31 protein-coding genes (1 of these 31 only partly in view) are annotated in these 57,671 nt (G+C 61.9%); 15 read left to right on the top strand and 16 right to left on the bottom strand.

What is annotated here, in order from left to right; genetic code table 11:
- Nucleotides 1-432 precede the first annotated feature (432 nt).
- On the bottom strand, nucleotides 433-2,193 hold the full coding sequence (locus ACYU7Q_RS13045) for an ABC transporter substrate-binding protein (protein WP_460609866.1): 1,761 nt from the start codon (nucleotides 2,191-2,193) through the stop codon (nucleotides 433-435).
- Between the two features lie 231 nt (nucleotides 2,194-2,424).
- Here ACYU7Q_RS13045 and ACYU7Q_RS13040 point away from each other — a divergent pair, with 231 nt between their 5' ends.
- Nucleotides 2,425-3,966: a hypothetical protein gene (locus tag ACYU7Q_RS13040; protein WP_460609865.1), complete on the top strand. Its 1,542-nt coding sequence runs from the start codon at nucleotides 2,425-2,427 to the stop codon at nucleotides 3,964-3,966.
- A 434-nt stretch (nucleotides 3,967-4,400) separates the two neighbouring features.
- Here ACYU7Q_RS13040 and ACYU7Q_RS13035 read toward each other — a convergent pair whose 3' ends face one another.
- The 11 genes from ACYU7Q_RS13035 to ACYU7Q_RS12985 form a co-directional block, all read right to left on the bottom strand.
- The gene (locus ACYU7Q_RS13035) at nucleotides 4,401-5,396 is read right to left on the bottom strand and encodes an alpha/beta hydrolase fold domain-containing protein (RefSeq protein WP_460609864.1); all 996 of its coding nucleotides are present in this window, start codon (nucleotides 5,394-5,396) and stop codon (nucleotides 4,401-4,403) included.
- Between the two features lie 28 nt (nucleotides 5,397-5,424).
- On the bottom strand, nucleotides 5,425-7,101 hold the full coding sequence (locus ACYU7Q_RS13030) for a glycoside hydrolase family 28 protein (RefSeq protein WP_460609863.1): 1,677 nt from the start codon (nucleotides 7,099-7,101) through the stop codon (nucleotides 5,425-5,427).
- Between the two features lie 50 nt (nucleotides 7,102-7,151).
- A complete protein-coding gene (locus tag ACYU7Q_RS13025) occupies nucleotides 7,152-8,156 on the bottom strand; it encodes a pectinesterase (RefSeq protein ID WP_460609862.1) in 1,005 nt (334 codons plus the stop codon).
- Between the two features lie 56 nt (nucleotides 8,157-8,212).
- The gene (locus tag ACYU7Q_RS13020) at nucleotides 8,213-8,995 is read right to left on the bottom strand and encodes a rhamnogalacturonan acetylesterase (protein ID WP_460609861.1); all 783 of its coding nucleotides are present in this window, start codon (nucleotides 8,993-8,995) and stop codon (nucleotides 8,213-8,215) included.
- A gap of 46 nt (nucleotides 8,996-9,041) precedes the next feature.
- Nucleotides 9,042-11,747, bottom strand: a complete 2,706-nt coding sequence (locus ACYU7Q_RS13015) for a glycoside hydrolase family 3 protein (protein ID WP_460609860.1) — start codon at nucleotides 11,745-11,747, stop codon at nucleotides 9,042-9,044.
- A 93-nt stretch (nucleotides 11,748-11,840) separates the two neighbouring features.
- Nucleotides 11,841-12,707 carry an alpha/beta hydrolase gene (locus tag ACYU7Q_RS13010; RefSeq protein WP_460609859.1) on the bottom strand — a complete coding sequence of 289 codons (867 nt, stop codon included), beginning with the start codon at nucleotides 12,705-12,707 and terminating at the stop codon, nucleotides 11,841-11,843.
- A 215-nt stretch (nucleotides 12,708-12,922) separates the two neighbouring features.
- Nucleotides 12,923-15,463 (bottom strand): glycoside hydrolase family 95 protein, encoded by a 2,541-nt coding sequence (locus ACYU7Q_RS13005; RefSeq protein ID WP_460609858.1) that lies wholly within the window; start codon nucleotides 15,461-15,463, stop codon nucleotides 12,923-12,925.
- 125 nt (nucleotides 15,464-15,588) lie between these two features.
- Nucleotides 15,589-17,436, bottom strand: coding sequence for a RagB/SusD family nutrient uptake outer membrane protein (locus tag ACYU7Q_RS13000; RefSeq protein WP_460609857.1), 1,848 nt, complete (start codon nucleotides 17,434-17,436; stop codon nucleotides 15,589-15,591).
- Nucleotides 17,437-17,455: 19 nt separating this feature from the next.
- Nucleotides 17,456-20,749, bottom strand: a complete 3,294-nt coding sequence (locus ACYU7Q_RS12995; RefSeq protein WP_460609856.1) for a SusC/RagA family TonB-linked outer membrane protein — start codon at nucleotides 20,747-20,749, stop codon at nucleotides 17,456-17,458.
- Nucleotides 20,750-20,806: 57 nt separating this feature from the next.
- Nucleotides 20,807-23,359: a pectinesterase family protein gene (locus ACYU7Q_RS12990; RefSeq protein ID WP_460609855.1), complete on the bottom strand. Its 2,553-nt coding sequence runs from the start codon at nucleotides 23,357-23,359 to the stop codon at nucleotides 20,807-20,809.
- Between the two features lie 117 nt (nucleotides 23,360-23,476).
- Nucleotides 23,477-25,195: a T9SS type A sorting domain-containing protein gene (locus ACYU7Q_RS12985; RefSeq protein ID WP_460609854.1), complete on the bottom strand. Its 1,719-nt coding sequence runs from the start codon at nucleotides 25,193-25,195 to the stop codon at nucleotides 23,477-23,479.
- A 528-nt stretch (nucleotides 25,196-25,723) separates the two neighbouring features.
- Here ACYU7Q_RS12985 and ACYU7Q_RS12980 point away from each other — a divergent pair.
- From ACYU7Q_RS12980 to ACYU7Q_RS12965, 4 genes are all read left to right on the top strand, one after another.
- Nucleotides 25,724-27,421: a glycoside hydrolase family 43 protein gene (locus tag ACYU7Q_RS12980; protein ID WP_460609853.1), complete on the top strand. Its 1,698-nt coding sequence runs from the start codon at nucleotides 25,724-25,726 to the stop codon at nucleotides 27,419-27,421.
- 53 nt (nucleotides 27,422-27,474) lie between these two features.
- Nucleotides 27,475-29,013 (top strand): xylulokinase, encoded by a 1,539-nt coding sequence (locus ACYU7Q_RS12975; RefSeq protein WP_460609852.1) that lies wholly within the window; start codon nucleotides 27,475-27,477, stop codon nucleotides 29,011-29,013.
- A gap of 40 nt (nucleotides 29,014-29,053) precedes the next feature.
- Nucleotides 29,054-30,382, top strand: coding sequence for a xylose isomerase (xylA, locus tag ACYU7Q_RS12970; RefSeq protein WP_460609851.1), 1,329 nt, complete (start codon nucleotides 29,054-29,056; stop codon nucleotides 30,380-30,382).
- 179 nt (nucleotides 30,383-30,561) lie between these two features.
- Nucleotides 30,562-33,642 (top strand): glycoside hydrolase family 2 protein, encoded by a 3,081-nt coding sequence (locus ACYU7Q_RS12965; RefSeq protein WP_460609850.1) that lies wholly within the window; start codon nucleotides 30,562-30,564, stop codon nucleotides 33,640-33,642.
- 4 nt (nucleotides 33,643-33,646) lie between these two features.
- Here ACYU7Q_RS12965 and ACYU7Q_RS12960 read toward each other — a convergent pair whose 3' ends face one another.
- On the bottom strand, nucleotides 33,647-34,699 hold the full coding sequence (locus tag ACYU7Q_RS12960; protein WP_460609849.1) for a LacI family DNA-binding transcriptional regulator: 1,053 nt from the start codon (nucleotides 34,697-34,699) through the stop codon (nucleotides 33,647-33,649).
- A gap of 454 nt (nucleotides 34,700-35,153) precedes the next feature.
- Here ACYU7Q_RS12960 and ACYU7Q_RS12955 point away from each other — a divergent pair, with 454 nt between their 5' ends.
- The 10 genes from ACYU7Q_RS12955 to ACYU7Q_RS12910 all read left to right on the top strand — a co-directional run bounded on the left by ACYU7Q_RS12955 (nucleotide 35,154) and on the right by ACYU7Q_RS12910 (nucleotide 54,784).
- Nucleotides 35,154-37,934 carry a hybrid sensor histidine kinase/response regulator transcription factor gene (locus ACYU7Q_RS12955; protein WP_460609848.1) on the top strand — a complete coding sequence of 927 codons (2,781 nt, stop codon included), beginning with the start codon at nucleotides 35,154-35,156 and terminating at the stop codon, nucleotides 37,932-37,934.
- 203 nt (nucleotides 37,935-38,137) lie between these two features.
- A complete protein-coding gene (locus ACYU7Q_RS12950; protein WP_460609847.1) occupies nucleotides 38,138-39,460 on the top strand; it encodes an MFS transporter in 1,323 nt (440 codons plus the stop codon).
- Nucleotides 39,461-39,527: 67 nt separating this feature from the next.
- A complete protein-coding gene (locus ACYU7Q_RS12945; protein WP_460609846.1) occupies nucleotides 39,528-40,409 on the top strand; it encodes a carbohydrate kinase family protein in 882 nt (293 codons plus the stop codon).
- A 45-nt stretch (nucleotides 40,410-40,454) separates the two neighbouring features.
- Nucleotides 40,455-41,999, top strand: a complete 1,545-nt coding sequence (locus tag ACYU7Q_RS12940) for a glycoside hydrolase family 32 protein (protein ID WP_460609845.1) — start codon at nucleotides 40,455-40,457, stop codon at nucleotides 41,997-41,999.
- Nucleotides 42,000-42,044: 45 nt separating this feature from the next.
- Complete coding sequence (locus ACYU7Q_RS12935) at nucleotides 42,045-43,880, top strand: glycoside hydrolase family 13 protein (RefSeq protein WP_460609844.1); 1,836 nt, start codon at nucleotides 42,045-42,047, stop codon at nucleotides 43,878-43,880.
- Between the two features lie 238 nt (nucleotides 43,881-44,118).
- A complete protein-coding gene (locus tag ACYU7Q_RS12930; protein ID WP_460609843.1) occupies nucleotides 44,119-47,115 on the top strand; it encodes a SusC/RagA family TonB-linked outer membrane protein in 2,997 nt (998 codons plus the stop codon).
- A 23-nt stretch (nucleotides 47,116-47,138) separates the two neighbouring features.
- A complete protein-coding gene (locus tag ACYU7Q_RS12925; protein ID WP_460609842.1) occupies nucleotides 47,139-48,701 on the top strand; it encodes a RagB/SusD family nutrient uptake outer membrane protein in 1,563 nt (520 codons plus the stop codon).
- A gap of 214 nt (nucleotides 48,702-48,915) precedes the next feature.
- Nucleotides 48,916-50,892, top strand: coding sequence for a glycoside hydrolase family 65 protein (locus tag ACYU7Q_RS12920; protein WP_460609841.1), 1,977 nt, complete (start codon nucleotides 48,916-48,918; stop codon nucleotides 50,890-50,892).
- Nucleotides 50,893-50,925: 33 nt separating this feature from the next.
- Complete coding sequence (locus ACYU7Q_RS12915; protein ID WP_460609840.1) at nucleotides 50,926-53,325, top strand: glycoside hydrolase family 3 C-terminal domain-containing protein; 2,400 nt, start codon at nucleotides 50,926-50,928, stop codon at nucleotides 53,323-53,325.
- 202 nt (nucleotides 53,326-53,527) lie between these two features.
- Nucleotides 53,528-54,784 carry a metal-dependent hydrolase family protein gene (locus tag ACYU7Q_RS12910; RefSeq protein WP_460609839.1) on the top strand — a complete coding sequence of 419 codons (1,257 nt, stop codon included), beginning with the start codon at nucleotides 53,528-53,530 and terminating at the stop codon, nucleotides 54,782-54,784.
- A gap of 4 nt (nucleotides 54,785-54,788) precedes the next feature.
- Here the strand turns inward: ACYU7Q_RS12910 and ACYU7Q_RS12905 are convergent, their stop codons facing one another.
- The 3 genes from ACYU7Q_RS12905 to ACYU7Q_RS12895 all read right to left on the bottom strand — a co-directional run.
- Complete coding sequence (locus tag ACYU7Q_RS12905) at nucleotides 54,789-55,127, bottom strand: DUF4177 domain-containing protein (RefSeq protein ID WP_460609838.1); 339 nt, start codon at nucleotides 55,125-55,127, stop codon at nucleotides 54,789-54,791.
- Between the two features lie 41 nt (nucleotides 55,128-55,168).
- A complete protein-coding gene (gene uvrB / locus ACYU7Q_RS12900; RefSeq protein ID WP_460609837.1) occupies nucleotides 55,169-57,211 on the bottom strand; it encodes an excinuclease ABC subunit UvrB in 2,043 nt (680 codons plus the stop codon).
- A gap of 190 nt (nucleotides 57,212-57,401) precedes the next feature.
- Nucleotides 57,402-57,671: the final stretch of a hypothetical protein gene (locus ACYU7Q_RS12895; protein ID WP_460609836.1), read on the bottom strand. It continues 1,473 nt past the right edge of the window; 270 of the gene's 1,743 nt are visible here — the last part of the coding sequence; its start codon lies beyond the right edge, outside the window; the stop codon is at nucleotides 57,402-57,404.

The raw sequence follows: 57,671 nt of genomic DNA, 5'->3' as shown, positions 1-57,671 counted from the left end.
AGGAGCTACTTTTCGTTGCAAAGTTACCCCGCCAGTGAAGTATGCAAAAGGAATATATTCGGCGTAGCGTTATTATTAATATTTTGATAAAAATCTTAATAAATAACTATAATTTAAATGATTACGTTGATTATTAGGAAGTTATTATTTACGAGGTGCTGTCTGTTTTACACTGTACATAGTATTCTGTGACATATCAAATACCTTTTGCCTACTCTAACTGAAAGAGAAACCTAGCAGGGATTCGAAAAGGAGCTAAATAAAATGCCCCGATATTCTTGCTCATAAAATATTGATTGCCAGTATTCCTTAGACAAATGCCGAGTTCCTCAAGCAAGGCTGCCTGCGAAGTGGCTGGCAGTTAGCAAACAGTGCGAAGGCCCGGTTACTGCGCAGTAACCGGGCCTTCGCACTGTTTGACTAAGTAAACCGCTACTTGGCCGGGGCCACGTGGTACATAGTCGAGGCCAGGTAGCCTGGCTTTAGGCTCATGACGTTTACTCCTGCTACGTCCTTGCTGGCAATAACGCGGTTGGCGACGAAGTACAGCGGCACCAGCGGCATCTGCTGCTGCATCAGGACCTGAAACCGGCGCAGCAGCACATCGCGTTCGGCCGACGATTCGGCGGCGGCCACCTGCTGCATCAGCTGGTCGGCGGCCGGCGAGGCAAAACGGGTCAGGTTGCTTTCGCCAATACCCGGGGTGCCGAGGATGGGCAAAAAGTTGAATAGAAAGGGGTTGCCTTTGATGCTTTGAACGTACATGTCGAAGTCGCCGGTTTGCAGTAGGCCGCGCAACACGCCCGACTCGGTGGGGGCCAGGGTAACCGGTATGCCCATGCTTTTCGCCGCGCTGGCAAATTGCAGGGCCACGAGCTCATAATTGGTATCACTGCCCCGGTAGCGCAGCTGTAGGCTGAGCTGCTGCGCGGGGCCTTTTTCCAACTGCCGACGCCACCCGGCCGGCCCGCGGTGCCACCCGGCTTTCATCAGCAGCTCGGCAGCCGCGCTGGGGCTGTAGGGTATCAGGTTCAGGCTGTCGTTGTACTTGCCTTTTTCCTGTGGGCTGATGAGGCCTACCGTGCGTAAGCCTTTGCCCAACTGGCTGGCTTGGCGCAGCTGCTCGGCGTCGAAGAGCCGGCTCAGGGCCTGCCGCGTGGCTGCGTCGTGTAAGGCTGGCCGGCTAGTGTTGAAGCCCGCCGTCATCACTTCGTAGGTTGGGGAGGTATAAAAGGCTAGTTTCTGCTGCGCATCGGATGAGTTTTTCAGCCGCTCGAATATCCGGGCCGGCACGTTGGGAAATACGTCGAGCTGCCCACCACGCAAGGCCAGCGAGGCCGAAGATTCGTCTGGGATGATGATGTACTCAAGCCGGGAGGCCTTGGCTTGAAACAAAATGGAGTTGCCGGCTTTGTCGCCCCACCAATTCTTCTTGCGCGTGAAGACTACTTGCCGGTCCCGGTTCCATTCCTTGAGCGCATAGGGTCCGCACCCGCCCAGCGCCTGCGGGTGCTGCGCCGGGCTGGCGGCCGTGTACCGCGCGGCCATTAGCTGCTGTACCTGGGCCAGCTCGGCCCGTCGGCTGGCACTGCCCCGGCCCTGAAATTCGGCTAGTGCATACTTTCTCAGGCGGCCTTGCGGGTCGAGGCTGGCTTCCTGGACCACGGGAAAGTCGCCCGAGGCCTGCACGTAATCCGGGGCCTTGCCTTGGCAGACGAGCGTGAATCGGCGCGCGTCGCCCGGGTCCGATTTTATATCCCGAATGAAGGCTTCCTGTAGCTGAAACCCTTCGTTGGGCACGCCCTTGCAAAAAAGAAGCTTGAGGGTGAACGCGACGTCGGCAGCCGTGATGGGCTTGCCCGAGTCCCACATGGCCGCGGGTTTCAGGCGATAGGAAAGCAGGGTCAGCGAGTCGCCGCTGTAGCTCACCGTGGGCAAGGCCTCGGCCAAAAAGGGCTCATACTTTTTGGTTTCGGGGTTGACGGCCAACAGGCCGCCGGTCAGCAAGCCCTGCGCCTCAACGGCGTTCTGATTGGGCTGCGTAAACGGGTCTAATGATTCTGGGTCCCGGGCCCAGCGAATGCGAACCGGGGCGTCGACGGCTTGGGGCTTCGAGGGCGAAGAACAGCTACTCGTGATTCCGGCCGGTACGGCCAATGAAGCGAGTAACAGGAGACGAGGCGTGTAAGCCATGCGGACAGATTGAGAGTACCAGAACGATGGAAATCCCGTTGCCTACCGCAAGCCAGGTAATTCCAGGCAACGGGGTGATTTCCGCTTGCCCGGTAAAGGTAGGATAAAGCAGAACTTACAACTGTTGTGCTTTAATTTCATTGTTTAGGCTCGTATATAATAATCGTTCATTCAATGATTGGGCGGGAGAACACAATTCCCGGCTCCTTTTTCTATCGGCTACGTTACCCAATGAAGGATTCCCGCAATCTGGTTCGCATCATCATCAATCGCCGGCAGGGGCAAGCGCCGTTACTCGATTTCGAGGCTGGGGATAAAGTCAAAGAAAACCGGTTGGTATCGGCCCTGGCCGAAGGGAAAGAGCCCACCCGCAACCAGTTGGTGCGCTCACTCTACGAGCAGCCGTCGGCGAAAAATGATGCGGCTTTTCGCCAGCTGCACGCCCGCGTTTTTGGCAAGCTGCTCAACCACCTCTACTTCCTCGACCATTCAGACCCCCGGTTTTCGGTTTCCCGGCGGTATCAGCTCGAATGCCTCGACCTGCTGCACAAGGGCCTGATTCTCTATCAGGAAGGGGCTTCTGCCTTATCGGCCCGGGTGTGTGCCAGCTGCCTGGCCAAGGCCACGCAGGATGGCTTTACGGCCTATGCGATTGAGGCCGCGCAGCAGCTGCGCACCGTTTATGCCGAAATGCAGCAGGTGAAGAAGTTCCGGGCCGTGGTGAAGGACCTGGAGCGCTTGCAGCAACTCCGGCGCCTGGAGGAGCAAGCCGAGGCGATATACGCCGACGTGCGGCTGGCACGCACCGGCCCGGTAACGAAGCTCGCCACCATGCTCGCCGTGCTAAAGCCCCAGCTCGAACAGGTGCGGCAGCTGCACCTGCAGGCCCAGACCCCCGGCACGGCCGACCTCTACTACCGGATGCAAATAGTGTACTTGGAGCAATCCGGTGACTACCAGGGCATCATCGAACTTACCCTGGAAGCGGAGCGCCAGCTGGCAAGCGGGCAGTTCAACGCGCACCGGTTTGATGTCCGCTTTAACCTGTTCATGCGAATGTATGCCTACCTGCTGACCCAGCAACCGGAAATGGGGCTGGAGGTGGCCCAGGAAGCCGAAAAGCATTTTCATCCGACGGCGGTGAACTGGATGTACTTTGAGGAGCACCGCCTCTTGCTGGCCATGCACGCCGGGCAGTTTGACCTGGCCCGGCGGGTAGTGCAACGGGCCCATCTGAACCCGGTGTTTGAACGTCAGAACAAGCGGGCGCAGCAGCGCTGGGAATTGTTCGGCGCGTACCTGGACTTTGTGTGGCCTCCCGCCAAGCCCAGCCCGGCCCGCCGCCGGGAACTGGGCAAGCTCGCCTTGATGATGCCCGAATACAGCCGCGACAAATGCGGGCTCAACGTCGCCATCCTGATTGGTCAGGTGCTTTATTTTTTGCAGGAACAGGATGCCGAAGCCGTGGTGCTCCGGGTGGAGTCGCTACGCAAATACCGGCTGCGCCACCTGCGGGAAGCGACCAATCAACGAACCCGCCTGTTTCTGCGCTTGCTTCAGCTCCTCGCCGATGAGCAGTTTGACCCCACCCGGTGTGCGGAGCGCGCCGTGCCGCTCCTGCACCAGCTGGCGAATACCCCACCGCCCGGGGAGGCTTTTGCGGAAGTTGAGATAATTCCCTATCATCTGCTCTGGGGCATCATTTTGCAGCACCTGCGCACCTCGCCACCGGTGTTTAAACCCTCCCAGGGGGCCGCGGTAGTGAATGAATAGCGGGCGCTGCGGTCGCCGAAGCAGTCATCGGGCCGGCCAGCAAGCCTGTCCAGGGGTTGTTTGAATTTTATATTCATTCGTTTGATTAGCATTTCCCTGCCAAGGGGAGTCGCCGGACCTTTGTGGGCGAATCCAAAGCGGCTGGACTCGGTCTGAAGGTCGGGCCTAGCATCGCCGCATCAAAAGACTCGGCGGCCGCATACGCGCTTTTGCTCATCTTCTTATACAGAAAAAAGCACGGCTGAAATCGCCTACAGCCTGGGCTTCGAGCACCCCACGTACTTCAATATTTTCAGCACACTGGGTCTGGCCCTGGCGTGAGCTCCTCAAAGAAGCCGGCGTAAAAAGTGGCGGCGAAATATGGCGGGAGAACTTAGAACCAATGCCCGGTCGCCGGAGGAGGAGTATGACAGGAACGAATAAGTGTCAAGTAATTATTTGGCTTTAAATACCTTATCCAGAAAGTCGGCCGTGTACTGGAGCGTGGGCTCGAACCAAGGGTTGAACAACGGAAACGTGTGGGGCGAGTCAGGGAAGGCGTGGGTTTCGTGATAGATGTGGTGGGCATCCAGCTGCTTAATCATATCCTCACGGCCCGCATGCATCCGGTCGACGGCGCTGTTGATGAATATGATGGGTGGGGTTCGGGGCGTGACGTGGCTCAGGGCCCCGGCCTGCTCCCACAGCGCCGGCTTTTCCGTTTTCAGCCCTCCAAACCAAGCTGAGGCCGGCGAAGGCTGATTATTAGCACTCTCGCCCGACTCGGGGTGCGTGAACGACAGGGTGCCATCCACGTCCACGATGGCCTGCACGCTGCTGGAGTGACTGGTGTTGCAGGCACTGCCTTCCAACTGCTTATCCTCATTGGTGGTGCCCACCAGGGCCGCCAGTTGCCCGCCGGCCGAGAAGCCCCACACGGCAATCCGGGTCGTATCGATGGGGTACTGCCGGGCGTTGGCGCGCAGCCAGCGGATGGCGGCTTTCAGGTCGTGCACAGCCGCTGGGTACTGCGCCTCGGTGGAGAGGCGGTATTCGGCCGTGACGGTCACGTAGCCCCGGGCCGCGAGCTGCTGGGCCATGGCCACATGGTTCGACCGGTGGCCGGAGCGCCAGCCACCGCCGTGAATGAACAGCACCGCCGGGTATCCTTTCTTGCGCTTGGCCTTGGGATAGAAAATATCCAACTGCAAAGCGCGCTGGCCCAAGGTGCAATAGGTCAGGTTGTAAGCGGCCTGCACCGTTGGGGGCAGGGCCGGCTGGGCAATGCTGATGTCGGGGTGACGCTTCTTCTCTTTGACAAAGGCGCTGCGCACCGTGAAGGAGGTATCGCGGGCCGCCGGCAACTGCTGGGCCTGGGCCGGACCCTCCAGCAGCACACCGCCTAATAGGGCCGACCCAACCAGCCGGAAAAAGGGTTTTTGAAAGAACATATCCAACTAGAAAAACAGAAAATGCGGCTCAGCTTTTTACTTTGACGGCTTTGGCGCTGGCGCCGGCTTTGGCTTCAACAGCTGTGCGCCCTTTGCCCGCCTCGGCGCGGGCGGCCGTAATTTTTTCGGTGCGGCTGCCGCTCAGGCTGAACAGGGGCTGAGTGGTGGGGGCCGTCACCTGCAAGCCGTCGAAGCTGACGTTGCGGCTGTTTTCCACGTACACTACCGGCGCGGCGGCCTGGGTTTCCAGTCGCAGGTTGCTGATGCGAATATCCTGCGCTTCAATCAGCTCCACTCCCTTGCTGGCTTTCAGCACGAGGTTGTCAAGGCTGATTTGCTGCACGCTCATTTCGGGCAGGCCGCGCAGGAAGAGGCCGCGCTCGGCCCCATTGCAAACGATGTTGCTGATGGTGAAATTGCGGAACCGCGGCGTGGCTTCCGTCACGGCCGGAATGGTTTCGGGGGCCGCCTGGCCGTCGGCGAGCTTGGCCGGCGCCTTCGTGAAGTAGTACATGTCGAACAGAATGGCGTCGTGCACGATGTCCTTCATGGCGATGTTGCGCACGAAAATATTCTCTACCACGCCGCCACGGCCCCGGGCCGTCTTGAAGCGCAGGCCGATGTCGGTGCCCATAAACGTGCAGTCTTCCACAAACAGGTTGCGCGCCCCGCCCGACATCTCCGAGCCGATGACGAAGCCGCCGTGCGCCCGGTACACCACGTTGCGGCGGATGACGGCGTTTTCGGTGGGCATGCCGCGCTTGCGGCCTTCCTCGTCCCGGCCCGATTTGATGCAGATGCCGTCGTCGCCCACATCGAAGGTGCAGCCTTCCACCAGCACGTTGCGGCACGATTCCAGGTCGAGGCCGTCGCCGTTCTGGGCGTAGTCGGGGTTGCGCGCCTGCACGTTGCGCACGGTCAGGTCCTCGCACAGCAAGGGGTGCAGGCACCAGGCCGGCGAGTTCTGAAACGTCACGCCATCCAGCAGCACCTTTTTGCAGCTGGTCAGCACCAGCAGGTTGGGCCGCAGAAAGTCCTTGATGGACTCGTAGTCCCGCGCGGTTTTGCCTGGCACCGCGTCGCCGGCATTGGGCGTGGTGGAGCCCCGCCGCGTTTTTTCCGAAGGGTACCACTTGTTGCCGTCCTCGCTTACTAGGCCGCCCGAAGCCACCTTGTTTTTCCATTCGCGCTCGGTCAGCCGGTCGCGGCCCACCATGCGCCAGGCGTCGCCGTTGCCGTCCACAATGCCGCTTCCGGTGATGGCCACGTTGGTCAGGCCCGTGCCGGAAAGCGGCGATTGGTTGCGGTAAGACGCCCGGCCTTCGTAGCTGCCCAGCACCAGCGGGTACTGGTCGAAATCGGTGGTGAACTGCAGCACGGCCGCCCGCACCAGGTGCAGGTTCACGTTGCTTTTCAGCTCCACCGGCCCCGTCAGCCACAGGCCCTGGGGCACCAGCACCACGCCGCCGCCCTTGCGGCTGCAATCGGCAATGGCTTCGTTGATGCTGCGCGTATTGAGCGTGATGCCGTCGGGTTTGGCCCCGTAGGTGGCAATGTTGAAGGTGTCGGCCTTGAACGCGGGCACTTGGGCCGTGGGCAGTTGCGCCCAGGAATAGGCCTCGGTGGCCTGTGCCCGGGCCGGGCCGGACGAGCCCAGCAGCGCGGCCGCGAGGAGCGCCACTGGCAAATAGAAGCGTGTTTTCATAAGCAGGAGAATAAGCTGTTGATTCGTGGACGTCGATGGCGGCATTGGTTTTACTTCGGCATCCAGGGCTCGGTGCCCGCGAAGATGTTCTGGAGGGTGTAGCGCTTGGCCTCTTTGGGGGTGAGCTGTCGGCTCCACGCCACGCGGCCCTTGGCGGCCGCGCCGGGGCCGGTGCTGGCAAATTCGGCGTAGTAAGCCGTGGCTTCGTTGCTTGCTTTGCCCCAGTTTTCCCAGCCTTCGGGGCGGATGTGCGCGCCCATCTCGGTGTTGAGAAATACCGTGCGGGCATTGGGCCGCCAGGGCCGGCCGAGGTAAACCTGGGTGGCCTCGGGCGCGCCGGTGAGCTTGCAGTTCAGAAATACCAACCCAAATGCCTGCCGGGGCCAGGTAGAAGCAGCCGTGATGTAGGAATTGGTTTTGCTGAAAATGGTGCAGCCGTCAAACACGGCCGTGCTGGACCCGAAGATGAAGTCGGTGGTGCCCTCGATGTAGCAGTCCTGGTAGTATTGCCGGCTGTTTTCGATGGCCAGAAACAGGGTGTCCTGGTTGCCCAGCAGGCGGCAGTGACGGAAGGTGGCGCGGTCACCCTCCACGTGCAGGGCCACCGCCTGCCCCACGCGCCCGGCCGAATTCTCGAAGGTGATGTTTTCGGCCGTGAAGTCGTTGCCCTGCACGCGCACCGTGGCCGAGGTGTAGGTGCTGTGCTTCTCGGCATCGCCGGAGTAGTCGCCGTAGGTGATGACCACGCCCTCCTTGCTTTCGCCCAGCAGGGTGATGTTGGTTTTCTGCGAGGGCACCAGCAGCTTCTCGTGGTAGGTGCCGTTTTTGATGAAAATGGTGGCCGGTACCTGCATGAAGTCGCGCACGGCCATCACCGCTTCCTGGATGGTGCGGTAGTCACCGCTGCCATCGGGCGCCACCGTCAGGCGCACGGGCACCAGGAAGGTTTCGACTTTGGCCGGAGCCTTGGCCGGGGTCGGCGGTGCTACCTGAGCATGCAGGCGCGGGGTGGTCAGCAACAGGCTAACGGCTACTACAAGGTTTCGAAAACGCATCAGTAGAATGAATTAGGAACGGGATAGGGGACGTATGGGCATTTATAGCCGGCCGGCTACCGCGCCTGCGGGTCCACGGTTTTGGCGGCGGTGCGCTGCACAATGCGGGTGGCCAGCTCCAGCTTGAGGGCACGGATGTCAGCCAGCACGATTTCGGCCATTTTGCGGGCGCCCAGCTCGTTGAAGTGCGTGTTGTCTTCCTTGCCGTCGGGGTAGTTGGGGTGCTCGCCGGGCGCCACCTGGTTGAAGAGCAGCTTGGAATTCTCCACGCCGTATTGCTGGAGCAGGGCCTGGCTTTCGCGGTCGAGGTCGATGAGCGGGACTTGCTGCTCGCGGGCAGTGGCGCGCACGATTTCGGAGTATACGTTGTGGGTTCCCTCCACCTTGCCGGCAGCGTCAAACTTGCGCCGGGCCACGGGCGTGATGAGCACGGGCGAGGCCTTTTTGGCGCGGGTTTCGGTGATGAAGCGGATGAGGTAATTCTTGTAGTCGGCTTCCGGCGTGTAGCTTTTTTTGGTGGGCACCTCGTCATTATGCCCGAATTGGATGAAGACGTAGTCGCCTTCCCGCAGGGCGCTGGCCACGGGCTGCCAGCGGTTTTCGGCCACGAAGCTCTTGGTACTGCGGCCGTTCTGGGCGCGGTTGTCCACGGTCACCGTTTCATCAAAAAAGTAAACGAAGGGCATGCCCCAGCCGGTTTCCGGGTAGGCTTTGGTTTCCTTTATCGACATGGTGGAATCACCGATGAGGTAGACGGTGATTTTCCGGGGCGGCTGCGCAAACGCCGTAAGCAGCAACAGGCCCAGCGCCACGGCACTCTTTAGCACGTAATTAGTCATGGGCTGAAAGTTAAACAAGGTGATTTCCAAAGGTCTGAAATTGCGCTTAGTCAATAGCCACGCTGCTGCCCGTCAGCGTCACCTCCGCCTTGAGTACCCGGCCATCGGCCAGCGACTGGCTGAGCGGCTGGCCTCCACCGGCGAAAAGCTGGACCCTCCCGGGCAGCTCCGCCCGCTGGGCCTGCACATTGAGCCGCGAGAGCTGGCGGGGCGTGAGGGTGAACTGCACGGTTTTCTTCTCGCCGGCCTGCAGGGCGACGCGCCGGAAGCCTTCCAGCGCGTGCAGCGCCACCCGGCCCCCGGCATCGGGGTGGCGCACGTAGAGCTGCACCACCTCATCGCCGGCGCGGCGGCCGCGGTTCTGCACCTCCACGCTCACTGTTACGGGCTGGCCGGTTGCGGCCGTGGCGGCCACTTTCAGGTTGCTGTAGTTGAAGGCGGTATAGCTCAGGCCGTAGCCGAAGGGGTAGAGCGGGGTGTCCTTGAAATAGCGGTAGGTGCGCCCGGCCATGTCGTAGTTATCGAACGCGGGCAGCTGCTTTTCCGACTTGTAAAACGTCACCGGCAGGCGGCCCGAGGGGTTGTAATCGCCAAACAGCACATCGGCCAGGGCTGTGCCCGTGGCCTGCCCGCCGTACCAGGTGTTCACAATGGCCGGCAGGTGGGCCGCCTCCCAGGTGCAGCCGATGGCGCTGCCCGTCATCATCACAAACACCACCGGCTTGCCCGTGGCGTGCAGCAGCTTCAGCAGCTCGGTTTGCGCCTTCGGCAGGGCAATGGTGGTGCGGTCGCCGCCGCCAAAGCCTTCGATGTCCACTTTCATTTCCTCGCCTTCGAGGCGCGGCGAAATGCCGCCCACGAACACCACCACGTCGGCCGCTTTGGCCTGAGCCAGCACGCGCTGCTTATCGAGGGGAAGCACGTGGGCTGCGCCGAATTTCAGCGTGGCCCGGCCGCTGTTCTGGAAATATTCCAGCTTGATAGTCAGCTTTTTGCCGGCCTGTACTTTGGCGACGTACTGGCTGGTGGAGGCGTTTTGCGTTGCCCACTTATCCACCACCAGCTGGTCGTCGATGAATAAGCGGTAGCCGTCGTCGCCGGCGAGCTGGAAAGCCAGCTCCTCGGTTTTGTCGGGCGTGAACGTGGTGAGGTAGCGGGCCGAGACATTCTCCGCCCGCAGGCCCGGCGCAATTTCCTGGTCGGGGTCGCTCAGGTTGCGGTTCAGGCGCGCCTCCTGCAAGCTGGCCACGGGCGGCCCTTCCAGCCGGGTGCCCTTGAAATACTCGGCTTTAAAGCCCGGCTTACCGTCGTAGGCCAGGTGCTTGTTGACATCGAAGGTTTCGTAAATGATGTCGCTGGCGTAGTCAACGCCTTGCGTATAAGTCACCTCGGTGTTCGGGCCCACCTTGGCCCGGATGCCTGCCAGCGGCGTCACGTTGGTGGTGGGGAAGCCGTTGTAGTTGCCCAGCTGCACGGTTTCGTTGTCGGCATTGGGGCCGAATACGGCAATTTTCTTCAGGTTCCGGCGCAGCGGCAGGGTGTTGTTCTCGTTCTTGAGCAGCACGATGGATTCCTGCGCCATCTTGAGGGCGTGGGCCTGGTGCGGGGCGCTTTCCACCACGCTCATGGGGGTTTGGGCGTACTTCACGCGCTCCGCCGGGTCGAACATGCCCAGCTGAAAGCGGATTTTGAAAAGCCGCTTCACCGATACGTCCACCTGATGCTCGGTCAGCAGCCCGCGCTTGATGGCTTCCTGCAAGGAATTGTAGGTGAATAGCTTGCCGTTGGCACATTCCAGGTCGGTGCCGTGCAGCACACCGGTGGCGGCAGCGGCGGGCGCGTCGGGGTCGGTTTTGTGGGTGCGGTAGAAGTCGAGGATGCCGCCGCAGTCGGAGGTGACGTAGCCCGTGAACTGCCATTTCTTATACAGAATCTCGTTCATCAGCTTGTCGCTACCGCAGCAGGGCTGGCCGGCGTAGGCGTTGTAGGCGCACATCACGCTGGCCACTTTGGCGTCCACAATGAGGTCGCGGAAGGCGGGCAAGTACGTATCCCAGAGGTCGTAGTCGCTGATTTGGGCGTTGAAGACGTGGCGCTGGGGCTCGGGGCCGCTGTGCACGGCGAAGTGCTTGGCGCAGGCCGTGATTTTGTAATACTTCGGGTCGTCGCCCTGAAAGCCTTTCACCAGGGCCATGCCCAACTGGCCGGTCAGGTAGGGGTCTTCGCCGTAGGTTTCCTGGCCGCGTCCCCAGCGCGGGTCGCGGAAAATGTTGATGTTGGGCGTCCAGAACGTGAGGCCCGTGTAGCGGCCCCGCTCGCCGCGCCGCTCGTATTCCTGGTGGATGGCCCGCGCCTCGTCGGCCGTCATGGTGGCCATTTGCAGCATCGCCTCCTGGTCAAACGTGGCGGCCATGCCAATGGCCTGCGGAAAGACGGTTGTTTTCAGGGTAGTGCGGGCCACGCCGTGCAGGGCCTCGTTCCACCAGTTGTAAGCCGGAATGCCCAGCCGGTCGATGGCCGGCGAATTATTCAGCATCTGCGAGACTTTTTCCGGCAGTGTCAGCCGGCCCACCAAGTCATTCACCCGCTCATCAAAAGGCAAATCCGGGTTGCGAAAGGGCAGGTTGGCCGGGACTTCAGCGGCGGTGACCGGGGTTTCGGTAGGCAGGGCGCTGGCAGTTGGCTGGGTGGGTTGACTGGTGACGCATCCGGCCAGCAGGGCTAGCGATAAAGCTATTAGCGGCTTGTTCATAGAGTGGGAGAAGAAAAAAACTTCCGGTCGTTCGCAATGGGGGAGGGGCGTGAGGTCGAAGAAGCAAGGCACCGCAAAGGCATACCAGTCGAGCTACTTTTTTGCGGTTAGAAAGCCCATTTCCAGTAGCCACGCCTCGCACAGCGTGGTCCACTGGTTGGCTGAGCCGGGGTTGTTGCGCACGGCAATGGAATGAGCGCCCTGCGGAAAAATGTGCAGCGAGCCGGGCACGTTGTGCTCCACCAGCGCCTGGTAGAACAGCAGACTGTTGCGTTGATTAACCGTGGGGTCGTTGTAGGCGTGGGCCAGGAAAGTGGGCGGCGTGGCGGCTGTCACGTGCAGCTCGTTCGAGAATTTGGCCACCAAATCCGGCGGCGCGTTCTCGCCCAGCAGCGCGGTGCGGCTGCCCACGTGCGCGTACTGCCCTAAGGTGATAACTGGCGAAACCAGCACCATGAAATTGGGCGCGAAAGGCTGCTTATCCAGTGAGTCGCCGATGGCCGAGACGTCTTCCGGGTGCGTGCCGAGCGTGGCGGCCAGGTGCCCACCCGCTGAGGCGCCCATGATGCCGATGCGGCTGGGGTCGAGGTGCCATTTCGCAGCGTTGGCCCGAATCAGGCGCATGGCGCGCTGGGCGTCCTGCTCGGGGCCGATGCTGCGCTCCTTCAGGTCGGGCGAGTTGGGCAGGCGGTAGTTGAGCACGAACGCCGTGATGCCAAGGGTATTGAACCACTTGGCCAGCTGGGTGCCGCCCACCAAGTACGTCAATTTCTGGTAGCCGCCCGGCGGGCAAATGAGCACGGCGCAGCCCTTGTTTTCTTCTTTTGAAGTGAAGAAAGCAGACATACCCGGCGTGCCCACCTGCACAATTCGCTCGTTCTCAATCTTGTCTTCCAGCTTCAGGCCCTTGGAGTTGGGCATCTGCTTCCTGGGCCACAGCGGCAGGAGTTCCTGGGCCATAGCGGGCCGCAAACTCAGGCTCAACAAGCAAAAAAGGAGGAGGCGGAAAAGCATAAAAGGAAGCGTATTAGTTTTTGACACCTAACTAAATAGGCCGTCATGCAGAGCGCAGCGAAGCATCTTTACCGAGTAACTAATCAGATTTACTACTGCGGTAAAGATGCTGCGCTGCGCTCTGCATGACTGTTCTTTTTGATTTCTATTTGAATAGGTGCTTATTGTGCCGTTAGGTCGTAGGATTGCCCGGCCTGGGTGGCCAAATCGTAGAGCGTGGAAGCCGCCAGCCGGGGCTTTTGAACGGTGGCCTGGGCCGAAATGAGCGGCGCCTTCACGGGCAGGATTTGGTAGAACGGGTTGGGATTGTCGCCCTGCGCGGCCGTGAGCCTGGTTTTGCCGGTGGCTTTCAGGGGGCTGTGCAGGCGCACCCGGCAGTTGCCGCCCAGGCGCGAGGTGATGCGCAGGCGGGTGACTTTGCCCTGGTCCCAGGCTAGGTCCACCACGTAGCCGCCGCGGGCCACCAGGCCCTTCACTTCGCCGGTGGGCCAGGCGTCGGGCAGGGCCGGCAGGATGTCGATGGCGCCGTCGTAGCTCTGCACGAACAGCTCGGCCAGGCCCGAGGTGCAGCCAAAGTTGCCGTCAATCTGGAAGGGCGGGTGGGCGTCGAGCAGGTTGGGGTAGGTGCCGCCGCCGGTGGCTTCGTTCACCTTTTCCACGGTGCCGGGCAGCAGGCGCAGCTGGTTGGTGAGCAGCTTATAAGCATGATTTCCGTCCTGCATGCGGGCCCAAAAATTCACCTTCCAGCCCATCGACCAGCCGGTGGAAATGTCGCCGCGCTCGGTGAGCGTGACGCGGGCGGCCTCAAACAATTCGGGGGTGTGGTAGGGCGAAATCTGGCCGCTCGGGAACAGGCCGTAGAGGTGCGAGATGTGGCGGTGCGTGCCCTTGGGGTTGTCATGGTCCTGCAGCCACTCCTGCACCTGCCCGTATTGTCCAATCTGCATCGGGGCCAGCCGCGCCCGCATGGTGCGCAGCGTATCGGCAAAGGCCTTATCGGCCCCCAGCAGCTCGGCGGCGCGGATGGTCTTGGAAAACAGGTCGGTCACCAATTGATTGTCCATCGTGGTGCCTACCACGATGGCAATTTTGGTGTTGTCGATTTGGTAGGAATTTTCGGGCGACATCGACGGGCTCACCACCAGCCACTTATGGGTAGGCTCTTCCTGCAAGGCATCCACGTAGTAGGTGGCCGCGCCCTTCAGCACAGGGTAGTACTCGCGCAAAAAAGCCTGGTCGCCGGTGAACTGGTAATGGTCCCAGAGATGCTGCGAGAGCCAGGCCCCGCCCATGGGCCAGAGGCCGTAGTTGGGCTTGTCCACCTGCCCGGTGATGCGCCAGAGGTCGGTATTGTGGTGCATTACCCAGCCGCGCGCGCCGTACATGGTGCGGGCGCTCTGCTGGCCGGTCACGCTCAGGTCTTTGAGCATGGCGAACAGCGGCTGGTGCATCTCGGGCAGGTTGGTGGGCTCGGCGGGCCAGTAGTTCATTTCCGTGTTAATGTTCACGGTGTACTTGCTGTCCCAGGGGCCTTTCAGCTTGTCGTTCCAGATGCCCTGCAGGTTAGCCGGCTGCCCGCCCGGCTGCGAGCAGCTGATGAGCAAATAGCGGCCGTACTGGAAGTACATCGCCGCCAGGGCCGGGTCCTGGCCGTTGGCGAAGTTGGCCAGGCGCACATCGGTGGGCTTTTGGGCGGCGGGCGTCACGCCCAGGCTCAGGCTCACGCGGTTGAAATACTGCTGGTAGGCCGCCACGTGCGCGGTCCGGGCGGGCTCGTAGGGCTTGCCCACGGCCCGGGCCAGGTAGGCGCCGGCCCGCTGGGCGGCGTCGCCGCTCACGTCGTGGTAGTTGATGAAATTGGTGCCGATGGAAATGTAGAGCGTGGCGCTGTTGGCGTGCTCGATGCGCAGGCCCTGCGGCTCGGCTATGACCTTGCCGCCTTCGGCCACCACTTGCACGCGGGTCTGGAACTTGATTTGGCCGGGCTGGCCTTCGTGCTCATTGCCGCTGCCGTCGAGAATCAGTTGGTTGTTTTCGGTGCGCAGGGTGGATTTCACCAGCGTTTCCTCGCTGAGCTGGCAGTCGATTTTGCCCGGCTTGCTGGCCGTCAGCCGCACCACCATCACCTGGTCGGGAAACGAGCTGAACATTTCGCGCTGGTAACTCACGCCGCCGAGCTGGTAGCTTACCGAAGCCACGGCGCGGCCAATGTCCAGGTCGCGGTAGTAGCTGGTGGCTTTTTCGTGACCGGGGAAGGTGAGGTAAAGGTTGGCGGCCATCTGGTAGGGCATGCCGCTGTTGCCTTGCGGCAGCATTTTTTCCTGGGCTAGGGCCTGCGCCTCTACCTGCTGGCCGGCTTTGAGCTGTTCGCGCAGCTGCCGGATGACGGGCAGCGCGTCGGGCTTCACGTTGTTGTTCGGGCCGCCGGCCCAGATGGTCGCCTCGTTCAGTTGCAGCCGTTCACGTTCGGGGGTGCCGAATACCATCGCGCCCAGCCGGCCGTTGCCGATGGGCAGGGCCTCGTTCCAGTTGGCGGCCGGGTGGTCGTACCACAGCTTGAGGGGCGTGGCGGGGGCGGGTTTGGCGACTCCGGGCGTGGCGACTCCTGCTGCCAACAGGCCCAAGCCGATGGACAGGTACGTTAAGGCCTTCCGGCGCAGCGGCACTACTTTCATCAGGAAAGAATAACGAGGAAAAAGCAAGAGAACAGGGGCAAAAAAACGGTGGGCAACCCCGCCCGATGCTCGTTTACAGCACCGGTTGGAGTTGCCCGAACAGCCCCCATTTGGACTCCCACCCGAATGAGGCTGCTCATGTCGCTCGAGGCTTACAGGTAGCCGAAGTTCTGCTTGAGGTTGGGGTTGGAATCGACCACGGTTTGCGGGAAGGCCAGCAGCTCATCGCCCGAATTGGGCACGTAGTTGGCGGCAAACAGGTCGATGAACGAGGACGTGGTGCCGCCCATCAGCGACTGCCGCCAGCTGAAGCGGGCCGCCGTGGCCGTGGAGCCCGGAATCGGAATGGTGTTGGTGGTGATGTCGAACGGCCGGTAGAGCGAGCGCACGTAGCGCAGCTGGTCGTTCACGGCGTAGCCGTATACGTACAGCGGAATTTTGGCCCCAATACCCGTGCCGTTGCGCATATCGGTCATGATGGACTTGGCTTCGGCGATTTTTGCGCCCAGCAGGTTCCAGCGAATCAGGTCGTATTTGCGGATGCCTTCGCCGCCAAATTCGAGCAGGCGCTCTTTCACCAGGGCATCGAAGAAGCCGGTTTTGGTGCCCACCTGGGTGGCGGGCAGGGCGACGTAGCGGCTGGCGGGGTAGGCGCGGCGGCGCACTTCTTCCAGGGCCTGCACCGGCGTGGTGCCGTTGTAGGGCGTGGCGGGGTCGGCCAGCTCGTTCTGGGCTTCGGCAAACATCAGCAGCACGTCGGCAAAGCGCACGATGGGCCAGTTCAGGCCCAGGTTCTGGGCCGAGCCGGTGAGCAGCGGCACGCGCCAGTCGCGGCGGAACTTGCCGTCGCGCAAGGCCGTGAGCGTGGTGCTGGTTTGGGTGTTGGGCGTGGCCGCCACCGTCTGGTAGAGCGTCACGGTCACGTCGCGGCGCACATCCACGGAGTCGAAGGCGTAGAAGTAGTTCGGGTTGATGGTGTAGGAGCCGCCGCCCTGGCCCCACTTCGAGGCCACGTCGAGGCGCGGGCCGTTGTTGTAGCCCAGCTTGCTATCCGAAGCGGCCGAGCCCGAGCCCATGCCCACTTCAAACATGATTTCGCCGTACTGCGTGTCGAACTTGGCCTCGTTGATGTTGCGCCACACCTGCTCGTAGCTGGGGTTGAGGGTGTGCTGGCTGCGGTTTTGCAGCAGCGTGTCGCACTCGGCGCGGGCCATGGTGTAGTAGGTCAGGTAGTCGGCGGGGCGCTCCATCTGGCCGGTGCGGGCGTTGGAGCGGTAGCCGCCGCGGGCCAGGGCAATGCGGGCGCGCAGGGCCTTGGCCGCGCCTTTGGTGAACCGCTCGTAGGCGTTCACGTCCGACTCTTTGCGCCAGGGCAGCAGCTTCGAGGCCAGGGCGAGGTCGCCCAGAATCTGGTCGTAAATCTCGTTGCGCGGGGTCTGGGGCAGGTTCAGGTCGGTGTATTCCGACGAGGGCTTGAACTGGGCGGGCACGTCGCCCCAGTTGCGCACAATTTCCATGTAGTAGAGGGCGCGTAGCGCTAGCACCTCGCCGTAGGCGCGGCGCAGGGCCTTCTGCTCGGCGGCAGTGCCGGTTTTGTACAGGGCCATCTGCGGAATGTTTTTGATGCAGATGTTGGCCCGTTCCACGCCTTGGTAGAGCGTGGCGAAGGGCGCCGGCAGCTCGGTGGTGCCGGCCGTTACGCGGTAGCGGTTGATGTCGCGGCTGCCGCCGTCGGCCGCGCCGGCCCGGTTCTGGCCCTCGTCGGTGTCGGAGGGGTAGCCCGTGCTCAGGCGCACGCCGTAGCCGCTGTCGCCCGACAGCGGGTCGTAGGCACCAATGACGGCGCTGTTCACATTGGCCACGCTGCTGAACACGTCATCGGAAATGTAGGACGAGGCCGGGCTCACGTCGAGGTAGTCTTTGCAGGCCGTGAGCAGGCTGGCGGTGCCAGCCAAAGCGGTGGTGGCCAGGGCGGCGCGAAGAAAGAAGGAAGCTTTCATATCGGGGAGCAGGTGGGAATTAAAGGGTCAGGTTCAGGCCGGCGAGGAAGGCGCGGCTGCGCGGATAGGCCGCGTAGTCGACGCCCGGCGTGAGCGGCGTGCCGCGGCGGGTGTTCACCTCGGGGTCGTAGCCCGAGTACTTGGTGAAGGTGTACACGTTGTTCAGCGTCACATAAAAGCGCAGCTGCGTGAGCTTGGCGCGCTGAATCACCGACTTGGGCAGGGTGTAGCCCACCGTGATGTTGTTCACGCGCAGAAACGAGCCGTCCTCGATGGCCCAGGAGCTGAGCAGGTAGCGGCCGCGGGTGGGGCGCCAGATTTGGGCGTTTTCGTTGAGGGCGGCCAGGGCCGTGGGCTCGGTCACGAGGTTGCCCGAAGCATCAATCGTGCGCCACCGGTCGCGCATCAGTCCCAGCACATTCTGGTTGGCGTTGTAGCCGCTGGTGAAGTCGATTTTGTTGGCGTTGTAGATGTCGTTGCCGAATACAAAGTTCAGAAACATGCTGGCATCGAACCCTTTGTAAGCAAACTGCTGGTTGAGCCCGCCCATGAATTTCGGGTTGGCGTTGCCAATCACCGTGCGGTCGTTGGTGTCCACCACGCCGTCGCCGTTGATGTCCTTGAACTTCATGGCGCCGGGCGTGGGCTGCAGGTAGCCGCCCTTAGGGGCCGGCACGCCGGTCACGGTGGGCACGGTGTAGCCGGTGTTGTCGGCCACCACGCCGTTGTTGTTCGGCACGTTGTCCTTCAGCACGTAGTTCCAGCCGCCGCTGGCGTTCTGGGTGGCGTTGAAGTCGCTCACCTTGTAGAAGCCGTCGGCCACGTAGCCGTACATCAGGCCCACGGGCTGGCCGGGCTGCACCAGGTAGTCGGTGCCGGTGTCGCTGGTCCAGCCCGAATTGATGCCGGGCAGGTAGGGTTGGCCGCCGAGGTCTTCCACGCGGTTGCGGTTGAAGGAAATGTTGCCGTTGATGTTCCAGGTGAAGTCCGGGGTGCGCACCGCCGTGCCGCTCAGCTGCAGCTCGAGGCCGCGGTTGGATGTTTCGCCGATGTTGCGCAGCTGCGTGGCGTAGCCCGAGGTCACGGGCACGGGCTGGGCAATGAGCAAATCATAGGTCGAGTTGTAGTAGAGGTCAGCAGTGAGCTGCACGCGGTTGTTGAACAGGGCCAGGTCCACGCCCAGGTTGCGCGAGTGGGTGGTTTCCCACTTCAGGTTGGGGTTGGCCAGCGCCGACGTGGCCAGGCCCGGCGTGCGGCCGTTTTCGATAGAATACTCCACGCCGCTGGTCGAGTAGGTTTCGCGGAACAGGTTGTTGCTGATGCGGTTGTTGCCGGCCAGGCCGTAGCTCAGGCGCAGCTTCAGGTCCGACACAGCCGAGAAGGGCTGCATGAAGGCCTCCTTCGACAAGCGCCAGGCCACCGAAGCCGCCGGGAACACGCCCACGCGCTTGCCCTCGGCAAATTTCGACGAGCCGTCCACGCGCATCGTGCCCGTAAACAGGTACTTATCATCGTAGGAGTAGTTGGCCCGGGTGAAGCCCGACAGAATGCGGTTGGGGTCTTCGTTGGTGGTAGGCGAGGGCTGCACGAAGCCGGCCGGGGCCTGGGCCTGGTTGAAGTTGGCCAGCGCTTTCTCGGGCTCGATGTCGGTGGGCAGGTAGAAGGCCGAGATGTTGAGCGAGTTGTTCAGCGTCTGGTACACTTCCTGGCCCAGCAGCACGTCGAAGCTGTGCTTGCTCTTGGAAAAGAACTTATAGGTCAGCACGTTCGAGTTGTTGAGCGTGAACTGCGTGCCCGTGCCGATGGAGGCTGTGGGCTGGTTGCCGTTCTGGCGGGCCACGCTGGTTACTTTGCTGTTGAAGGCCTCCGTGCGGGTGGTGCGGTAGTCGATGCCCACCGTGGAGCGGAAGCTCAGGCCCTTGGTGAAGTTGTAGTTGACGTAGGCGCTGGAGTTCACCAGGCGCTGCCCGTCGCGGCGGTACTCCGAGTTGGCCAGCACGATGGGGTTAATCAGGCCGGTGTTGCCGCCGCTCAGGATGTAGTATTCCTCGTCTTCCTGGGTGGGGTCGAGCACCACGCCCGTGCCCAGGTTGGTGGTGAAGGGGCGGTACTGCACCGTGTTGCGCAGGCGCGACGAGCTGCTGAGTCCGCCGCTGGCCGTGCCGGCCCCGTTGATGGTCTGGTCGTTCAGGCGCACGTTGAAGCCGATGCGCAGCTTGTCCGTAGCCTTGTTGTCGAGGCGGAAGTTCAGCAGCTTGCGGTCGAAGTCCGAGGCCAACTGAATGCCCTGCTCGCGGTTGCTGGTGAGGCTCAGCGAGTACACCGTGCCCTTGCCCCCGCCCGACACCGTCAGGTTGTGGGTTTGCTGGAAGGCATCGCGCCCGAACACCTCATGTTGCCAGTCGGTGAAAGGCGACTGCCGGGCTCGCGCCAGCGTGTCGCTCAAGAAGTTGCGCGAGCCATATGCGCTCCGGAAGGTGGCCAAATCCGCGCTGCTGCGCGCGGCGCGCTCGTATTGCAGGTCGATGTATTCGCCGGGCTTCAGCACGTCCAGGCTTTTCACCAGCCGCCGTACCCCGGCAAAGCCGCTGTAGGCTACGGTGGTGCGGCCTTCGATGCCGTTTTTGGTGGTGATGATGACCACGCCGTTGGCCCCGCGGGCGCCGTAAATGGCCGTCGAAGCCGCGTCTTTCAGCACGTCCACCGAGGCAATGTCCTGGGGCGAAATCACGTTCAGGGCATTCTCAATCTGAATGCCGTCCACCACGTACAGCGGCGAGTTGTCCTGGGTGATGGAGCCGCCGCCCCGCACCCGAATGGTGACGTTGGCGCCCGGCGTGCCCTCCGACGACGTGAGCTGCACCCCGGCCAGCCGGCCCGTCAGCGCTTCGGCGGCCGAGTTTACCGGAATGTCCTTGATTTGCTGCGCACTTACTGACGACACCGAGCCCGTGAGCTCGCTGCGCTGCACCGCCCCGTAGCCAATCACCACCACGTCGTCGAGCTGCTTGTTGTCGGCCGTCAGGGTAACGTCGTAGGTGTTGCCGGCGCCCACGGCCACTTCCTGCGACAGGAAGCCCACGTAGCTGAATACCAGCGCGGGGGCTGCCGTGCCGGCCGGCACAGCTACCTGAAAGCGGCCGTCGGTATCCGTGGAGGCCCCGTTGGTGGTGCCCTTTACCAGCACGGTCACGCCGGGCAGGGCGTCGCCCTTGGCATCTTTCACCGTGCCGGTCAGCGCCCGGTTTTGGGCTGCCGCCAGGCCAATGCTCAAGCAGAACAAAAGCCAGTAAAGCAGAAAATTTAGTTTCATAACAAGTGGTATTGAGAGTGGGAATTTTTATTTGGGGGGGCGACGGGTGGTCCGGAGCTATTCTTTTTGCAGCGACATAGCGGCCTGCTGGCGGCCATCGCTGTAGCGCACCAGGTAGCGGCCGGCGGCCAGGTTTTCCAGGTTGAGCAGGGTTTGCTGGCTGCCGGCCACGCACGGCACCGTGGCCACACGCTGCTCCAGGGCCGAATACACCGTCACAGTGGCCTCGCGGGGGGCGGCGGGGTGCACCAGTAGGCACTGGGTAGCCGTGGGGTTCGGGTAGAGCTGGAGCTGGCTGGCCAGTGCGTTGCGCGTGCTGGTCGTCACCAGGGCCTCGCCCTTCGCCAGCACGTTTTTGAGGGTGGCAAACCGCGTGGTGGTGCTGGTGGAGCCGCAGCCGAAGTAGAAACGGAAGGTGAGGCGCTGTCCGGGCTGGAGCGTGGTGCCGGTAGCCCCGGCAAACGCCAGGCGGTAGGTAGCGCTGGTGCTGGTGGTGAAAATGGGCGTCGCGAAGCCGCCATTGGCCGTGCTCAGGAGCGGGCCGCCGGGGCCTTTGCCGCCCGTCACATCGGCCGAGTCGGTGGCAAAGCCACTACGCGACCATACCACGGCCACCTTCGTGTTGCTGGTCGAGCCGGTGTAGTAGGCGTTGAAAATGACGGAGTCGACGCGCACGGTCGTGGTGCCACTCGGGGCCACCGTGAATTGCTCGTAGTAGGTGCGGTTCAGGATGCTGCCGTTGCCGCCTACAGCAGCGGTCCAGCCGCCATCAGGCCCCGGCGCGATGGCCTGGCCGTAGGTGCGCGAGTAGGGTGGAATGGTGGCCGCCGCCGAGCCGCTCGATACCTGCAGCTTGCGCAGGGTGGGTGTGCTCGGAGCCACGGCGCTGGGGCGCACGGCGGTGCTGTCCTGGTTGTTGCGCGCCATGGGCCACCACAGCAGGTTGATTGCTTGCGGCAACGCGGCCGTTTGGGTCAGGCCCGAAACCGGAATGGTCACGGTAGCCGCGCCGGCGCTGCTCAGGGTCAGGTTGCCAGCCGAGGTGCCGGGCGCGCTGGCGTTGAGGCGCACGCTGAGGGTGGTGCTGGCCACAGCCCCGGTGCCGCTCTGGGCAATCACCAACGGCGCAGCCATACCAGACCAACTGGTGCCGCCATTGGCCGATACCTCGAAGCCGGCCGGCGGCGTCACCGTCACGCCCGTGGTCAGGTTCTCAGCCGCCACCAGCACATTCTGCGAAGCCGAGGGCTGCCCACCGCCCTGCAAAAAGGCCTGTAGCGTGCCCGTGGTGGTGATAGTGGGCGTACTCGAAATCTCCAGCGTATCAGTATTGTGCGCGGCCAGGCCGGTCTTCGAAGCCCGCAGGTAGTAGAAGTACGACACGCCCGGCGCAGGAATGGCATCGGTGGTGGCGAAGTTTACATTGATGGCATCGGCGGCCGTGGTGGTGTAGAGTTGCGTGTAAGTGCCGCGCCGCGTGGTGCTGCGGTACACCTGGTACTGCACGCCCACAATGGGCCAGCTGATGTTCCAGGTGAGGGCCGTGGGCACGGTGGCCGTGCCCTTCACGCCCTGGAAGTTGGCCACCGCAATGCTGCGGGCCTGGCTGGGGCAGAAGTTGGCGTAGGCCGCGCAGGGGTCCCAGGTGCCGAACATGGCCGGCCGGGTATAAGCCGCCGTGTCGGCATCGGTGAGCTGAATGGACCACGGCACGCGCTGGCTCACGTTCACGAGGGCACCGGCTACGTCGCGGCTCTTGTATTCGGCATAGGTAATCACGCTGGTGTTGGTGCCGCTGTCCCAAGTGCTCCAGCCCGCGGGGTTGATGATGTTGGGGCCCATCACGGCGCTCAGCCACACCACTTTGTTGTTGGCGGGGTTGGTGTTGGGCGTGCCCGAGTTCTGCCAGGGGCGGCCCAGGGTGTAGGTGGTCAGGCCGCGGTTGGCGGGGATGTAGCACTTGCGGAAAACGTAGCCATAAGCCTGGCCTGCTGGGGTATTGGCCGCCGTGATATAGCCACCACTGCCGCCGTCGCGGCGCGTTTTGGGGTAAATGATGCAGCCTTCAAACAAGGCTTGGGCCCCGCCAAAAACGAAGTCCACGGTGCCATCGATGTAGCAGTCCTTGAAATACTGCCGGCCCGAGCCGTTGGTCAGCACCGTGTCCTGCCCGCCCAGAAAGCGGCAGTTCTTAAACGCTACGCGGTCGGCGTTCACGCTGATGGCCAGGGCCTGCGGGGCATCGCCGGTGGTGTTCTCGATGGTGAGGTTCAGGGCCGACACATCGGTGGCGCTTATCGTCACCGAAGCCGAGGTTGAAGTGCCGTAGGTGCCGCCGCCGGGCATAGGCTTGCCCGAATAATCGTCCCAGCTCAGCACGGTATTGGCCACGCTCTCCCCAATCAACTGCAAAAACGGCTTGTTGGACGGTACCGTAATCTTTTCGCGGTATTTGCCATTCTTGATGAAGATGGTGTAGACCGCCGTGCGGCCCGCGGGGGCGGCATTGATGGCAGCCTGTACCGTGGTGTAGGCCCCCGAGCCGTCTTTGGCAACCACTAGGTCGTAGGTCTGCGCCCGGGCCGTGGCGCTAAGGGCGAGCAGAAGCACAAGTACGCAGCGCGCCAGTATTCCGGGAGAGAAAAGAGTAGTCAAGCGTTTCATAGGTAATATTTTGGGTGGGAAAGAAAAATTGCGGAACCAGTCGCGGCGGGCCGGAAAAGGCTATTATTCGCGGACCAGCTTCGCCGTCAGGGGGCCATCGGCGCCCAGATAGCGCACCAAGTAGTTGCCGTGGGCCAAGCCGGCCAGAGGCAGCAGCGTCTGGGCGGTGCCGGGCTGGGTGGTGGCCGTCGTCACCCGGCAGCCATCGAAAGTGTAGATTTCGATGGTGACGGGGAGCCGGCTGGCGGGGTGTGTCAGGGTCAACTGCTCCCGGGCCGGGTTGGGGTACACGTTCAGCCCGGTCCTGGTATTTTCGGCGCCTTTGCTGCCTAGCAGCACGCTGGCAATGCCGTTGAGGTAATTTTCGAGGTTGGTGTAGCCATTGGTGGCCACGCCTTGGCGGTCGGCAGCGTTGTTGGGGTTCAGGCCGTGGGTGGTTTCGTAGTCGTCGGTCATGCCGTCGTGGTCCGAGTCGGCGGGCGCAGTGCCGCAGTTCAGTACCGGCCAGGCCACCTGCGACACGCTGTAGGGCGTGATGTGCGCCGGGAAGCCGCCCTGCACATCAATTAGGCCGCCGGTGCGGTTGCGCACGTCGTTGATAATGCGCTGGTCCAGTACATCGCGCACGGGCAGCACGCAGCCGGCCTGGGCCAGCACGGCCGTGTAGGCATCCTGCGCCGTTTGGGTAGGCAGGGCCGTAGTAGCAAATGGCACGGTCACCTTTATCCGCGTGGTATCGGACCGGGGAGCGCTGCCCGGGGCCACGCCCAGCCAGTTGTTGCGGGTCACGGCGGGGTAGCCGTCCACGTAATTGCCGCTCAGGTAGGCCTGCGGAAAGGGCAGGGCCGCGCTGAAAAACGGGTAAAACATCATGGACTTGATGGCCACGCCGCTGGTTGAGCCAGTGGACGTGGCCGGGCCATACTTATAGTAGTTGTTCACCAGGTTGTAAGCACCGCCCTCGCCACCGTTGGTGTTGTAGGAGCCCCAGTCGTAGATGACGTTGTTGCGAAAATCGGCCATTTCCGCGCCGGCCACTGCGGGCGTGAGGCCGCCGCTGCCCGAAAACCGCGGCATGCGGCCCTTGCAGTGCGCAATAAGGTTGTGGTGGAAGGACGCGTGCCGGCCGCCCCACACCCCGCCAAATCCGTGGTGCTCAAAATCAGTATCGCCCGCCTCAAAGTGGTAGGAATAATCGAGCGGCTCCGAAATCAGGTTCCATTGCAGCGTAGTGCTGTCGCCCTGGTAAAAGGAGCAGGCCTCGTCAGTGCTCCAGCTCATGGTGCAGTGGTCCACCATGGTTTTTACATTGAAGCGGCCACCGAAAGCATCGTCGGAGCCGGCCCCATCCACCATGCCCTGATTCTGGTACCGGTCGCCCATGCGGAAGCGCACGAAGCGCACCAACACGTTGTTGCCGTTCACCGTCACGGGCCGGTCGGCCAGGCAGATGCCGTCGCCGGGGGCTGTCTGGCCCGCCAGCGTAGTATTGGCCGGAATGCGCAGCTGAGTGAGCAGGTGAATGGTGCCGCACACCCGAAATACCACCGTGCGGTTGGGCACGGCCGTGATGGACTGGCTCAGGGCATAGCGCAACGTGCCCGGCGTATTGGTGTCAGCCAGCGACGTTACTTCATAAACAGTGGTTGGAGCTGCTGCCGTACCGCGCCCCCCCGATGTGTATTTCCCAGCGCCTTCCGCCCCCGGAAAAGAGACGAGCCGCTGGCCTCGTACGGTGAGCGCCCCGAAAAACAAAACCGCGAAAAGAGGAATAATCCCCATGTTGGAATGCAAAAGCACTTGACTTTTGCTCAGGCTGCTTTTCATGATTCGGGCGGGTGGGATGATGAGATGGCGAGATGATGAACAGGCATTTTATGAAGTAAATGTGAATATCATTTTTAATGGAAGCAATAAAATGGCGATATAAATCGTCGGGAACGATGCCGGGAACGATGCCGAAAGCTCAATTGGCTTTTGAAAAATCAATAAATGATATGTGTTGCCTTTTGCAAACGCTTGCCGGCAGATTACTTAATCACTGATTATATAAATGATTTACAGATAGTTAAAGTATATAGTTAATATTTTAAGAGTGATGGTTAATTAAAAAATAAACAAAATACCATTTTATGGCACATGATATAACTAATCATAGCCTATTGAAGAAAACAACATATTAAAGCTGGAAATTTGCTCGAAAACACTGACCGGTATCGATACCGAATTGTATAAAATGATAAAAGATTCGTTAATTTGTGAACTGACTAACGCCTCATCCGGCAGCTGTTCTTATAGCTTTGCTCCATTATGAAGTACTTCCACTTGGCCTTCAGGCGCCAACTTTCTTCTCCAGCAAAGGGTCGCATCAGTTACCAGTTTATTCTGCTACTGCTACTTGTAGGAGGCTACCGGAGCAGTGGCCAGGCGCAGTCATTACAGCCCGCTGTTTCTAAAGTCTGGGTGCCCGACCTCGGCAATGGCACCTACAAAAACCCGGTGCTCTACGCCGACTATTCCGACCCCGACGTGGTGCGCGTCGGCAGCGACTTTTACCTCACGTCCTCCAGTTTCAACGCGGTGCCGGGCCTGCAAATCCTGCATTCCAAAGACCTCGTGAACTGGTCCATTATCGGGGCCGTGTTCAAGCAACAGCCGCCGCTGGCCCGCTACCGCGAGCCCCAGCACGGCAATGGCGTGTGGGCGCCCGCCATTCGCTACCACAACCAGGAGTTCTACATCTACTACCCCGACCCGGATTTGGGCATCTTCGTCACGAAGGCCAAGAACCCGGCCGGGCCGTGGTCGGCCCCCGTGTGCGTGAAGCAGGCCAGCGGCTGGATTGACCCCTGTCCGCTCTGGGACGCCGACGGCAAAGCCTATCTGGTGCACGGCTTTGCGGGCTCGCGGGCCGGCATCAAAACTGTGCTGGCCGTGAGCCCGATGAGCCCCGACGGGCAGCGCCTGACCGGCGATGATGTGCTGGTGTTTGACGGCCACGCCGCGCACCCCACGCTGGAAGGCCCGAAGTTTTACAAGCGCAACGGCTACTACTACATCTTCGCGCCGGCCGGCGGCGTGCCTACTGGCTGGCAGCTGGTGCTACGCTCCCGGAACGTGTATGGCCCCTACGAAGAGAAAATTGTGATGGACCAGGGCAAAACGGCCATCAACGGCCCGCACCAGGGCGCGTGGGTGGACACCGACGCGGGCGAGGACTGGTTCCTGCACTTCCAGGACCAGGGTGCCTACGGCCGGGTGGTGCATTTGCAGCCCATGGTGTGGAAAAATGACTGGCCCGTAATTGGCGACGACCCGGATGGCGACGGCAAGGGCCAGCCCGTGCTCACGCACCGCAAGCCCCGCATCAAGAGCCCCGCGCAGCCGCTGGCCACGCCGCCCACTTCCGATGAGTTCAGCGCCAGCAAGCTGGGCCTGCAGTGGCAGTGGCACGCCAACCCCCAGGACTACTGGGCCTACCTGAACCCGGCGCAGGGCCAGTTGCGGCTGTATTCGGTGCCGCTGCCCGAGGGCTTCAAAAACTACTGGCAGGTGCCCAACCTGCTGCTGCAAAAACTGCCCGCCGAAACCTTCACCGTCACCACCAAGCTCACGTTTACGCCGCGCATCGAAGGTGAAAAAGTGGGCTTGATGATGATGGGGCTCGATTATGCGTACCTCTCGCTCACCAATCAGGGCGGCAAGCTGCAGCTCAGCCAAACGGTGTGCAAGGATGCCGACAAGCTGAAGCCGGAAGCCACGACGGCCCCGGTGGAGGTGCCGGCCGCGCTGGCCGGCAAGCCCCTGTACCTGCGCGTGGCCACGAAAGCCGGGGCCAAATGCCAGTTCAGCTACAGCTTCGACGGACAGACGTTTCAGCCGCTCGGGGCGGAGTTCACAGCCCGCGAAGGTAAGTGGATTGGCGCGAAAGTGGGCCTGTTCTGCTCGCGCACGGCTAAGTTCAACGATGCCGGCAGCGCCGACGTTGACTGGTTCCGCATCGATTAAATAAGCCGGATGTGGCGGCTCGTTATCCTGTTCTCACTCTTTGATTTTCAATTATGCTGCTGCTCGGAATAGACCTGGGGACTTCATCTGTCAAGGTATCGGTGGTAGATGCCGACACGCGCCAGTGCCTGGCCTCGGTGAGCTACCCCGACACGGAGCGCGAAATCCTGACCCGCCAGCCCGGCTGGGCCGAGCAGGACCCGCGCCAGTGGTGGCTCGACGTGCGGCAGGCCATTTTGAAGGCCAACGCCACCCAAGCCTATGACCCACAGGACATCGGCGCCATCGGCATCGCCTACCAGATGCACGGCCTCGTGGTGGTGGATGAGCACCAGCACGTGCTGCGCGACGCCATCATTTGGTGCGACAGCCGGGCGGTGCCTTTCGGGCAGCAGGCTTTCGCCGCCATTGGCGAGGCGCGCAGCCTGGAGCACCTGCTCAACTCGCCGGGCAACTTCACCGCCGCCAAGCTGGCCTGGGTGAAGGCCGAGGAGCCTGAAGTGTATCAACGAATTGATAAAGTGCTGCTGCCCGGCGATTTTCTGGCCCTGCAACTCACGGGCGAGGCCACGACCAGCATTTCGGCGCTGTCGGAAGGCATTTTCTGGGACTTTGCCGAGCACGCGCTTTCCGAAGACGTGTTCCGCTTTTTCGGGTTTGATAAGGGCCTGATTCCGCCGGTGCAGCCGGTGTTTGCGGCGCACGGCACGGTGCTGGCGGCGGTAGCCGAGGAGCTAGGGCTACGGCCCAGCATTCCGGTGACGTACAAAGCCGGCGACCAGCCCAATAACGCCTTGTCACTGGGCGTGTTGGAGCCAGGCGAAGTGGCGGCCACGGCCGGTACCTCGGGTGTGATTTACGCCGTGACCGACCAGCTGTTTGTCGATGCCCAGTCGCGGGTGAATGCCTTTGCCCACGTCAACCACGCCGCCGACCAAACCCGTCTGGGCGTGCTGCTGTGCATCAACGGCACGGGCAGCCTCAACCGCTGGATGAAGAGCATTGCGGGCCCGCAGCTGAGCTACCCCGAAATGAACGAGCGCGCCGCTGCCGTGCCCGCTGGCGCCGAGGGCCTGCTCTGCCTGCCCTTCGGCAACGGCGTGGAGCGCATGCTGGCCAACCAACCAGTAGGCGCGCACCTGCACAACATCGACCTGAACGTGCATACGCCCGGCCACCTGCTGCGCGCCGGGCAGGAAGGCGTGGCCTTCGCCTTCCGCTACGGCTTGGATTTGATGCGCGAAAACGGCTTGCACCCCACGGTGGTGAAGGCCGGCAAAACCAACATGTTTCTAAGCGAAGTCTTCGCCCAGGCCTTCGCCAACGCCACCGGCCTCACGGTAGAGCTCTACCAGACCGATGGCAGCGTGGGCGCCGCGCTGGGCGCAGGCATCGGGGCAGGGGCCTATGCTACGCCCGCCGAAGCCTTTCAGCGCATGCAGCGCCTGCAAACCGTTGAGCCCAATGACGAAGTCGAGATTTATGAGCGGGCGTACCAGCAATGGAAAGCGCTGCTGCTGAGCCGGCTGCAGCCAGCCGTTGAGCCGGGGGCGCACCAACCGGGGCGTCATGCTGAGCTTGTCGAAGCATGACGTTTTACCTAACATTCAACATTCACTTATCTTTCAATACATGAGCCTCTTAACCACTTCCAAAACCCTGTTCTCCAATATCCCGCAAATCAAATTTGAGGGTCTGGAGTCCGATAACCCGCTGGCGTTCCGCTGGTACGACGCCGAGCGCGTGGTGGCCGGCAAGCCCATGAAAGACTGGCTGCGTTTTGCCGGGGCCTACTGGCATTCCTTCAACGGCAGCGGGGCCGACCCGTTTGGCGAGCCCACGCACCTGTTTCCGTGGGACACCGAGCGCGACCCCATCGCCGCTGCCAAGGCCAAGATGGACGCCGCGTTTGAGTTCCTGACCAAGCTCAACCTGCCTTACTACTGCTTCCACGACGTGGACGTGGTGGACTACACCAACGACGTGGCCGACAACGAGCGCCGCCTGCAAACCATGGTGGCCTACGCCCAGGAAAAGCAGCGCGAAACCGGCCTGAAGCTGCTGTGGGGCACGGCGAACCTGTTTTCGCACCGCCGCTACATGAACGGCGCGGCCACCAACCCGGACTTCCACGTGCTGGCCCACGGCGCGGCACAGGTGAAGGCGGCCATTGATGCGACCATTGCGCTGGGCGGCGAAAACTACGTGTTCTGGGGCGGCCGCGAGGGCTATATGTCCTTGCTGAACACCAACATGCAGCGCGAGCAGGAGCATTTTGCCAAGTTCCTGCACACCTGCAAGGACTACGCCCGTCGCAACGGCTTCACGGGCACGTTCTTCATCGAGCCCAAGCCCATGGAGCCCACCAAGCACCAGTACGACTACGACGCGGCCACCGTCATCGGCTTCCTGCGGCAGTACGATTTGCTCGATGATTTCAAGCTGAACCTGGAAGTGAACCACGCCACGCTGGCCGGCCACACCTTCCAGCACGAGCTGCAGGTGGCGGCCGACGCCGGCATGCTCGGCAGCATGGACGCCAACCGCGGCGACTACCAGAACGGCTGGGACACCGACCAGTTCCCGAACGACATCTACGAGCTGACCGAGGCCATGCTGGTGGTGCTTGAAGCCGGCGGCCTGCAGGGCGGCGGCATCAACTTCGACGCTAAAATCCGCCGCAACTCCACCGACGTGCAGGACCTGTTTCACGCCCACGTGGGGGGCATGGACTTGTTCGCCCGCGCCCTCGTCACGGCCGACAACATCCTGCAAAAGTCCGACTACAAGCAGTTGCGCCAGCAGCGCTACGCTTCCTTCGACAGCGGCGCGGGCAAGGCCTTCGAGCAGGGCCAGCTCACGCTGGAGCAGCTGCGCGACTACGCCGCCGAAAACGGCGAGCCCGCCATCATCAGCGGCCGCCAGGAGTATCTGGAGAACCTGCTGAACCGCTACATCTAGGCGAGTCGAGCTTGAATTGATAAGCAATTGATAGGCCGTCATGCTGAGCGCAGCCGAAGCATCTCTACCGCAGTAGTAAATCTGATTACCTGCACAGTAGAGATGCTTCGACTGCGCTCAGCATGACGGCTTTATTATTTTCTGACGCTGCCTGTGTAAGCCAGGCTTTTCCACCTTCCATGACCTTCTCCCTCTTCTTGCGGCGTGTGCTATTCGCCGGTTTGTGCGCTCTTTGCCTCACTGCCCAAGCCCAATCCAATAACGGCCGCTTCGTGCAGGATTTGTCGAATCAGGAGTGGCGGATGTGGCTGGATAAGGACGCACCCTGGGCGACAGACCGGCTGTATGCGCCACCAGTCAACGTCAGCCAATTGCCCGTAAACCAACCCACGGGTGGGTGGGCGTCGCTAGCCAGTGCCGAAGGGAAAACTGTGCACCTGCCGGCCACCGTGGAGCAATACTACTGGGGCCAAAACGGCAACGCCTTCGGGCTGAGCGGCAATTACTTGGGTGTGTCGTGGTTCAGTACACGGCTGGCGGTGCCAGCCACGCTGCAAGGGCAGCGCTTAGTGTTGCGCTTCGAGAGCGTGCGGTTTCGGGCCGAGGTGTTTGTGAATCAGCAGCTGGCGGGCTACGACCTGGTGAACAGCACGCCGTTCGAAATCGACGTTACGAAGCTGGTGCGCTACGGGCAGGCCAACGACGTGGCCGTGCGCATCACCGACCCCAACGGCAACTTCGACTGGCGCGACTCGCAGAATTTTATGTGGGGCAGCTACCGCACCCAGCCCACGCACGGCTTTGGCGGCATCACGGGCAAGGTGGAGCTGGTGGCCACGCCGCCGGTTTTCGTGCTGGATGTGTTCGTAAAAAACAAGCCCGCTCTGCGCGAAGTGGACGCGCAGGTAACCATCGCCAATACCACCAGCCAGCCCACCAGCGGCACCCTGCAACTGGAAGTAAAGGAGCACGGCGGCGCGCAAAAAACGGTTTTCACCCAGGAACTGGCCCTGGCACAAGTGCCGGCAGGGCAGAGCACCCAAACCGTAACGGTAAAAGTACCCGAGGCCAAGCTCTGGAGTGTTGAAAGCCCCAACCTGTACCAGCTGACGGCGACATGGAAAGGCGCCAACAACGCCGTCGACACCTATCACCAGCGCTTCGGCTTCCGCTGGTTTGAGGCGCGGGACGTGGCCGGCGGCGACCGGCAGTTCTTTCTCAACGGCAAGCGGATTGTGCTGCGCACGGCCATTTCCTGGGGCTTCTGGCCGGTGAATGGCATTGCGCCGAGCGACGCGCTGGCCCGCAAGCAGGTGGAAACCGCCAAGGCGTTGGGCCTGAATATGCTCAACTTCCACCGCACCATCGGCCAGACCAACGTGCTCGACTACGCCGACGAGCTGGGCCTGCTCTACTTCGAGGAGCCCGGCGGCAACCAGTACCCGGCCAACCTGATGAATGCCACCGATTCGCTGGGCAAAAAGCAGGCAGACTTCTACCTGGTGGCCCGCACCGAAAAGGTGTTGCGCATGGTGCGCCGCGACCGCAGCCACCCCTCGCTCATCATCTACAATTTCCACAACGAGCGCGGCGCGCCGCCCGAACCTCAGGACCGCACCGAGATGAGTGCCGCCCACGCCCTCGACGAAACGCGCCTGCTCACCTACAACTCCTCCAACGGCGACCCCACGCTCAAGCCCAACCCGCGCTTCAAGCTGCACCTGCGGCCCTACGACGCCACCTTTTACAACTACGGCTGGTTCGACCAGCACCACGCCGGCGGCCCCGGTGTGTACAACAACGCCCTGTATTCCGGTCCCGGCAAGTACCTCCGCTTCACCGACCACAAGGACGAAATCATCTATTGGGGCGAGGACGGAGCCATTGGCACGCCGCCGCGCCTGCAGCTAATTCGGGATGAAATCCTGAAAACCGGCAAGGACATTGGCTGGGAAAGCGCCAGCTATTTGCAGTGGTACGACGCCTACGACCAGTTCCTGACCAACACGCCCGGCTTCCGCCAGGCCTTTCCGACGGTAGACGCGCTGACCACGGCCATGGGCAACACCGCCTACTACTACCAGGGCCGCGCCATCGAAAACGTGCGCCTCAACAACGTGGCCGATGGCTACGCCGTGAACGGCTGGGAAAGCATGATGCTGGAAAATCACTCTGGCATTGTGGACAACTACCGCAACCCCAAGGGCGATGTGCAGCTCATCGCGCGCTACAACCGCCCCGTCTACGTGGCCGTGAAGCTGACCCGCAAAGTCCTGGGCGTGGGCGACACCGCCCGGGCTGACTTTTACCTCATCAACGAAACCAACCTGCACGGCAAATACAAGCTGCGCGTGCAGGCCACCGACGCAAGCGGCAAGGTTGTTTTCACCAAAACCGTGTCTGTGAAAGCCACCGGCGGCACCACCTACGGCGAATTGCTCACGGCTGGCCTGCCCATTATCCCCGCCAATGCCGGCTACACCACCGTGCGCGCCGAGCTGCTGAGCGGCAGCACCGCCGTGGCTTCCGGCGATGACCAGCTTTATGCCGTGAAGCTCAACACGGCCGGCATCCCCGCCACGGGCATGGTGGCCGACACCAGCGGCGTACTGGCCGGCTACCTCAAATCCATCGGCGTCAACTCGTTCAAGGAATTTAAATCGGGGCGGCCGGTGGGCGACTACCTGCTGGTGGGCGCGTTCAACCCGCAGCAAACCGGCAACCCGCTCGTCACCGACATCCTGGAATGGGTGAACGAGGGCCACACGCTCATCGTGGTGGGCAATATCGATAAATGGGCCACCCACCTGGGCCGCAAGGAGGTGGTGGACTACCGTGGGGCCAAGGATTTGGGCACCAGCTGGTACGGCGGCAACTACTTCGTGAAAAGCCACCCCTTATTCGCCGGCTTGCCGCAAAGCTGCGTCTTCAACTGGGAGTACCAATGCTTTGCCACCTACGACCGCGCCCGGCTGGGCCTGCGCCTGTTCAACGGCGAAACCATCGTGGGCTGCGTATCCGACCACAAAAAGGAAGTGTACTCGGCCCTGAGCGTGGTGCCGCACGGCCGCGGCCGCATCATCCTCTGCGCTCTGGATATGTTCTCAACCCTGCGCGGCGTGAAAACCGGCAAAAAGGCCGAAGGCGACGGCGAAAATGCCGCCCTCACTTCGCTCGACACCTCGCGCGGCAACCGGGCCAACCTCGTCGGCCAGCAGCTGTTGCTGAACATGCTGCGGTGGGCGGGCTCGCCGCAATAGCCGGCTACTGTTGCCTTGTGGCCGCGGCCTGCGCGTGCAGGGATGACTCGCGAATCATTAACTTGGTTTTGAGTACAATGCGCTGCCCGGTAAACGTGTCCGAGCGCTTTTGCAGCTGCAGGAAGAGCTGGACTGCCGCCTCGCCCATCAGCTCGCCGTGCTGGTCTACCGATGTCAGTTGGGGCTTTATCATGGTGGTGAACGGCTCGTTGCTGAAGCCGGCCAGGGCCATGTCTTCTGGCACCCGGATGCCATGCTCTTCCAGCACTTGCAGCGCGCCGGCCGCCGCAAAGTCATAGGCCGCAAAAACGGCATCGGGCCGAACCGGGCCTTTCAGCAGCTGGCGCATGGCTGCGGCCCCGCCGTCCATCCGGGAGTTGCTGAGCGGCACCACCAGTTGTTTGTCGTAGGGCAGGCCGTGGGCCAGCAAGGCATCGTGGTAGCCCTGGTGGCGGTTGAAGGTAATATTGAGGTGCTGCGGGCCGGCCAGGTGGGCAATGCGCCGGCAGCCCTGCGCAATCAGGTGTTCGGTGAGTTGGTAGGCCCCGCGGTAGTCGTCGGCTACCACGCCGCACACGTTGGCGATGTCCGGTATGCGGTCAAAAAATACCAGCGGAATCCCTTTGCGGCGCACCTGCTCAAAATGCGCAAAGTCGCGGGTGGTGCTGGACATGGATACCAGCACGCCATCAACCTGGGCCTTCAGCAGGGCGTTGATGTGCTTCTTTTCGCGGTCTACTTCCTCGCTCGACTGGCATATCATCACGTTGAACCCCGCCTGACTGGCCAGGCGCTCGATGCCGTGCACGACGGCCGGAAAAAAGGCCCCGTTGATGTGGGGTACAATGACGCCCAACACGTTGCTGCGCCCGCTACGCAACGACGCCGCCATGCTGTTGGGCTGGTAGTTGAGCTTTTCGGCCAGCGCCCACACTTGCGCCTTCGTGGCATCGCTGACGTCGAACGCATTATTGAGCGCCCGGGAAATGGTCGACACGGAAAGGCCCAGTTCCGCCGCCAGGTCCTGAATAGAAATACGTTTGCTGCCTTTGGCCATAGAATCATCGGAGAACACCACCCGTAACCAGCTATTGGTCAGCCGGCCAATGGCGCCTTAACGTGACTGCCCGCCAAAAGCGGCAGCCTGGTTCGGTAGTTTCTGGTCAACGAATCTACTTCGTTTTCACGGAGTGTTTCGTTGCCTGCCGCTGGTTCCGGCGCACCCGTCGCATTCTAGTCCGCACATATCTCTGAGCGTCTGCCGCGCATACCGCAAGAGAAGCATTCAATAGATTAAGAATAATGGTGCCGTGAGCATCGGTTTCTGCACCGAAAGTCACGGGCCCAAGCATTCTTCAGCTGGACTTTGTGGGTAATTCGCCTGGCGAAATGGCTGCGTTCAACCATAATGCCTCCGGAATTATCATATAATGTGTAGTTTGCAGCAGGCGTGGGCTGTTGGCCTGCCCTGCTTATACGTTTACCCCGTAGTTGCTTGCTCCATTACTTAAGTGGCTGATTCGCTGAAATTATTGTGGTGCCGAATCCTGCTGCTATTGCAAGTAGGAGCGTTGCTGGGGGGCTGCGCCGCGGCCCCGCCCGAGCCGGTTTATCGCATCGGCTTTTCGCAGTGCACCATGGGCGACGACTGGCGGCGGGCCATGCTGGCGGGCATGGAAAAGGAGCTAAGCTTCCACCCGAATGTGCAGTTCCAGGTGCTGGATGCTCACAACGACAGTGAGTTGCAGCGCCGGCAGGTCGAGCAGCTGATTAAGCAGAAAGTCGACCTGCTCATTATTTCTCCCAACCAGTCCGGACCCCTTACGGCCCTTACGGAAACGGCTTACAACCAAGGGATACCGGTGGTGATACTGGACCGGCGTACCACCTCGCGCCTCTACACGGCCTACGTGGGCGGCAACAACCTGGAAGTGGGCCGCACGGCTGGCCGGTACGTGGCCCAGCTATTGCACCAACGCGGGCAGGTGCTTGAGATTTTGGGCCGGCCGGGCTCCTCGCCGGCCACCGACCGCGCCAAGGGCTTTGCGCAGGTATTGGCTGCTTATCCGGATATCCGCTTACCGGCGCAGGTGGCCTGCGATTGGCAACCCACATCGGTGCTGCGGCAGCTGCCGGCGGTGCTGCGGGCGCACCCCGAAACCGACCTGATTTTTGCCCACAACGACCCCATGGCCCGCGCCGCCTACCAGGTGGTGTCGCGGCTGGCGCTGCCGCACCCCGTGCGCATCATCGGCGTGGATGGCCTGGCCGGCCCGGGCAACGGTTTGGAACTGGTGGAGGACGGCATTCTAAACGCCACCATGCTCTACCCCACGGGCGGCGAGGAGGCCATCCGGACGGCGCTGCACATCCTGCGTCACGAGCCCTTCGCGAAGGAAAACATGCTGGAAACCATGGTTATCGACTCGGCCAACGTGGGGCCGATGCGTGCCCAGACCGAACAGCTGGCCCTGCAACAGCACGACCTGCGGCGGCAGCAGCAGCAGCTCGAATCGGAGATGCGCCGCTACGCCAGCCAGCGCACGGCGGTGTATTTGCTTTTGGCTAGCCTGCTTATAACCAGTTTGTTGGGTTTTTTTGCATGGCGCGCTTTGCGTCTCAATCGGCGCATCCGGCGGCAGCTGGAGCAGCAGAATGCCGAAATCAGCACCCAGCGCAACCAGATTGCGCAGCTGGCCGAAGCCGGCCGTCGCACCGCCGAGGAAGCCAGCCGCTCCTCCGAAGCCAAGCTGCGGTTTTTTACCAACTTTTCGCACGAGCTGCGCACGCCGCTCACCCTCATTCTGGGCCCGGTGGAGGAGCTGCTGACCGATGGCGCCTCGCTGATGGATGCGCAGCGGCAGGACCTGCAGCTGGTGCGCCGCAACGCCCAGCGGCTGCTGCGACTGGTGAACCAGCTCATGGATTTCCGCAAAATCGACGTGGGCCGGATGTCGGTGCGGGCCACCGAGGGCAACCTCGTCGACTTCGTGCGCGAGTTGATGGACGTATTCGAGAAAACGGCGCGGCGGCGCAACATTACCTACCGTTTCCTGCCCGCCGAGCCGGTGGTGCAGCTCTGGTTCGATGGCGAGATTCTGGACAAGGTATTTTTCAACCTGCTGTCCAACGCTTTCAAGTACACGCCCGATGGCGGCCAGATTACGGTGAGCCTGCAGCCCGATTTGGTGGCCCACGTGGTGCGCGTCAGTGTGGAGGACACGGGCCGCGGCATTGCCGAAGTCGACCAGCCGCACGTGTTTGAGTGGTTTTACCAAGGCACCCGGTCGTCGGCGAACAGCTCCGGCATTGGCCTGGCGCTGGCCGAGGGCCTGACCCGGCTGCACGAGGGCTCGCTCACGTTCCGGACCCAGCCCGGCCACGGCACCACCTTCGAAGTGAAGCTGCCCCTGGCCCGGCCCGCCACGTTCCTAGAGGCCGACCCCGAGCCGCGCCCGGCCCCCACCGCTGAGCTGCTGCCCGACGATGAACTCGCTGAGCCCGCCCCGCCGCTGGCCCGCACCGACGCCACGGCCCTGGTGATTGAGGACAACGACGACGTGCGCAACTTCCTGCTGCAGAAGCTGCAGCCCTATTTTCAGGTCAGCTCCGCCGCCGATGGCCTCACCGGCCTGCGCATGGCCGGCGAAACCATCCCCGACGTGGTGGTGTGCGACGTGAACCTGCCCGGCCTGAGCGGCCTGGAAGTGGTAGCGCAGCTGCGCGCCGACTGGCGCACCTCGCACATTCCGCTGGTGCTACTCACGGCCCGCAGCGCACCCGAGGAGCAGGTGGCCGGTGTGCAGGCCGGAGCCGACCTCTACCTTACCAAGCCCTTCAACCCCACGTTCCTAGTCGAAAGTCTGCGCACGCTGCTGCGCAACCGCGACCAGCAGCGCGAGCATTTCCGCCGCGAGCTGAGCGTGGACACCGCCACCGTGGCCCCGCAACGCGTCGACCAGAAATTCCTGGCCGACCTCACCGCCATCATCGAAGCCAACCTCGACCAGCCCACCCTCAGCGTCGACGACGTGGCCCGCAGCCTGGGCGTGTCCCAAATGCAGCTCTACCGCAAGGTGAAAGCCCTGCTCGGCACCGGCGTGTCGGACTACATCCAGAGCCTGCGCCTCACCAAAGCCCGGCTGCTGCTGCTACAGGAAGGCAGCACCATTGCCGAAATCGCTTACCTCACCGGCTTCTCCTCGCCCTCGTACTTCTCCACAGCCTTCAAAGGCAAGTACCAGGTGTCGCCCTCCGAGTACAAAGCCCTGCACACCCCCGGCCGCAGCTGAAATATTTTTGCAAATCAGGTCGAATTACTGAAAGGCAAGCCACTGCGGTTTGCCTTTTTTATTGCAGTAAAAACCTGATAAATAACATATTGAATTCGATTCAGTCTTTTGTTGGAATTCTGCAAGCAATTGAAAGAAACGAGCAAGCCTTTGGAATAGCCCGGCCGGACTTTTGAGCCAACCTCATCTCGGTTCGCTTTCTCATGGTGCAGCGCAAAGTCCTTTTCTGGTCCATCGTCACGGCGCTAGGCGGCTTCCTGTTCGGCTTCGATACGGCGGTCATATCCGGCGCGGAGAAAGCCATTCAGCAGCTCTGGCACCTGAGCGCTTTCGAGCACGGCTTCACCATTTCCATTGCCCTCATCGGCACGGTGCTGGGGGCCATTTTCGGCGGCATCCCGTCCGATGCGCTCGGGCGGCGGCAGACCCTGCGGTGGATTGCGGTGCTGTATTTGGTATCGGCGGTAGGGGCAGCGCTGGCCCCGGCTTGGGTGCCGTTCATGGTGTTTCGGTTTTTGGGTGGGCTGGGAGTGGGGGCGTCGTCAGTGACGGCCCCCCTGTATATCTCCGAGATTTCGCCGGCCGAATCGCGGGGCAAGCTGGTGGGCTTGTTCCAGTTCAACATCGTGTTCGGCATCCTTGCCGCCTACCTTTCCAACTACTTGCTGGCCAACGTGGGCGAGCATTCCTGGCGCCTGATGCTGGGCGTGCAGGCCATGCCCGCGGTGCTGTTTCTGCTATTCCTGTTCCGGGTACCCGAAAGCCCGCGCTGGCTACTCCTGCACGGCCGCTTCGACGAGGGCCGCGAGGTGCTGCGCATCATCAGCCCGACCACCGTAGATGCTGATGTAACCGCCATCCTCACCTCGCAGGCGCATGATGCCGGGCAGAGCGAGTCGCTCTGGAGCGCGCAGTACCGCACGCCGGTGCTGCTGGCCGTGGCCTTTGCCTTCTTCAATCAAGTGTCTGGCATCAACGCCATTATCTACTATGCCCCGCGCATTTTTGAGATGACCGGGCTGGGGCAGGGGGCGGCGCTGCTGTCGTCGGCGGGCATTGGGCTGGTCAATTTCATCTTCACCTTGCTGGGCGTCAACTTGATTGACCGGTTTGGGCGGCGCACACTCATGCTGGTGGGCTCGGTGGGGCTCATTGCCACATTGGGGCTGGTGGCGCGGGCCTTCTATACGCAGCAGTTTGGCGGGGTGCTAGTGCCGGTGTTGCTGTTCGTATACATCGCCTTTTTCGCCTTCTCGCAGGGCGCGGTTATCTGGGTTTTTATCTCCGAAATTTTCCCAAACGCGGTGCGGGCCAAGGGCCAGGCACTGGGCTCCAGCACGCACTGGGTGATGGCCACGCTCATCGCCTTCACCTTTCCCTGGTTTGCCGAGCATCTGGGCGGCGGCAACACCTTCGCCTTCTTCTGCGGCATGATGGTGCTGCAACTCGTTTTCGTCCTGCGCTTTATGCCCGAAACCAAGGGCACCAGTCTGGAGCAGGTCGATAAAGCCTTGGTTATGCACTAGCGCTTCGACCACGGCCATTGCCGTCCCACTGCCACTCTCTCTCACCTCCAAAACCCACCCTCACGCCATGGCCATTGCCTGCTTCGGAGAAATGCTCTGGGACGTGCTGCCCACCGGAAAGCAACCGGGCGGGGCCCCGCTCAACGTGGCGGTGCACCTGCGCAATTTCGGGCTCGATGCGCAGCTCATCAGCCGCGTGGGGCACGACGATTTGGGGACTGAGCTGCTGGCTTTTGTGGAAAGCAAAGGCCTGAGCACGAAGTATGTGCAGCGCGGCGAAACCCATCTGACGGGCGTGGTGAAAGCCAACGTGAGCAACACCAACGAGGTGACTTATAAGATAGTCCAGCCGGTGGCCTGGGACTACATCCAGTATGAACCCGCGCTTAGCAGCCTGGTTCAGGGGGCCGAAGCTTTCGTCTTTGGCAGCTTAGCTGCTCGCAGTCCGGTGAGCCGCGAAACCTTGTATCGCCTGCTGCAACAGGCGCCGCTAAAGGTCTTCGACGTCAACCTTCGGCCCCCGCATTATTCGCGCGATGTGGTGCAGTACCTCCTGCGCCACGCCGACATCGTGAAGCTCAACCACCACGAGCTCGCCGAAATCATGGGCTGGTTTGGCGCCAGTCCGGCCGAAGAAACGGCCTTGGAATGGCTGGCGGCCCGCTTCCAGCTCCAAGCCGTGTGCGTGACTAAAGGTGCCGACGGGGCCGCGCTTTGGACCGGCGGGCAGTTCTACCGCAGCCCCGGCCGGCCCGTGGCGGTGCAGGACACCATTGGGAGCGGTGATGCTTTCCTGGCCGCGCTGCTCCGGGGCCTGCTGAGCCACCAGCCACCCGCCGACAACCTCGCTTTTGCCTGCGCGGCGGGCTCGCTGGTCGCCACTTTCCAAGGGGCCACGCCGGCTATTTCCGAAAGCATGGTGCGCGAATTGGCCGGCGCTACTGCCTGATTATCTGTTCTTACTATCTGCCTTGAGTTGCCCATCTCGCGCCCAATGAACCGATTGCTCCTCTGCACTTTGCCTCTGCTCGTGAGCATAGCCAGCCCGGCCCAAACTCCGGCGCCGGCCACCGACCCGTACCGGCCGGTGTACCACTTCACGGCGCCCAAAAACTGGATAAACGATGCTAACGGTTTGGTGTACAGCAATGGCCAGTACAACCTGTTTTACCAATACAACCCGCGGAGTGCCCAGCCCGGCCACCTGGCCTGGGGCCACGCCACCAGCCCCGACCTGCTGCGCTGGACGCATCAGCCCGTGGCCCTGACCGAATACGCCAGCCCCGACGGCAGCAACACCATGATTTTCTCGGGCAGCGCGGTGGTTGATAAGGACAACACCTCGGGCCTGTTTCCGGCCGGCAAAACCGATGGACTGGTGGCCTTTTACACCGGCCACCAGGAGCGCGGCGGCGTGGTAGTGGCCCAGCACCAGAACCTGGCCAGCAGCCAGGATGGCGGCCGCACCTGGCAGCGCTACGCCGGCAATCCCGTGCTCGACATCGGCAGTAAGGAGTTCCGCGACCCCAAGGTGTTCTGGTATGCGCCGCAGCAGAAGTGGGTGATGGCCACCGTGAAAGCCGACCGCCAGCAGGTATACCTCTACGAGTCGAAGAACCTGAAAAACTGGACCTTCCTGAGCCGTTGGGGCCGCGCCGGCAACACGGTGAAGGAGTGGGAATGCCCCGATTTGTTTGAGCTGCCCGTGCCCGGCGGCGGCACCAAGTGGGTGCTCTTGATTTCAGCCGGCAACCCGGTGGAGCAGTTCCGGGGCCAGCAGTATTTTCTGGGGCAGTTTGACGGCAAGACGTTTACGCCCGACCAGGCCTACGAAGAGCCGACTTACCTCGATTTCGGCAAGGACTACTTTGCTGCCGTTACCTTCAACAACGTGCCCGATGGCCGCCGCCTGCTGGTGGGTTGGGCCAACGACTGGGCCTACGCGCAGGCCGTGCCCACCGGCACCGAGTGGCGCGGCAGCTTCGCGGTGCCGCGCGAGCTGAGTTTGCGCCGTACCGCCGCCGGCCTCGTGCTGGCCCAGCAGCCCCTGGCCGAGTTTCGCCGCCTGGGCAAGGAAACCCTGACCGTGAAAAGCCGCGACCTCAAGCCCGGCGGCACCGGCTACGAACTGCCTTTCCGTGGTGAATCCTACGACCTGGAACTAACTCTGAATCCCGGCAAGGCCAACCTGCTCACGCTAAGCCTACTGCAAAGTGCTGACGAGAAAACGGTGCTGCGCTACGATGTGGCCAAGCAGGAACTCACCCTGGACCGCCGACAGTCAGGGAACGTGGCCTTCCACCCCATGTTCGCCAGCAGCCTCGAAACGGCCAAAGTGCCGTTGCGTGACGGCCAGCTCCAGCTGCGCCTGCTGGTGGATGAGTCGGTGGTGGAAGTCTTCGCCCAGAGCGGCGAAGTCACACTCACGGACCTGGTTTTTCCCCGGCAGCACACCGGCCGCATCACCCTCACCACCGACGGCCCGGCGCAACTGACCAGCTTACGCATCTCAGACCTGAGTCAATCCATAATGCCTTAATAAGCTGCTTTTTAAAGAAAATAATTTTTATTAACTTTTCGTGTAATGTCTCTTTCCTCGTCCGCTTCCTTCCTGCTAAGTATCACCAGGCCGCTGTTGCGGAGGCTGGTGCCTGGCGGCGCGTTGCTGCTGGTGCTGGCGGGCTGTGGACATAGAGAGCAAAAGGCCGAAACGGCCGAGACCGCCGCTACCAGCGTTGCTGCGGCAGCAACGGATAGCACGGTGACTAAAAAGCCCGATTGGTGGAAGGAAACGGTGGTGTACCAGCTCTATCCGCGCAGCTTTCAGGACAGCAACGGCGACGGCGTGGGCGACCTGAAGGGCATCAATTCGCGGCTTGACTATTTGAAAAGCCTCGGCGTGGGGGCCGTGTGGCTGAATCCCATCTACGCCTCGCCCAATGATGACAACGGCTACGATATCAGCAACTACCGGCAGATTATGCCCGAGTTCGGCACCATGCAGGATTTTGATGCACTGCTCAAGGGCATGCACCAACACGGCCTGAAGCTGGTGATGGACCTGGTGGTGAACCACAGCTCCGACGAGCACGAGTGGTTCAAGCAGTCGCGCAGCTCACGCACCAGCCCTTACCGCGACTATTACTACTGGTGGCCCGCCGAAAAAGGCACGCCCCCGGCCCGCTACAGCACTTTTGATGTGAAGCGCAACGCCTGGCAGTACGACTCGCTTACCAACGCCTACTACCTGCACTACTTCTCGCGCAAGCAGCCCGACCTGAACTGGAACAACCCCAAGGTGCGCCAGGAAATCTACGCCATGATGAAATTCTGGCTGGATAAGGGCATCGACGGCTTCCGCATGGACGCCTTCCAGTTTGTGGCTAAGGACCCCGCATTTCCGCCCATGCCGGGCCTGAATGAGCGCAACTACACCAACGCCTACAACCACGGCCCGCACCTGCACGACTACCTGCAGGAGATGAACCGGGAGGTGCTCAGCAAGTACAACATCATGACTGTGGCCGAAGGCGCCGGCCGCAACCCTCAGGAAGCCATGCTCTTCGTGGACCCCGCCCGCCACGAGCTGAACATGACCTATCACTTCGACGCGGTGGGCGTGGGCAACTCGGCCACCGGCTACAAGCTCACCGACCTCAAGCGCGTGTTCACGCGCTGGGACAGCGCTTTTGCGGGCAAGGGCTGGCAGTCCATCTACCTCGGCAGCCACGACCAGCCGCGCATCGTGAGCAAGTTTGGCGACGACCGGCCGGCCTTCCGCGCCGCCTCGGCCAAGCTGCTGAACACCTTCCTGCTCACCATGCACGGCACGCCCTACTGCTACAACGGCGACGAACTGGGCATGACCAACATCGGCCTAACCAACATTGCTGACTACCGCGACGTGGCCGCCCGCAACGGCTACCAGCTGGTGAAAGCGCAGAACGGCAACCTTTCCGCTTACCTCAAGGGCCTGGCCCGCTTCTCGCGCGACAACTCCCGCACGCCCTTCCAGTGGAATGCTACGGCGCAGGCCGGCTTCACCACGGGCACGCCCTGGCTTAAAGTCAACCCCAACTACCTTACTATCAATGAGGCGGCGGAGGAAAAAGATTCGGCGTCGGTGCTGAACCACTTCCGCCGGGCCACGGCCCTGCGCCGGGCGCACCCGGTGCTGGTGTACGGGCAATACCAGCTGCTCGACGCGGCCAACCCGCACATCTACGCCTACACCCGCACGCTGGGCGCTAATAAGGCACTGGTGGTGCTCAATTTCTCCTCGGAACCCCGTAGCTGGACCATGCCCTCAGGCCTCAAGCCGGCCGGAGCCGCCTGGCTCACCAATTACCCTGCTAACCAGACCGGTAGCCCGGCGCTGGCGCTCCAGCCCTGGCAGGCCGTGGTGCTCCCGCTCCAATAAGCTGAGCGGGCTTTTGCGAAAAATTATCATTCTCACCTAACGCTGCAATACATGAATAGACCCGGAAACCGCCGCCCATCTCTCCGAAATCGTTTGCAGAAATCGTTTTCTGAAAACGGTCAACCACTCATCGCTTAAAAACTCCCACCATTTCACTTTTCAAACCATGAGAAACAACGTGTACAAACGGTACAATCCGTGTGAGCTGCCGGCCGCCTCTGGGGGGCGCGGCCCAACAATGCTCCTGAAGCTCTTGCTGCTGGGCGTTTTGTTTGTTCTGTTTCCGCTGTTGAGCCAGGCCCAGGCCAACCGCACAATTTCGGGCAAGGTGACGGACGAAGCCGGCAACGGCCTGCCCGGTGTGACGGTGCTGGTGCCCGGCACCAGCACCGGTACCAGCAGCGGGGCCGACGGCGGCTTCCAACTCGATGTGCCGGCCACGGCCACCAAGCTGTCGTTTTCGTTCGTGGGCTACTCCGCGCAACAGGTGGATATCACGGGCAAGTCGTCGGTGTCGATAGCGATGAAAAGCGACGCGCAGGCACTGGGTGATGTGGTGGTAGTGGGGTACGGCACGGTGCAGAAAGCCGACCTCACGGGCGCCGTGAGTACCCTGACCCCCAAGGATTTCAACAAAGGAACGTTCACTTCGCCCGACCAGCTCATTCAGGGCCGTACCTCGGGGGTGCAGGTGACGCAGAATAGCGGGCAGCCCGGCGGGGCGGCTACCATCAAAATTCGCGGCAATTCGGCCGTGACCGGCACCGGTCAGCCGCTGTACGTGGTGGATGGCGTGCAGCTCGACGGCCGCTCGGCACGGCCGGGCCTAACCACGGCTTTCGGCGACAGCCCCGATAGCAACCCGTTGAACTTCCTGAACCCGGCCGATATCGAGAGCATCAACGTGCTGAAAGATGCCTCGGCTACGGCAATCTACGGCTCGCGGGGGGCTTACGGCGTTGTTATCATCACTACCAAGCGCGGCAAAATCGGCGAGGCCAAAATCGACTTCAGTGCTTCGAGCGGCTTCTCGAAAATCCTGCGCAAGATTGACGTGCTCGACGCCAGCCAGTATCGGCAGGCTCTCACTTACTACGGGGCACCCGCGACCAATGACAAAGGGCTGAGCAACGACCCGCTGGGTGCCATTCTGCAAACCGGTACCGTGCAGAACTATAACGCGTCGGTGAACGGCGGCAACGAAAATGCCCGCTACCGTCTTTCCATTGGCTACCTCGACCAGCAGGGTATCATCAAGAAAACGGATTTCAAGAAGTACACCGCCAACTTTGCGACCAACCTCAAATTCTTGGAAAGCAAGCGATTGGGCGTGGACGTGAACATCACCACCAACCAGTTCCGCGAGCAGCTGGCCCCTATTACCAACAACGGGGACTTCCGCGGCAGCCTCATCGGGCAAGCCCTGGCTTGGAACCCCACCGACTCGCTGTACAGTGCCAATGGCCAGCCGGTATCGCGGCTGGGCAGCTCCACCATCAACCCGGTGGCGATGCTGGAATATACCAACGACAATTCGCGGGTGACGACGGCCCTGGCCTCGGTGTCGCCCTACTACAAATTCACCGACTGGCTGGAGTACCGGGCTCTGATAGCCGTGAACTACAGCACCGGCATTCGCCGCACTTCATACGACCAGCGGCTGAACATCAGCGACTATCAGCAGTACGGCTACGCGTCCGTGAACACCACCGAGCTGCAGACCCAGCAGCTGACGCAAACGCTGAACTTTACCAAGCAGATTGCTAACGACCTCAACCTGACGGCCCTGCTAGGCTACGAGTACAACAAATACTATTACTCGGGCACGGGCCTGAGCGGGCTGGGACCGGTGAAACTCGTGAATGGCGTGTCCGTACCGGTCGGCTTTGGTACCTACGGGCTGGACTACACCAATTACCTGCAGTACTCGAACCCTTCGGGTCGCAAGATTTCGTCGTTCGCCGACCCGGAAACGACCCTGCAATCGTACTTCGCCCGCGTCGTGCTGAACTACAAAGGGCGCTACCTGCTCACGGCCACCATGCGCGCCGATGGCAGCACCAAGTTCGGCTCGAACAACCGCTATGGCTACTTCCCCTCCGCGTCGGCGGCCTGGGACATCAGCCAGGAGGACTTTCTTAAGGTCGAGGCCATCAACCAGCTGAAGCTGCGGGTGGGCTATGGCCGCACCGGCAACCAAGAGTTTCCGGCCGGCTCGGCGCAGGGCCAGTACACGTTCCAAGCCGATAACAAGGGCCTGGGCCAGCTCACCAACCCCAACCCGGACCTGAAGTGGCAGGCCGATGAGCAGTACGATGCCGGTGTTGACATAGCCCTGTTCAACAACCGGGTGACACTGACTGCAGATTACTTTCATAAGCGGACCACGGGCCTGCTGTACCCGCAGCCTCCGGGCCAGCCCGCCGCCCCCGGCGGAGCCGTGGTTTGGAGAAACCTCGACGGGGTGGTGGTGAACAAAGGCGTGGAACTACTGGCCGGCCTGACGGCCGTTGAAAGCGAGCGGTTTGGTCTGAATTTCAATGCCAACGCCACCTTTGTGAAGAACGAAGTATCGGGCCTGCCCGCCTCGCTCATCATCCAGACGGGCTCGCTTAGCGGCCAAGGCTTGTCGAACGTGTTTGCCGAAACCATTCAGAACGGCCAGCCGCTCAACGGCTTCTACGTGCCCACCTACAACGGCATCAACAGCGCCACCGGCCTCTACAACGAGTTCGGGAAGGCCAGCTACGTGGGCAACCCCAACCCCACCACGCTGCTGGGCCTGGGCGTCACCGCCCGCTTCCTGAAGTTCACGCTGACGGGCAACTTTACCGGGAGCTACGGCAACGTGATTTACAACAATACGTTTAATAGTGTGCTCAACGTGAGTCAGATACGTGCTGGCAAGAATATCGCCCTTGCCGAGTATCAGTCAGGCGTGAAGGAATCGCTTTCCAATGCCGTGACGCCCTCGACGCGCTACCTGGAAAGCGGCAACTACACGAAGCTCTCTAACCTGACGCTCTCGTACACCATCGGCGACTTGGGCAAGGCCTTTAAAGGAGCTAGCGTTTTTGCTACGGGCCAGAACGTGTTCCTCATCACCAAGTACCACGGCTTCGACCCCGAAGTGAATACCAATAAAGCCAATGGCGTGGTGCCGTCGGTAGGCATCGACTACACCGGCTTTCCGCCGGCCCGCACCTTCACGTTCGGCCTCAACTTTTCGCTGTAACCCACCCTACTTGCCTTATCGATATGAAAAAGATACTCAGCACCGCCGCCTTGCTGGCGCTGCTTCCGCTGGCCGACAGCTGCCAGATTACCGAGCGGCTCGACGCCACTCTGACGCCCGAGCAAGCGGCCACGGGCAACGCGTCCTCACTGCTTGATGGGGTTTATTCATCCATGCGCAGCCCATTTCAGGGCGCTACGCAGGTCTTTGCGCTCTCAGAAGTAACAACCGATGAGCGCCTAATGCCCACCCGGGCCGGCGACTGGGACGACAACGGCCAGTGGCGGTCATTGCACCAGCGCACCTGGGATGCCAACCACGGCCAGATTCGTGATGCGTTCAACAACCTGAGCGGGGTGGTTTTCGCGGCTACCGACATGCTCCAGCCGAAGTTCAAGGCCAATACCCAGCAGCAGGCCGAGGCCCGTTTTCTGCGCGCTTTTGCCATGTATTGGCTGCTCGACCTGTTTGACCAAGTGCCCTACCGCGAACCCGGCGAGCTGGTGGTGGCCGCGCCGCGCGTGTACAAGGGCAGTGCGGCCCTCGACTACGTCATCAGCGAGGTGACGGCCGTGCTGCCAAACTTGCCCGATGCGCCCGCCTCGCAGGCGACCAAAGACGCCGCCCGCACGCTGCTTATGAAGTGCTACCTTAACCGGGGTGTGTATGCCAACCGGCAGACCCCGACCTTCGCGGCGGCCGACATGAACCAGGTGATTACCCTGGCTGACCAAGTAATCAACGGCGGCCGCTTCCGGTTTGCCGCCAACTACTATGACAACTTCGCGCCGGACAACTCCAATATCGGCACGGAGAACATTTTCACCGAGCTCAACCAGGGCGGCGTGAGCAGCGGGGCGCAGTATGATTTGTGGCGCTTCATTTCGCACTACAACATGACTCCCAGCGGCTACAACGGTCCCTGTGCGCTGTCGGATTTCTATAACAAGTACGAAGCTGTGGACAAGCGCCGGGGCCAGTATTACACCTACACCAACGGCCCGACCAACCCCGGCCACCGCGTGAACGTGGGCTTCCTGATTGGCCAGCAGTATAACCTGACCACCGATGCCCCACTCAAAGACCGCCTGGGTGCGCCGCTGGCATTCACCGCAAGCGTGGCCATCATCGAAACCGGAGCCAATTTGGAAGTAACCGGAATCCGGCCCATGAAGTACCCTCCTGATTTTACCAACAACGCAGCCGGAGCCATCGATAACGACATGGTACACTTCCGCCTGCCCGACGTGCTGCTGATGAAGGCCGAAGCCATTCTGCGTGGCGGTACCGCTACCACGGCCGGCACCTATGGCAGCACGCCGTTGGCCTTAGTTAACTCTATTCGGACGAACCCCTCGCGCGGAGCCACTGCACTGGCCACCGTAGACCTGAATGCCCTGTACGACGAGCGGGGCCGCGAGCTGTACCTGGAAATGTGGCGGCGACAGGACATGGTGCGCTTTGGCAAGTTCCTGGGGCCATTGCAGGAAGGCCCCACCAGCACCGATGCCCATTACCTCATTTTTCCTATCCCCAACCAGCAGCTTGCGGTGAGCCCTAACTTGGTGCAGAACCCGGGCTATTAACGGATACTCGCGACGGCGGGCGAGCTGGCAACAGCAAGCCACCGCCAGGAACTGTAAAAAAGGGTAAGCCTGTGCTTACCCTTTTTTATTCCACCTCATTTTTTCCTCTGGCATTTTTAACATGGTGATTTCTGAATTTAACCGGCTGCGTCCATTCTGCCGCGCCGTGGCGTTGCTTTTGATAGTAGCCGCCCAATTTCCTGCCGCCGCCCAAATGCCCGACCCCTGGCGCATCGTCGCCGATAAGGTAGACCCGGCCAACTACTACGGCGTGACGGTGGCCAATGGCATCATGGGCGTGGTGTCGTCGCCCGAGCCGTTTAAGGTGAAGAACGTGGTGCTGGCCGGGGCCTACGACCAGTACGGCCGGGGCCGGGTGAGCAATTTCCTCAATGGCATCAACCTGCTGAACATGTACATGGAAATCGACGGCCGCCGCCTTGGGGCCGCCGATGCCAGCCACTTCCGGCAGGCGCTGGACATGCAGAAAGCCACCCTCACCACCACCTTCGACTACCAGGACAAGGCCACCATTAGCTACACCACTTACGCGCTGCGCCACCTGCCCTACACCGTGCTGCTGGACGTGTCCATCGTGTCGAAAAAAGATATTGCCCTGACCGCCGCCAGCGTGATGGACACGCCCGACGCCCTGCGCGACGTGCAGAACTACTACAACGAAATCGACCGGCCGCACGCCACCGTGCGCCTGCTCACGTCATCGGCCAAAAGCCCGACGGGCAAGCTGTTACTGTGCGCGTCTACCACCTTTCTGTTCACGGAAGGGCAGGGGCTGGAGCCGCGCGTCATCCATGAGATGTGGGACAACGGCGAGCATTTGATGAAATTCAGCAAAGCTCTAAAAGCGGGCCAGACCTACGGCTACGCTGTGGCGGGCTCGGCCATCACCTCGGCTCACCACCCCGACCCGCTGAACGAGGCCGAGCGCATGACCATTTTTGCCCGCCTCGAAGGCCGGGAGCGGCTGCTGGCCTTCCACGCCAAAGCCTGGCAGGACTTGTGGCAGAGCGACATCCAGATAAGCGGCGATGCCCAGGCCCAGCAGGACGTGCACAGCATGCTCTACCACCTCTACAGCTTTTCGCGGGCCGGCACCGATTATTCGCCCTCGCCCATGGGCCTTTCGGGGCTGGGCTACAACGGCCACGTGTTCTGGGATGCCGACCTGTGGATGTTCCCAGCACTGCTGGTGCTGCACCCCGAAATCGCTAAGTCGTTGGTTGAATATCGGTTCTGTCGGCTGGAGCCGGCCCGGCGCAACGCCTTCGCCCACGGCTACCAAGGGGGCATGTACCCTTGGGAAAGTGCCGACTCAGGTGTGGAGGAAACGCCGGTGTGGGCCCTGAGTGGGCCTTTTGAGCACCACATTTCGGCCTGCGTGGCCCTGGCCGTTTGGCAATACTACTGCGTGACGCAGGACAAGGACTGGCTGCGCGAAAAAGGCTGGCCAATGCTCTCGGCCACCGCTGACTTCTGGGCCAGCCGCGTGGAGCGCAACGGTCCCGGCCACTACGATATCAAGAACGTGGTGGCTTCGGATGAGTGGGCCGAAAACGTGGACAACGACGCCTTCACCAACGCCGCTGCCAAAGTCAACCTGCAAAACGCCGCCGCCGCCGCCAAGCTGCTGGGCCTGCGCGCCAACTCCGACTGGGCATTGGTGGCCCAGAACATTCCCATCCTGAAAATGGCCGACGGCGTAACCCAGGAGCACGCCACTTACCACGGCGAAGGCATCAAGCAAGGCGACGTGAACCTGCTGGCCTATCCGCTGAACGTCATCACCGACCCCGCCCAAATCCGCAAAGACCTCAGCTACTACGAAACCCGCGTGCCCAACGAAGGCACCCCCGCCATGACGCAGGGCATTTTTGCGCTGCTCTACGCCCGGCTGGGCAATGCCGATAAGGCGAAGCTCTGGTTTAAAGACGCTTACGAACCCAACCTGCTGCCGCCCTTCCGCGTCATCGCCGAAACCAAGGGCGGCACCAATCCCTACTTCGCCACCGGCGCGGGCGGCGTGCTGCAAGCCGTGCTCATGGGTTTTGGCGGACTGGATATCACGCCGGCCGGCATCGCGCAGCGCAAATCCACGCTACCCACCGGCTGGCAATCGGTGAAGATTACCGGCGTGGGGCCGCAGCGCCGCACGTATTCCGTGAATCGGTAGAAAATTGATTGTCAATCAATAAAGTATGAAATCATGCGTAGCCTGTACTGTTTGCATGGCCGCTTAGGCGGTAAGTTTCAGCTGGTGGTCTTGCTGGCCCTGATGGGCAGCCGGGGCGTTTCGGCCCAGGCGCCCGCACCACAGCTGGGCAAGGCTCCGCTCAAGGAAATCCTGGCCGCCCTCACCACCGAGGAAAAGGTGAAGCTGGTGGTGGGCATGGGTTTCTACCCGGCCGGCTTCCCCGAGGGCATTCTGCCGCCCTCCGACCCCGCGGACCGCAAGGTACCCGAGAAAGTGCCCGGCGCGGCGGGCCGCACCCACGCCATTGCGCGGCTCGGCATCCCGTCGCTCACGCTTTCGGATGGGCCGGCGGGCGTGCGCATTGCCCCCATCCGGGGCGTCGACAGCACCCGGACCTACTACGCCACGGCCTTCCCGGTGGCCACGCTGCTGGCCTCGAGCTGGGACACCGAGCTGGTGCACAAAGTGGGCGTGGCCTTTGGCAGCGAGGTGCGGGCCTTTGGCATTGATGTGCTGCTGGCCCCGGGCATGAACATCCACCGCAACCCGCTGGGCGGACGCAACTTCGAGTATTATTCCGAAGACCCGGTGGTGACAGGCAACATCGCGGCGGCTTTTGTGAATGGCGTCGAGTCGAACGGCGTGGGCACCTCCATCAAGCATTTTGCGGTGAATAACCAGGAGTTCAACCGCATGAAAATGAACTCGCAGGTGAGCGAGCGGGCGCTGCGCGAAATCTACCTGAAAGGCTTCCAGATTGCCGTGCGCAAGGCCCAGCCCTGGACGGTGATGTCGAGCTATAACCGCATAAATGGCACCTACACTTCCCAAAGTCCCGAACTGCTCACCACGCTGCTGCGGCAGGAGTGGGGCTTCAAAGGCTTGGTAATGAGCGACTGGTACGGCGGCCAGAACCCGGTGGCTCAGCTCCAGGCCGGCAACGACCTGCTCATGCCCGGTACTACGGCCCAGACGCAGGCCCTGCTGGCCGCGGCCAAAAGTGGCCAGCTCACGCCCGCCCAGCTCGATACCAACGTGACCCGCGTGCTGGAACTGGTGCTGAAGTCGCCAACCTTCCTCGGCGACAGCTACACCAGCCGCCCCGCGCTGACGGCCGATGCCGCCGTAGCCCGCCAGGCCGCTGCCGAAAGCATGGTGTTGCTGCGCAACGAAGCCAAGGCGCTGCCCCTGGCCGCCGGTCAAAAGCTGGCTTTGTTCGGCAACACTTCCTACAACCTCATTGCCGGCGGCACCGGCAGTGGCGACGTAAACCGCGCCTACACCATTTCCATCGAGCAAGGCTTGAGCAAGGCCGGTTTTTCCGTTAATTCGCCCATCAGCCAAGCCTACACGCAGTATCTACGAGCTGAAAAGGCCAAAATCCCTCCGAAAAAGACCTTCTTCGAGCCCGTCCCGGTCATTGCGGAAATGGGATTAGATGCGGCCACATTGCAGCAGCAGGCCCAGGCAGCCGATGTGGCAATCGTCACCCTCGGCCGGAGCGCGGGCGAAGGCGGCGACCGCAAAGTGACCGATGATTTCACACTCAGGACTGATGAAAAGGCAATGCTTCAGCAGGTTGCCACGGCTTTTCACGCCTTGGGCAAGAAAGTAGTGGTGGTGCTGAACGTGGGTGGCGTGGTAGAAACCGCCAGCTGGCGCAACCAAGCCGATGCCATTCTGCTGGCTTGGCAGCCCGGTCAGGAAGGTGGCCACGCCGTGGCCGACGTGCTGAGTGGCCAGACCAATCCCTCGGGCAAGCTGGCCACCACGTTCCCGATGGCCTACACCGACATCCCGTACAGCCAGGATTTTCCGGGTAAGGTGCGGGCCGGTGCGGCCACACCCGCCAATGGTATGGGCGGCCAGGAATCCGAAAACACATATGCCGAGGGCATTTACGTGGGCTACCGCTACTTCAATACTTTTCAAAAGCAGACGGCCTATGCCTTCGGCCACGGCCTGAGCTACACCACGTTCGCCTACGGACCGCTGAAACTCAGCGCGCCCGCCCTCACCGACAAGCTCACGGCCACGCTCACCATCACCAACACCGGCAAAGTGGCTGGCCGCGAAGTGGTACAGCTCTACGTAAGCGCGCCCAAGGGCAAGCTCGCCAAGCCGCAGAGTGAGTTGAAAGCCTTCGCCAAAACCTCCCTGCTCGCGCCCAGCAAGACGCAGACGCTCAGCTTCACCCTCACTGCTGCCGACTTGGCTTCCTACGACACGGCAGCCTCGGCCTGGGTGACCGATGCTGGCACCTACACCGTACAGGCCGCCGCCTCGTCGGTAGATGTAAAGCAGCGCGCCACTTTCCAGGTGGGCAAGCCGGTGGTGGTGGCCAAAAGCCGCCATTTATTAGCCCCGCAAGCCCCAGTGACGGAAATGGCCGCGCCCACGGCCAGCAAATAGGGAAGCTATTCGGAGGCTTCTGCGCTAATGCATGATTCTAACCAAACAGCTGCAAGCCGCGTGCGCAGAGTAGCTTCGCAAGCCGCCCCCGTACCAGTGGGGGCGGCCTTGACTATTTATGCGATATTCTGACTTTCCTGCTGGGCAAACAGTCCGCGCCTGCCGCTTGAGGCGCTTTAGCTGCGCGGTTTTGGGCGGCCTGATGGCCCTGAGTATTTTGCCCGCAACAACGCGAGCCCAAGTTGCTACAGCCACTCCTGCGGTTACGCTGCTACGCCCAGCCGCCGTATTCGATGGTCAGGAAATGCACCCCGGCTGGGTCGTGCTGGTCGAAAACGACAAAATCACCGCCGTCGGCCCAGCCGCGCAGGTAGCGCCGCCGTCTACCGCCCGCACCCTGGAGCTACCCGGCCTCACGCTGCTGCCCGGCCTCATCGAAGGGCACTCGCATCTGCTGCTGCACCCTTACAATGAAACCACCTGGGACAACCAGGTGCTGCTCGAATCGCAGGCATTGCGGGTGGCGCGGGCCACAGTGCACGCCCAGCGCACGCTGCTAGCCGGCTTCACCACCGCCCGCGACCTCGGCACCGAAGGGGCGGGCTTTGCCGATGTGGGCATTAAGCAAGCCATCAACCAAGGCATCATTCCCGGGCCGCGTCTGCTGGTGGTTACGCGGGCGCTGGTGGCCACGGGCAGCTACGGCCCCAAGCTTTCGGTGGATGAAAACGTGCCCCAGGGCGCACAGGAAGCCGATGGCGTCGATGGCATCATCCGGGCCGTGCGCGAGCAGATTGGCAAAGGGGCCGACATTATCAAGGTGTACGCCGACTACCGCTGGGGGCCCGATGGTTCGGCTCAGCCCACGTTCTCGCAGGAGGAACTGACGCTGATAGTGCAAACCGCGCGCTCCACCGGCCGGGGCGTGGTAGCCCACGCCAGCACACCCGAAGGCATGCGCCGCGCCATCATGGCCGGCGTCGAAACCATCGAGCACGGCGACTACGGCACCCCCGAAATTTTCGCCCTGATGAAAAAGCGCGGGGTGGCCCTGTGCCCCACCGTAGCCGCTTCCGATGCCACGGCCCAGTACAAAGGCTGGCACAAGGGCACCGACTCAGCCCCGCCCCGCATCCAGCAAAAGCACGCGAGCGTGGCCGCTGCCCTCAAAGCCGGCGTAACGTTGGCCCAAGGTGGTGATGTCGGTGTATTCGCCCACGGCGACAACGCCCGCGAAGCCGAACTGCTGGTGCGCGACTACGGCCTCACGCCGCTGCAGGTGCTGCGCCAGGCCACCAGCGGCAACGCCCAGATTTTCCACCTCGCCGACCGGGGCCGCGTGGCTCCCGGCCTGCTGGCCGACCTCGTGGCCGTAGCCGGCGACCCCACCCAAGACGTGGCCGCCCTGCGCCAAATCTGGCTGGTGATGAAGGGCGGCGTGCTGTATCGGCAGCCGTAAAAAACTACTTCGGCTTGCGCAGTAAATAGAGCGCCCCAATAAATCCGCCACCACCCCCCATCATCGACGTGATAGGCACCACGCTTACCACCTCCCACCCATCGGCCGAAGCATCGGTCAGCACCTTACTCATGGCTTCCAGCGGTGCCCGACGCTTGTTGATTCCCTCTTCGCGGATATCAGCGACTTTGATAGATTCCTTGCCATTGTAAGCGGGCAAAAAGCTAATTTCAGTTGCACCGTAACTGATGTGCATGTACTGATAAGATGTTGCTGCCGGTTGCTGGGCATGGGCTAGCACAGTAAGCAGAAATAGGGCCGAGACAAATAGAAACCGGAGCATACCAGGATTATTGAGGATGAAAACGAATGCTTGGTACGCTCTTACTCCCGCTTATTCTTCAACATACCCTTCAGCGCGGCCAGCTCGTCGCGTAGCTTAGCGGCCGTAAGGAAGTCGAGGTCCTTGGCGGCAGCTTCCATCTGCTTTTCGGTGGTTTTGATGAGTTTTTCCAGTTCGGGACGCGTCATCATGGCCACAACGGGCTCGGCGGCCAAGGCTAAGGCACTGCCACCATCGTCGGGGCCGGCGTAGCCCTGGGTGTCTAGCACGCGGTAGTCGGCCAGGTCGGTCTGGCCCATAATTTCGGCGTGGCTCTTGCGCACCGTCCGCGGCGTGATGCCGTGCTCCTCGTTGTAGGCAGCCTGGGTGGCGCGGCGGCGGTTGGTCTCATCAATGGCCCGCTGCATGGAGCCGGTGATGCGGTCGGCATACATAATCACCTTGCCGCGGTCGTTTCGGGCGGCGCGGCCCATGGTCTGAATCAGGCTCCGCTGGTCGCGCAGGAAGCCTTCCTTATCGGCATCGAGAATGGCCACGAGGCTCACTTCGGGCAAGTCGAGGCCTTCGCGCAGCAGGTTCACCCCAATCAGCACGTCGATTTCGCCCAGCCGCAGCTTGCGCAGAATTTCCACGCGGTCCAGCGTTTTCACGTCGGAGTGCACGTATTCGACCTTGATGCCGAGGCGGTCCATGTATTTGCTCAACTCCTCGGCCATGCGCTTGGTGAGGGTGGTCACCAGCACCCGGTCGCCCATTTTTACGCGGTTGTCCACCTCGTCCAGCAGGTCGTCAACCTGGTTGAGGCTGGGGCGGATGTCGATTTCGGGGTCGAGCAAGCCGGTGGGGCGGATAATCTGCTCCACCACCACGCCGTCGGCCTGGGCCAGCTCGTAGTCCGAAGGTGTGGCCGATACGTACACCGCCTGCCGGAACATGCTTTCGAACTCGTTGAACGTCAGCGGCCGGTTGTCCAGGGCCGAGGGTAGGCGGAAGCCATACTCAATAAGGGCGGTTTTGCGGCTGCGGTCGCCGCCCCACATGGCCCGGATTTGGGGCATGGTGGCGTGGCTCTCGTCCACCACCAGCAGGTAGTCTTTGGGGAAATAATCGAGCAGACAGAACGGCCGCGAGCCCGGCGTGCGCCCATCAAAGTAGCGCGAGTAGTTCTCGATGCCCGAGCAGTAGCCCAACTCCCGAATCATCTCCAAATCGAATTCCGTGCGCTCCATGATGCGCTTGGCTTCGGAGTCGCGCCCTTCCTTCTCGAAGTAGGCGTGCTGCTGCACCATGTCGTCCTGAATCTGCTTGATGGCCGAATTCAGCGTGTCCTTGCCGGTCACGAACAGGTTGGCCGGGTACAGCGCAATGCCGTTGGCCTCGTCGCTCAGCTTCTTGCCGCTCACGGGGTCAATCTTGTGCACCGACTCAATCTCGTCACCGAAAAAGTAGATGCGCACCGCATAGTCCGCATAGGCCGGAAACACGTCCACGGTATCGCCCTTCACCCGAAAGGAGCCGCGCGTGAACTCCACCTCGGTGCGCGAGTACAGAATCTGCACGAACTGATAGAGCAGGTTATTGCGCGTGTAGCGCATGCCCGGCTTCAGGAAAATAACGTTTTTGGCGAATTCCTCCGGGTTGCCGATGCCGTAGATGCACGACACCGAGGCAATGACCACCACATCGCGCCGCCCGCTGAGCAGGGTGGAGGTGGTGTGCAGCCGCAGTTTCTCGATTTCCTGGTTGATGGCCAGGTCTTTCTCGATGAAAACGTCGGTGCTGGCGATATAGGCTTCCGGCTGGTAGTAGTCGTAGTAGCTGATGTAGTACTCGACCGCGTTGTTCGGAAAAAATGCCTTGAACTCGCCGTAAAGCTGCGCCGCGAGCGTTTTGTTGTGGCAGAGCACCAGGGCCGGCTTGCCCGTCTGGGCAATGACGTTGGCCATCGTAAAGGTTTTGCCGGTGCCGGTGGCCCCGAGCAGCACCTGGGCGTGCTCGCCATTGTTCACGCCTTCCACCAGCTTGGCGATGGCGGTGGGCTGGTCGCCGGTGGGCTTAAATTCAGAGGTCAGTTGGTACTCCATGCAACGCGAAAGGTAGGCCGAAATGGTCAGCCTACCTTAACCCAAATGGCGGGGAATGGGTTTCGCGGGAATTGGAAAAGCGCGGAAGTCAGGCAAACGCAAGCGGGAGCCGTCCGGCCAAACACAGCTGAGGCCGGACGATTCCCGCTTAATATTACTCCTTATATATAGGTATGATTTCTTTCGCCAGTTACCGCCCAAATTCCACACCTGCTTCCAGCCCGAAGCTATAGGGGTGGCTCTGGGCAAAGTAGCTCTGCACCGGGTGGGCGTTCAGCGCCACCAGACCGATTTCAGCCACCGGCCCCATGGTGAAGGCCCATTTGCCCGTGCTGGTGCGGAACTGGGTGCCCGCCGCGCCGCGCAGGCTGCCCATCACGCGGCGGTAAGGCCCGCCCGTAGAGGCAATGGAATAAGTGCGGCTGGCTTCCGGGTCGCCCTGCACATCACTGCGCACGCC

This window comes from Hymenobacter terrigena (assembly GCF_054776515.1).
This window is presented reverse-complemented; position numbering and strand designations above follow the sequence as displayed.

Coding starts and splice junctions, on each gene's coding strand:
- uvrB (WP_460609837.1), bottom strand. CDS start 57,211: ATGGAGTACCAACTGACCTCTGAATTTAAGCCCACCGGCGACCAGCCC.
- ACYU7Q_RS12920 (WP_460609841.1), top strand. CDS start 48,916: ATGCCCGACCCCTGGCGCATCGTCGCCGATAAGGTAGACCCGGCCAAC.
- ACYU7Q_RS12965 (WP_460609850.1), top strand. CDS start 30,562: ATGACCTTCTCCCTCTTCTTGCGGCGTGTGCTATTCGCCGGTTTGTGC.
- ACYU7Q_RS12945 (WP_460609846.1), top strand. CDS start 39,528: ATGGCCATTGCCTGCTTCGGAGAAATGCTCTGGGACGTGCTGCCCACC.
- ACYU7Q_RS13025 (WP_460609862.1), bottom strand. CDS start 8,156: ATGCGTTTTCGAAACCTTGTAGTAGCCGTTAGCCTGTTGCTGACCACC.
- ACYU7Q_RS12995 (WP_460609856.1), bottom strand. CDS start 20,749: ATGAAACTAAATTTTCTGCTTTACTGGCTTTTGTTCTGCTTGAGCATT.
- ACYU7Q_RS12960 (WP_460609849.1), bottom strand. CDS start 34,699: ATGGCCAAAGGCAGCAAACGTATTTCTATTCAGGACCTGGCGGCGGAA.
- ACYU7Q_RS13000 (WP_460609857.1), bottom strand. CDS start 17,436: ATGAAAGCTTCCTTCTTTCTTCGCGCCGCCCTGGCCACCACCGCTTTG.
- ACYU7Q_RS12905 (WP_460609838.1), bottom strand. CDS start 55,127: ATGCTCCGGTTTCTATTTGTCTCGGCCCTATTTCTGCTTACTGTGCTA.
- ACYU7Q_RS12975 (WP_460609852.1), top strand. CDS start 27,475: ATGCTGCTGCTCGGAATAGACCTGGGGACTTCATCTGTCAAGGTATCG.
- ACYU7Q_RS12930 (WP_460609843.1), top strand. CDS start 44,119: ATGCTCCTGAAGCTCTTGCTGCTGGGCGTTTTGTTTGTTCTGTTTCCG.
- ACYU7Q_RS13010 (WP_460609859.1), bottom strand. CDS start 12,707: ATGGCCCAGGAACTCCTGCCGCTGTGGCCCAGGAAGCAGATGCCCAAC.
- ACYU7Q_RS12940 (WP_460609845.1), top strand. CDS start 40,455: ATGAACCGATTGCTCCTCTGCACTTTGCCTCTGCTCGTGAGCATAGCC.
- ACYU7Q_RS12925 (WP_460609842.1), top strand. CDS start 47,139: ATGAAAAAGATACTCAGCACCGCCGCCTTGCTGGCGCTGCTTCCGCTG.
- ACYU7Q_RS12985 (WP_460609854.1), bottom strand. CDS start 25,195: ATGGGGATTATTCCTCTTTTCGCGGTTTTGTTTTTCGGGGCGCTCACC.
- ACYU7Q_RS13040 (WP_460609865.1), top strand. CDS start 2,425: ATGAAGGATTCCCGCAATCTGGTTCGCATCATCATCAATCGCCGGCAG.
- xylA (WP_460609851.1), top strand. CDS start 29,054: ATGAGCCTCTTAACCACTTCCAAAACCCTGTTCTCCAATATCCCGCAA.
- ACYU7Q_RS12915 (WP_460609840.1), top strand. CDS start 50,926: ATGCGTAGCCTGTACTGTTTGCATGGCCGCTTAGGCGGTAAGTTTCAG.
- ACYU7Q_RS13020 (WP_460609861.1), bottom strand. CDS start 8,995: ATGACTAATTACGTGCTAAAGAGTGCCGTGGCGCTGGGCCTGTTGCTG.
- ACYU7Q_RS12935 (WP_460609844.1), top strand. CDS start 42,045: ATGTCTCTTTCCTCGTCCGCTTCCTTCCTGCTAAGTATCACCAGGCCG.
- ACYU7Q_RS12950 (WP_460609847.1), top strand. CDS start 38,138: ATGGTGCAGCGCAAAGTCCTTTTCTGGTCCATCGTCACGGCGCTAGGC.
- ACYU7Q_RS12910 (WP_460609839.1), top strand. CDS start 53,528: ATGGCCCTGAGTATTTTGCCCGCAACAACGCGAGCCCAAGTTGCTACA.
- ACYU7Q_RS13030 (WP_460609863.1), bottom strand. CDS start 7,101: ATGAAAACACGCTTCTATTTGCCAGTGGCGCTCCTCGCGGCCGCGCTG.
- ACYU7Q_RS13015 (WP_460609860.1), bottom strand. CDS start 11,747: ATGAACAAGCCGCTAATAGCTTTATCGCTAGCCCTGCTGGCCGGATGC.
- ACYU7Q_RS13035 (WP_460609864.1), bottom strand. CDS start 5,396: ATGTTCTTTCAAAAACCCTTTTTCCGGCTGGTTGGGTCGGCCCTATTA.
- ACYU7Q_RS13045 (WP_460609866.1), bottom strand. CDS start 2,193: ATGGCTTACACGCCTCGTCTCCTGTTACTCGCTTCATTGGCCGTACCG.
- ACYU7Q_RS12980 (WP_460609853.1), top strand. CDS start 25,724: ATGAAGTACTTCCACTTGGCCTTCAGGCGCCAACTTTCTTCTCCAGCA.